43 protein-coding genes (1 of these 43 running past the window's edge) are annotated in these 48,061 nt (G+C 72.4%); 14 read left to right on the top strand and 29 right to left on the bottom strand.

Annotation, left to right across the window (positions count from 1 at the left end):
* Positions 1-108 precede the first annotated feature (108 nt).
* The 5 genes from scpB to AB5970_RS11090 all read right to left on the bottom strand — a co-directional run bounded on the left by scpB (position 109) and on the right by AB5970_RS11090 (position 4,389).
* Positions 109-759 carry an SMC-Scp complex subunit ScpB gene (gene scpB, locus AB5970_RS11110; protein WP_370504002.1) on the bottom strand — a complete coding sequence of 217 codons (651 nt, stop codon included), beginning with the start codon at positions 757-759 and terminating at the stop codon, positions 109-111.
* On the bottom strand, positions 756-1,670 hold the full coding sequence (locus AB5970_RS11105) for a segregation and condensation protein A (protein ID WP_370504001.1): 915 nt from the start codon (positions 1,668-1,670) through the stop codon (positions 756-758). Before AB5970_RS11105 ends, scpB begins: the two co-directional genes overlap by 4 nt.
* A complete protein-coding gene (locus tag AB5970_RS11100; protein WP_370504006.1) occupies positions 1,654-2,469 on the bottom strand; it encodes a ParA family protein in 816 nt (271 codons plus the stop codon). The genes AB5970_RS11105 and AB5970_RS11100 overlap by 17 nt, the downstream gene beginning before the upstream one ends.
* 115 nt (positions 2,470-2,584) lie before the next feature.
* Positions 2,585-3,526 (bottom strand): site-specific tyrosine recombinase XerD, encoded by a 942-nt coding sequence (locus AB5970_RS11095; protein WP_370504000.1) that lies wholly within the window; start codon positions 3,524-3,526, stop codon positions 2,585-2,587.
* A gap of 11 nt (positions 3,527-3,537) precedes the next feature.
* Positions 3,538-4,389, bottom strand: a complete 852-nt coding sequence (locus AB5970_RS11090) for a heme o synthase (protein WP_370504005.1) — start codon at positions 4,387-4,389, stop codon at positions 3,538-3,540.
* Positions 4,390-4,827: 438 nt separating this feature from the next.
* Between AB5970_RS11090 and tkt the strand changes: the two genes are divergently transcribed.
* From tkt to pgl, 5 genes are all read left to right on the top strand, one after another.
* On the top strand, positions 4,828-7,002 hold the full coding sequence (gene tkt / locus AB5970_RS11085; protein ID WP_370503999.1) for a transketolase: 2,175 nt from the start codon (positions 4,828-4,830) through the stop codon (positions 7,000-7,002).
* A gap of 64 nt (positions 7,003-7,066) precedes the next feature.
* Positions 7,067-8,209, top strand: a complete 1,143-nt coding sequence (gene tal, locus AB5970_RS11080; RefSeq protein ID WP_370503998.1) for a transaldolase — start codon at positions 7,067-7,069, stop codon at positions 8,207-8,209.
* Positions 8,206-9,747 carry a glucose-6-phosphate dehydrogenase gene (gene zwf, locus AB5970_RS11075; protein WP_370503997.1) on the top strand — a complete coding sequence of 514 codons (1,542 nt, stop codon included), beginning with the start codon at positions 8,206-8,208 and terminating at the stop codon, positions 9,745-9,747. The genes tal and zwf overlap by 4 nt, the downstream gene beginning before the upstream one ends.
* Positions 9,744-10,661 (top strand): glucose-6-phosphate dehydrogenase assembly protein OpcA, encoded by a 918-nt coding sequence (locus AB5970_RS11070; RefSeq protein ID WP_370503996.1) that lies wholly within the window; start codon positions 9,744-9,746, stop codon positions 10,659-10,661. Before zwf ends, AB5970_RS11070 begins: the two co-directional genes overlap by 4 nt.
* Positions 10,658-12,106 (top strand): 6-phosphogluconolactonase, encoded by a 1,449-nt coding sequence (gene pgl, locus AB5970_RS11065; RefSeq protein WP_370503995.1) that lies wholly within the window; start codon positions 10,658-10,660, stop codon positions 12,104-12,106. Before AB5970_RS11070 ends, pgl begins: the two co-directional genes overlap by 4 nt.
* Positions 12,107-12,163: 57 nt before the next feature.
* Here pgl and AB5970_RS11060 read toward each other — a convergent pair whose 3' ends face one another.
* The 9 genes from AB5970_RS11060 to uvrC all read right to left on the bottom strand — a co-directional run bounded on the left by AB5970_RS11060 (position 12,164) and on the right by uvrC (position 21,222).
* Positions 12,164-12,511, bottom strand: coding sequence for an RNA polymerase-binding protein RbpA (locus tag AB5970_RS11060; protein WP_370503994.1), 348 nt, complete (start codon positions 12,509-12,511; stop codon positions 12,164-12,166).
* Between the two features lie 11 nt (positions 12,512-12,522).
* The gene (gene secG, locus AB5970_RS11055) at positions 12,523-12,765 is read right to left on the bottom strand and encodes a preprotein translocase subunit SecG (RefSeq protein ID WP_370503993.1); all 243 of its coding nucleotides are present in this window, start codon (positions 12,763-12,765) and stop codon (positions 12,523-12,525) included.
* A gap of 155 nt (positions 12,766-12,920) precedes the next feature.
* Positions 12,921-13,715, bottom strand: coding sequence for a triose-phosphate isomerase (gene tpiA, locus AB5970_RS11050; RefSeq protein ID WP_370503992.1), 795 nt, complete (start codon positions 13,713-13,715; stop codon positions 12,921-12,923).
* Positions 13,716-13,718: 3 nt separating this feature from the next.
* Positions 13,719-14,918: a phosphoglycerate kinase gene (locus AB5970_RS11045; RefSeq protein ID WP_370503991.1), complete on the bottom strand. Its 1,200-nt coding sequence runs from the start codon at positions 14,916-14,918 to the stop codon at positions 13,719-13,721.
* A gap of 116 nt (positions 14,919-15,034) precedes the next feature.
* On the bottom strand, positions 15,035-16,039 hold the full coding sequence (gene gap / locus AB5970_RS11040; protein ID WP_370503990.1) for a type I glyceraldehyde-3-phosphate dehydrogenase: 1,005 nt from the start codon (positions 16,037-16,039) through the stop codon (positions 15,035-15,037).
* A gap of 222 nt (positions 16,040-16,261) precedes the next feature.
* On the bottom strand, positions 16,262-17,242 hold the full coding sequence (gene whiA, locus AB5970_RS11035; RefSeq protein WP_370503989.1) for a DNA-binding protein WhiA: 981 nt from the start codon (positions 17,240-17,242) through the stop codon (positions 16,262-16,264).
* Positions 17,243-17,291: 49 nt separating this feature from the next.
* Positions 17,292-18,269: a gluconeogenesis factor YvcK family protein gene (locus AB5970_RS11030; protein WP_370503988.1), complete on the bottom strand. Its 978-nt coding sequence runs from the start codon at positions 18,267-18,269 to the stop codon at positions 17,292-17,294.
* Complete coding sequence (gene rapZ / locus AB5970_RS11025) at positions 18,266-19,210, bottom strand: RNase adapter RapZ (RefSeq protein WP_370503987.1); 945 nt, start codon at positions 19,208-19,210, stop codon at positions 18,266-18,268. Before rapZ ends, AB5970_RS11030 begins: the two co-directional genes overlap by 4 nt.
* The gene (gene uvrC, locus AB5970_RS11020; RefSeq protein WP_370503986.1) at positions 19,207-21,222 is read right to left on the bottom strand and encodes an excinuclease ABC subunit UvrC; all 2,016 of its coding nucleotides are present in this window, start codon (positions 21,220-21,222) and stop codon (positions 19,207-19,209) included. The genes rapZ and uvrC overlap by 4 nt, the downstream gene beginning before the upstream one ends.
* 82 nt (positions 21,223-21,304) lie before the next feature.
* Here uvrC and AB5970_RS11015 point away from each other — a divergent pair, with 82 nt between their 5' ends.
* Entirely contained in the window at positions 21,305-21,811 is a 507-nt protein-coding gene (locus tag AB5970_RS11015) for an OsmC family protein (RefSeq protein WP_370503985.1), read from the top strand.
* 12 nt (positions 21,812-21,823) lie between these two features.
* Here AB5970_RS11015 and uvrA read toward each other — a convergent pair whose 3' ends face one another.
* Complete coding sequence (gene uvrA, locus AB5970_RS11010; RefSeq protein WP_370503984.1) at positions 21,824-24,712, bottom strand: excinuclease ABC subunit UvrA; 2,889 nt, start codon at positions 24,710-24,712, stop codon at positions 21,824-21,826.
* A 105-nt stretch (positions 24,713-24,817) separates the two neighbouring features.
* Between uvrA and AB5970_RS11005 the strand changes: the two genes are divergently transcribed.
* Positions 24,818-26,641, top strand: a complete 1,824-nt coding sequence (locus AB5970_RS11005) for a glycoside hydrolase family 15 protein (protein WP_370503983.1) — start codon at positions 24,818-24,820, stop codon at positions 26,639-26,641.
* Positions 26,638-27,276, top strand: a complete 639-nt coding sequence (locus tag AB5970_RS11000; protein WP_370503982.1) for an MBL fold metallo-hydrolase — start codon at positions 26,638-26,640, stop codon at positions 27,274-27,276. The genes AB5970_RS11005 and AB5970_RS11000 overlap by 4 nt, the downstream gene beginning before the upstream one ends.
* Positions 27,277-27,279: 3 nt before the next feature.
* Here the strand turns inward: AB5970_RS11000 and AB5970_RS10995 are convergent, their stop codons facing one another.
* From AB5970_RS10995 to AB5970_RS10985, 3 genes are read right to left on the bottom strand one after another with little or no spacing between them, the layout of a single operon-like run.
* Positions 27,280-28,968, bottom strand: coding sequence for an AMP-binding protein (locus tag AB5970_RS10995; RefSeq protein ID WP_370503981.1), 1,689 nt, complete (start codon positions 28,966-28,968; stop codon positions 27,280-27,282).
* Between the two features lie 29 nt (positions 28,969-28,997).
* A complete protein-coding gene (locus tag AB5970_RS10990) occupies positions 28,998-29,516 on the bottom strand; it encodes a GNAT family N-acetyltransferase (protein WP_370503980.1) in 519 nt (172 codons plus the stop codon).
* A gap of 1 nt (position 29,517) precedes the next feature.
* The gene (locus tag AB5970_RS10985; protein ID WP_370503979.1) at positions 29,518-30,681 is read right to left on the bottom strand and encodes an acyl-CoA dehydrogenase family protein; all 1,164 of its coding nucleotides are present in this window, start codon (positions 30,679-30,681) and stop codon (positions 29,518-29,520) included.
* A 37-nt stretch (positions 30,682-30,718) separates the two neighbouring features.
* Between AB5970_RS10985 and AB5970_RS10980 the strand changes: the two genes are divergently transcribed.
* Positions 30,719-31,009: a YciI family protein gene (locus tag AB5970_RS10980; RefSeq protein ID WP_370503978.1), complete on the top strand. Its 291-nt coding sequence runs from the start codon at positions 30,719-30,721 to the stop codon at positions 31,007-31,009.
* Between the two features lie 45 nt (positions 31,010-31,054).
* Here the strand turns inward: AB5970_RS10980 and AB5970_RS10975 are convergent, their stop codons facing one another.
* From AB5970_RS10975 to AB5970_RS10935, 9 genes are all read right to left on the bottom strand, one after another.
* Entirely contained in the window at positions 31,055-31,483 is a 429-nt protein-coding gene (locus AB5970_RS10975; protein WP_370503977.1) for a hypothetical protein, read from the bottom strand.
* A gap of 120 nt (positions 31,484-31,603) precedes the next feature.
* On the bottom strand, positions 31,604-32,620 hold the full coding sequence (locus AB5970_RS10970) for a TerC family protein (RefSeq protein ID WP_370503976.1): 1,017 nt from the start codon (positions 32,618-32,620) through the stop codon (positions 31,604-31,606).
* 10 nt (positions 32,621-32,630) lie between these two features.
* Positions 32,631-33,638, bottom strand: a complete 1,008-nt coding sequence (locus AB5970_RS10965) for a TerC family protein (protein WP_370503975.1) — start codon at positions 33,636-33,638, stop codon at positions 32,631-32,633.
* Positions 33,639-33,839: 201 nt separating this feature from the next.
* Positions 33,840-34,277 carry a VOC family protein gene (locus tag AB5970_RS10960; protein WP_370503974.1) on the bottom strand — a complete coding sequence of 146 codons (438 nt, stop codon included), beginning with the start codon at positions 34,275-34,277 and terminating at the stop codon, positions 33,840-33,842.
* 12 nt (positions 34,278-34,289) lie between these two features.
* On the bottom strand, positions 34,290-36,398 hold the full coding sequence (uvrB, locus tag AB5970_RS10955) for an excinuclease ABC subunit UvrB (RefSeq protein ID WP_370503973.1): 2,109 nt from the start codon (positions 36,396-36,398) through the stop codon (positions 34,290-34,292).
* A 42-nt stretch (positions 36,399-36,440) separates the two neighbouring features.
* Positions 36,441-37,076, bottom strand: a complete 636-nt coding sequence (gene pcp, locus AB5970_RS10950; protein ID WP_370503972.1) for a pyroglutamyl-peptidase I — start codon at positions 37,074-37,076, stop codon at positions 36,441-36,443.
* A complete protein-coding gene (gene coaE / locus AB5970_RS10945) occupies positions 37,073-37,702 on the bottom strand; it encodes a dephospho-CoA kinase (protein WP_370503971.1) in 630 nt (209 codons plus the stop codon). The genes pcp and coaE overlap by 4 nt, the downstream gene beginning before the upstream one ends.
* Positions 37,703-37,782: 80 nt before the next feature.
* A complete protein-coding gene (gene rpsA / locus AB5970_RS10940; RefSeq protein ID WP_370503970.1) occupies positions 37,783-39,282 on the bottom strand; it encodes a 30S ribosomal protein S1 in 1,500 nt (499 codons plus the stop codon).
* Positions 39,283-39,499: 217 nt separating this feature from the next.
* A complete protein-coding gene (locus tag AB5970_RS10935; protein WP_370503969.1) occupies positions 39,500-40,525 on the bottom strand; it encodes a 6-phosphofructokinase in 1,026 nt (341 codons plus the stop codon).
* A 104-nt stretch (positions 40,526-40,629) separates the two neighbouring features.
* On the opposite strand from AB5970_RS10935, the gene AB5970_RS10930 reads away from it, so the two are divergent.
* Positions 40,630-41,448, top strand: a complete 819-nt coding sequence (locus AB5970_RS10930; protein WP_370503968.1) for a class I SAM-dependent methyltransferase — start codon at positions 40,630-40,632, stop codon at positions 41,446-41,448.
* A gap of 23 nt (positions 41,449-41,471) precedes the next feature.
* Here the strand turns inward: AB5970_RS10930 and polA are convergent, their stop codons facing one another.
* Positions 41,472-44,231 carry a DNA polymerase I gene (gene polA, locus AB5970_RS10925; RefSeq protein WP_370503967.1) on the bottom strand — a complete coding sequence of 920 codons (2,760 nt, stop codon included), beginning with the start codon at positions 44,229-44,231 and terminating at the stop codon, positions 41,472-41,474.
* Between polA and AB5970_RS10920 the strand changes: the two genes are divergently transcribed.
* Positions 44,230-44,634: a PaaI family thioesterase gene (locus AB5970_RS10920; RefSeq protein ID WP_370503966.1), complete on the top strand. Its 405-nt coding sequence runs from the start codon at positions 44,230-44,232 to the stop codon at positions 44,632-44,634. The two genes, polA and AB5970_RS10920, sit on opposite strands and share 2 nt — an antisense overlap.
* Here AB5970_RS10920 and AB5970_RS10915 read toward each other — a convergent pair.
* Positions 44,550-45,248, bottom strand: a complete 699-nt coding sequence (locus tag AB5970_RS10915; RefSeq protein ID WP_370503965.1) for a GNAT family N-acetyltransferase — start codon at positions 45,246-45,248, stop codon at positions 44,550-44,552. The genes AB5970_RS10920 and AB5970_RS10915 overlap by 85 nt on opposite strands.
* Positions 45,249-45,593: 345 nt before the next feature.
* On the opposite strand from AB5970_RS10915, the gene AB5970_RS10910 reads away from it, so the two are divergent.
* The 3 genes in view from AB5970_RS10910 to AB5970_RS10900 are tightly spaced (at most 9 nt apart) and all read left to right on the top strand, a layout consistent with a single transcriptional unit that may run on beyond the window.
* Positions 45,594-47,003 carry a branched-chain amino acid ABC transporter permease gene (locus AB5970_RS10910; protein WP_370503964.1) on the top strand — a complete coding sequence of 470 codons (1,410 nt, stop codon included), beginning with the start codon at positions 45,594-45,596 and terminating at the stop codon, positions 47,001-47,003.
* A gap of 9 nt (positions 47,004-47,012) precedes the next feature.
* Positions 47,013-47,999, top strand: a complete 987-nt coding sequence (locus tag AB5970_RS10905) for a branched-chain amino acid ABC transporter permease (RefSeq protein WP_370503963.1) — start codon at positions 47,013-47,015, stop codon at positions 47,997-47,999.
* Positions 47,989-48,061, top strand: the 5' end (the start) of a protein-coding gene (locus AB5970_RS10900; protein WP_370503962.1) for an ABC transporter ATP-binding protein. The gene runs 902 nt beyond the window's last position; only the first 73 of its 975 coding nucleotides appear in the window; it begins with the start codon at positions 47,989-47,991; the stop codon falls past the right edge of the window. Before AB5970_RS10905 ends, AB5970_RS10900 begins: the two co-directional genes overlap by 11 nt.

Below are 48,061 nucleotides of genomic sequence, written 5' to 3'. Positions count from 1 at the left end.
CGCCGCGCGGTGCACCGGAGCCACCCCGGCCCTGACCGGACCCGCCGCGCGCGCCCGACTGTCCTGCGCCGGACGAGCCGGCTCCCCCCGAGCGTCGTTCCTGCGGGCTCATCTGTTGTCTCCGATCGCCTGGTCGACACCCTCGAAGGAGTCGATGTCCGGCAGGTAGGGCGCGAGCGGGGGCATCTCGTCCAGGCTGGACAGCCCCATCCGCTCCAAGAAGTATCCCGTGGTCTGGTACAGCACCGCACCGCTGGACGGATCGGTGCCCACCTCGGCCACCAGGCCGCGGGTGGTCAGGGTGCGGACGACGCCGTCCACGTTGACGCCCCGGACCGCCGACACCTGGCCGCGGGTCACCGGCTGGCGGTAGGCGATCACCGCGAGCGTCTCGAGCGCGGCCTGCGTGAGCCGGGCCGTCTGGCCCTCGAGCACGAACCGTCCGACGACGTCGGCGTAGACCGGCGCCGAGTAGACGCGCCAGCCATCACCCGCGCGGCGGACCTCGAACCCGCGGGGCCGGCCGCCGAGGTCGCCCCGGTACTCGGCGGCGAGCTCGTCGAGCAGCGCCTCGACGCGGGCGGTCGGCAGCGCGAGCACCGTGGCCAGGCGGACGGCCGGGATCGGCTCGTCGGCCACCATGAGCACGGCCTCGAGCGCGGCCAGCGCGCCGCCGGGCAGGTCGTCGACGTCGAACGCGAGCTCGTCGGCAGCCGCGGACTCGGCCCCCGGCTCGTCGGGAAGGTTCTCCTCGGTCATGCGTCCTCCTCGGGCGACCCGTCGCGGGCCAGCTCTGCGTCCAGCGTCGTGTCCAGCGTGTCGAAGTCGTCGGAGACCTCGATCTCGCCCTCCTCGGCGCCCGTCCAGCGCACGGTCAGCTCGCCCAGCGGCGTGACCTGGTCGAACGCGACGGCGCCCTCCCGGAACAGCTCGAGCAGCGCGAGGAACCGGGCGACCACGACGATCGTCGCGTCGGCGTCGGCGGTCAGGGCGCGGAACGACATCGAGCCGCCGTGCCGCAGCCGGTCCACCAGCACCGCGGCCTGCTCGCGGACGCTCACAGCCGGGGCGTGCAGGTGGCTGATGTCGACGCCGGGCGGGGCCGCCTTGGGCTGCTCGGCCTTCGCCGCCAGGGCCGCCAGCTGCTCGGGGCCGATCTGCCAGATCAGCTCGGGCAGCAGCGCGGCGAGGTGCGGCTCCAGCGTGACGAGCCGCGGGAACCGGCGACCCTCGGTGGCGAACCGCTCGGCCAGGTCCGCGGCGACCAGCTTGTACGCGCGGTACTGCAGCAGGCGGGCGAACAGCAGGTCCCGGGCCTCGAGCAGCTCCAGGTCCTCGGCGTCCTCGACGTCGGCGGACGGCAGCAGGCGCGCGGCCTTGAGGTCCAGCAGGGTCGCGGCGATCACCAGGAACTCGCTGGCCTGCCCGAGGTCCCACTGCTTCTCCGCGGTGCGGATGTGGGCGATGAACTCGTCGGTGACCTGCGCCAGCGCCACCTCGGTGATGTCGAGCTTGTGCTTGGCGATCAGGCCGAGCAGCAGGTCGAACGGGCCGCTGAAGTTGGTGAGGTGGACCTCGAACGCCTGGGTGCCGACGGGCGACGCCGCGGGCGCGGCCGTCGAGACAGGCTGCTCGGGCGGGACCGCGCGCCCGTCAGGCTGCGTCGCCACGGGCGACGAGCTCACGGGCCAGCTGACGGTAGGCCGCCGCACCGGCGTGCGTCGGGGCGTAGGTGGTGATCGGCTCCGCGGCCACCGTGGCGTCGGGGAACTTCACCGTCCGGCTGATCACGGTGTGCAGCAGCGTGTCGCCGAAGGCCTCGCTGACGCGTGCGACCACCTCGCGGGCGTGCAGCGTGCGGGGGTCGTACATCGTGGCCAGGATGCCGTCGACCTCGAGGCGCGGGTTGAGCCGGTCCCGGACCTTCTCGATGGTCTCCACCAGCAGCGCGACGCCGCGCAGCGCGAAGAACTCGCACTCCAGCGGGATGAGGACTCCGTGCGCGGCGGTCAGCGCGTTGACCGTGAGCAGGCCGAGCGACGGCTGGCAGTCGATCATCACGACGTCGTAGTCGTCGAGGATCGGGCGCAGGGTCCGCGAGAGCACCGACTCGCGGGCCACCTCGCCCACCAGCTGCACCTCGGCGGCGGACAGGTCGATGTTCGCGGGCAGCAGGTGCAGGCCGGGGAACGGGGTCTCGTGGATCAGCGAGCGGATGTCCGCGTCGCGCTCCATGAGCAGGTTGTAGACGGTGCGGTCCAGCTCGTGCGGGCTGACGCCCAGGCCCACCGACGCGGCGCCCTGCGGGTCGAAGTCGACGATGAGCACCTTGCGGCCGTACTCGGCGAGCGCGGCGGCCAGGTTGATGGTGGTCGTCGTCTTGCCGACGCCGCCCTTCTGGTTGCACAGCGCGATGACGCGGGCCGGTCCGTGGGAGGCGAGCGGCGCGGGCTCGGGGAACACAGGCATCGGCCGCCCGACGGCGTCGAGCTGCGGGTCGGTCGTCTGCTGGCTCACCACGCGGGACAACCTACCGGAGCACGCGGCCCGATGACCGCGCGACAGTCCGACGCGGCCGTGACGCTCATCGCGCCCGTGGGTGGGAGGCGGCGTACACCTCGCGCAGGGTGTCCGGCGTCACCATCGTGTAGATCTGCGTCGTCGTCACGGAGGCGTGCCCCAGCAGCTCCTGCACCACGCGGACGTCCGCGCCGCCGGCCAGCAGGTGGGTAGCGAAGGAGTGCCGCAGCGTGTGCGGCGAGATGTGCTCGGCACCGGCCAGCCCCGCGCGCTCCGCGGCCACCCGCAGCACGGCCCACGCGCTCTGCCGGCTCAGGCGCGCCCCGCGGGTGTTGAGGAAGACGCCGGGCGACCCGCCCTTGCTGCCGACCGCCAGCGCGGGCCGGCCCCGCACCAGGTAGGCCTCGAGGGCCTCGAGGGCGAACGACCCGAGCGGCACCACCCGCTCCTTGCTGCCCTTGCCGAACAGCCGGACCGACGCGCGCCCGGGCGTCCGGTCCAGGTCGTCGACGTCGAGGCCGACGGCCTCCGAGATGCGCGCTCCCGTGCCGTAGACCAGCTCGAGCAGCGCGCGGTCCCGCAGCGGGACGCAGCCGTCGCCCAGCCCGGCGGCGTCGAGCAGCCGCTCCACGTCGTCGACGGAGATGGCCTTCGGCAGCCGCTTGGGCTGGGCGGGCGGCTTGATCGTGCTGGCGGGGTCGAGGCTGGTCATCCCGTCCAGCAGCAGGAACTTGTGCCACCCCCGGACGGCGACGACGATCCGGGCCGCCGACGAGGCCGACAGCGCGCTGCGGCCGTCGGAGCCCGTGCGGACCGCGAGCAGGAAGTCCTCGACGTCCTGCTCGTCCACGTCGCCGGGGGCCAGCCGGCCGCGCGAGGCGAGGAACGCGGTGTACCGCGCGAGGTCGCGCCGGTAGGCCAGGAGCGTGTTGGTCGACAGCCCCCGCTCGACGGTGAGGTGGGCGAGGTAGATCTCGAGCGCCGAGTCGATGGCCGAGCCGCTCACAGCGCCGCCGATCAGAACGGGAGGAACACGTCCACCGCGATCGCGACGGACAGCAGCGTGAGGTACGTGATCGACGCGTGGAACACGCTCATGGCCCGCAGCTTGCCGGCCTCGGGGTGCTCCGCGCGGCGCAGCAGGCCGATGCACGCCCAGAGGAACCAGAGGCCGAGGCCCAGGGCGACCACGCCGTACACCCAGGTCATGCCCTGCACCGGCACGAGCAGCAGCGAGCACGCGATCATCGCGATCGTGTACGCGATCATCTCGCGCGCGACCTTGGTGTCCTTCGCCACGACCGGGAGCATCGGGACGCCGGCGGCCGCGTAGTCGCGCCGGAACTTCATCGAGAGCGGCCAGTAGTGCGGCGGCGTCCAGAAGAAGATGACGCCGAACAGCAGCGCGGCGGTCCACGAGACGCCACCGGTGACGGCGGACCAGCCGATGAGCACCGGCATGCACCCGGCGGCGCCGCCCCAGACGATGTTCTGCGGCGTGCGGCGCTTGAGGATCATGGTGTAGCCGACGACGTAGATGAGGATCGCGGCCGCGGTGAGCCAGGCCGACGCCGGGTTGACCATGACGGCGAGCCAGGCCAGCGACAGCACGCCGAGCGCGAGCCCGAAGATCAGGGCCGCCCGCGGGCTGACCTCACCCGTGACGATCGGCCGCCGCTTGGTGCGGTTCATGATCTTGTCGATGTCGCGGTCGAGGTAGCAGTTCAGGACGTTGGCCGAGCCGGCGGCGGCCGCCCCGCCCACCAGGGTGGCGACGACCAGCCCGAAGCCGGGGAACCCGCCCTGGGCCAGGATCATCGTCGGCAGCGTGGTGACCAGCAGCAGCTCGATGACGCGCGGCTTGGTCAGTGCGACGTACGGACCGACCTTCGCGCGGACGCGGGCGACCGGGCCTGCCGGCTCGACGACGACGGTGCTCTTCGCGGCCCCGGGGGTCGACGCGGAGGACGCTCCGGCGTCATCGACTGACAGGGGGCTGCTGAGGCGCACGCGCTGCGGTTCCGTTCGTGTTCCGGCGGGGAGATCTCGCGCAGCCATGCTACGGCCTGCACCTGCGCCGGGGCGCGACGCCGGCCCCGGATCGCCGGACGGCCCGTGTGAGATCGGTCGCTCCCCCGCCAGATGGTCACACCCGGCAGCCCTGCCCCGGTGCGCTATAAGGTCGGAACGCACGGTCCGACGACCGCCGCGACGGCGTGACGTCCCACCCTGCCCGGCATCCCGACGCGGATGTCGATCTCGTCCGACACGACACCCGGCCCCCTGTCCGGGTGGAAATGAGGTGCGGTGAACGCGAAGGCTCCCCTGGCCACGACGGTCGGTTGGACCGACCTCGACCTGCGGGCGGTGGACACGGTGCGTGTCCTGGCCGCCGACGCGGTCGAGAAGGTGGGCAACGGTCACCCGGGGACGGCGATCAGCCTCGCCCCGGCGGCCTACCTGCTCTACCAGAACGTGCTCCGGCACGACCCCGCCGACCCGCACTGGCTCGGCCGCGACCGGTTCATCCTGTCCGCGGGCCACTCCAGCCTCACGCAGTACATCCAGCTGTACCTCGCGGGCTTCGGGCTCGAGATCGAGGACCTGGAGGCGCTGCGCACCTGGGGCTCCAAGACCCCGGGGCACCCCGAGTACAAGCACACCACCGGCGTCGAGATCACGACCGGCCCCCTGGGCCAGGGTCTCGCCTCGGCCGTGGGCTTCGCGATGGCGTCGCGGCGCGAGCGGGGCCTGCTCGACCCCGAGGCCGCGCCGGGCACCAGCCCGTTCGACCACTTCGTCTACGTGATCGCGTCGGACGGCGACCTGCAGGAGGGCGTGACCTCCGAGGCGTCGTCGATCGCCGGCACGCAGGAGCTGGGCAACCTCATCGTGCTGTGGGACGACAACCACATCTCGATCGAGGGCGATACCGAGATCGCGTTCACCGAGGACGTCGTCGCGCGCTACGAGGCCTACGGCTGGCACGTGCAGTTCGTGGACTGGACCGGCGGCCCCGACGGCTACCAGGAGGACGTCGACGCGCTGCACGCCGCGATCGAGGCCGCCAAGGCCGTCACCGACCGCCCGTCGTTCATCGGCCTGCGCACCCTCATCGCGTGGCCGACGCCCACCAAGACGAACGACCACTCCTCGCACGGCTCCAAGCTGGGCGGCGAGGCGATCAAGGGCCTCAAGGAGCTGCTCGGCTTCGACCCCGAGAAGACGTTCGAGGTGGACCCCGAGGTCCTGGCGCACACGCGGGGGCTCTCCGCCCGCACCGCACCGGTCAAGGCCGCGTGGCAGTCCGCGTTCGACGCCTGGCGCACGGCCAACCCCGAGAACGCCGCCCTGCTCGACCGGCTCGTCGCGGGCAGCCTGCCCGACGGCTGGACCGACGCGCTGCCCGTGTTCGCGGCCGGCAAGGCCGTCGCCACCCGCGCCGCCTCGGGCGAGGTGCTCAGCGCCCTGGCGCCCGTGCTCCCCGAGCTGTGGGGCGGCTCCGCCGACCTCGCGGGCTCGAACAACACGACGATGAAGGGCGAGCCGTCCTTCATCCCGGCCAAGCGCTCGACCCACGAGTTCGCGGGCGACGAATTCGGTCGCACCCTGCACTTCGGCATCCGCGAGCACGCCATGGGCGCGATCCTGTCGGGCATCCGCCTGCACGGCCTGACCCGGCCGTACGGCGGGACCTTCTTCACGTTCAGCGACTACATGCGCGGCTCCGTCCGCCTCGCCTCCCTCATGGGCGTGCCGGCGATCTACGTGTGGACGCACGACTCCATCGGCCTCGGCGAGGACGGCCCGACTCACCAGCCGATCGAGCACCTGGCCGCGGTGCGCGCCATCCCCGGGCTCACCGTGGTCCGCCCGGCCGACGCCAACGAGACCGCGGCCGCGTGGGCGGCGACGATCGAGCACACCGACGGGCCCGTCGCCCTCGTCCTCACGCGGCAGAACGTCCCGACGTTCCCGCGCGGCGAGGACGGGTTCGCGACGACCGAGGGCGTCGCGAAGGGTGCCTACGTCCTGCTCGAGGCGAGCAGCGGCACGCCCGACGTGATCCTCATCGGCACCGGGTCCGAGGTCCAGCTCGCCGTCGCGGCGCGCGAGACCCTCGAGGCGGCCGGCGTGGCCACGCGCGTGGTGTCGGCGCCGTCGCTCGAGTGGTTCTCCGCGCAGGACGAGAACTACCGCGAGTCCGTGCTGCCCTCGTCGGTGAAGGCGCGGGTGTCCGTCGAGGCGGGCATCGCCCTCTCCTGGCACAAGCTCGTCGGCGACGCCGGGCGCTCGGTCTCGATCGAGCACTACGGGGCCTCCGCCGACGACAAGACGCTCTTCCGCGAGTTCGGGTTCACGCCCGAGGCGGTCGTGGCGGCGGCACACGAGACGATCGCCGCGGCCCGCGGCGGGGCAGGTCCCGCGAACAACCCGGGTCTGCCCGACAACGCCGGGCTGACCGGCGACCAGCAGGTCTGAGTCTGAACGGTCACGCCGGCCCCGGGCACGACCGGGGCCGGCGTGCGGGAGAAGGGGATCGACCATGGCACCGAGCAGCACCCCCCTGGCACGGCTGGCGGAGGCCGGCGTCGCGATCTGGCTCGACGACCTCTCGCGCGAACGGCTGCGCACGGGGAACCTCGCCGAGCTCGTCGCCGACAGCGGCGTCGTCGGAGTGACCACCAACCCGTCGATCTTCGCGAGCGCGCTCGCCAAGGGCGACGCCTACGACGCGCAGCTCAAGGAGCTGGCCGCGGACGGCGCGGACGAGGACGCGGCGGTCTTCCGGATCACCACCGACGACGTGCGGCAGGCGGCCGACGTCCTGCGCCCGGTGTACGACGCGACCGACGGCGTCGACGGGCGGGTGTCCATCGAGGTGGACCCGCGCCTGGCCCGCGACACGGACGGCACGATCGCGTCCGCGAAGTCGCTGTGGGCGACGGTCGACCGGCCGAACGTCTTCATCAAGATCCCGGCCACGCTCGAGGGGCTGCCCGCCATCACGGCCGTCCTCGCCGAGGGCATCAGCGTCAACGTCACGCTGATCTTCGGGCTCGAGCGGTACCGCGCCGTGCTCGAGGCGTTCGAGGCGGGCCTCGAGCAGGCCCGGGCCAACGGGCACGACCTCGCGCCCATCGCGTCCGTGGCCTCGTTCTTCGTCTCCCGCGTGGACACCGAGATCGACCCCCGCCTCGACGCCCTGGGCAGCCCCGAGGCCGCCGCCCTGCGCGGCAAGGCCGCGATCGCCAACGCCCGGCTCGCCTACGGCGTCTACCTGGACGTCGTCGCGCAGGACCGCTGGAAGGCGCTGGCCGCCGCGGGAGCCCACCCGCAGCGCCCCCTGTGGGCGTCGACCGGCGTGAAGGACAAGGCCTACCCCGACACGCTCTACGTCGACGAGCTCGTGGTCGCCGGCGTCGTCAACACGATGCCCGAGGCCACGCTCAAGGCGGTCGCGGACCACGGCGGCGACGGCCACGACACGGTCACCGGCACCCAGGCGCAGGCGCAGGCCGTCATCGACGGGCTCGCCGCGGTCGGCGTCGACATCGACCAGGTCACCCAGCAGCTGGAGGAGGAAGGCGTGGAGAAGTTCACGACGAGCTGGGGGCAGCTGCTCACCACCGTCACCGACGGCCTCGCCGACGCCGCCAAGCAGAACGAGTCCGAGGCCGCCAGGTGAGCCCGAGCAAGGTGGCGGCGGGCAACAACCCGCTGCGCGACGCGCGTGACCGCCGCCTGCCGCGCATCGCCGGACCGTGCGGCCTGGTGATCTTCGGCGTCACGGGCGACCTCGCCCGCAAGAAGCTCATGCCCGCCGTGTACGACCTGACCAACCGCGGCCTGCTGCCCCCGGGCTTCGCGCTCACCGGCTTCGCGCGGCGCGACTGGGCGACGCAGGACTTCGCGCAGATCGTGCACGACTCAGTGAAGGAGCACGCCCGGACGCCGTTCCGCGAGGCCACGTGGCGTCAGCTGTCCGAGGGCATCCGGTTCGTGCAGGGCACGTTCGACGACGACGACGCGTTCGACCGCCTCCGCGACACGGTCGAGGAGCTCGACGAGTCGCGCGGCACGGGCGGCAACCACGCGTTCTACCTGTCGATCCCGCCCAGCTCGTTCCCGGTCGTCTGCAAGCAGCTGGCCCGCTCGGGGCTGTCGCAGCCGGCGGAGGGCACCTGGCGGCGCGTGGTCATCGAGAAGCCGTTCGGGCACGACCTCGCCAGCGCTCGGGAGCTCAACGACATCGTCTCGGACGTGTTCCACCCGGACGACATCTTCCGGATCGACCACTACCTGGGCAAGGAGACGGTCCAGAACCTGCTGGCCCTGCGCTTCGCCAACCAGCTGTTCGAGCCCATCTGGAACGCCAACTACGTCGACCACGTCCAGATCACCATGGCCGAGGACATCGGCATCGGCGGTCGAGCGGGGTACTACGACGGCATCGGGGCGGCCCGAGACGTCATCCAGAATCACCTCATGCAGCTGCTCGCGCTCACCGCGATGGAGGAGCCGGCGTCGTTCGAGGCCGAGGGCCTGCGCGCCGAGAAGATCAAGGTCCTCTCGGCCGTCAAGCTGCCGCGGGACATCGGCAAGCACACCTCGCGCGGGCAGTACGCGGCGGGCTGGCAGGGCGGCGAGAAGGTCGTCGGCTACCTGGAGGAGGAGGGCTTCAACCCGGAGTCCACCACCGAGACGTTCGCCGCGATCCGCGTCGACATCGACAACCGCCGCTGGGCCGGGGTGCCTTTCTACCTGCGCACCGGCAAGCGCCTGGGCCGCCGCGTCACGGAGATCGCCGTGGTGTTCAAGCGCGCGCCGCACCTGCCGTTCGAGTCGACCGCGACGGAGGAGCTGGGCAAGAACGCCCTGGTCATCCGCGTGCAGCCCGACGAGGGCGTGACGCTGCGGTTCGGCGCCAAGGTGCCGGGCACCGCGATGGAGGTCCGCGACGTCACCATGGACTTCGGGTACGGGCACGCGTTCACCGAGTCCTCCCCCGAGGCCTACGAGCGGCTCATCCTCGACGTCCTGCTGGGCGACCCGCCGCTGTTCCCGCGGCACGAGGAGGTCGAGCTGTCCTGGAAGGTGCTCGACCCGATCACGGCCTACTGGGCCAAGCAGGGCAAGCCCGACCAGTACCGGTCCGGCACGTGGGGACCGGAGTCGGCCGACAAGATGATGGCGCGCGACGGACGGACCTGGAGGCGGCCATGATCATCGAGATGCCGGACACGACCACCCGGGACATCAACAAGCGCCTGCTCAAGGAGCGCGACGAGGGCGGCGCGATCGCCCTGGGCCGCGTGCTCACGCTCATCATCCCCGTGGGCGACCACGACCCGGACGAGGCCATCGACGCCGCCAACGACGCCAGCCGCGAGCACCCGTGCCGCGTCATCGTCATCGCGAACGACACCAAGGACCGCGCCTCCAACCTGGACGCGCAGATCCGTCTCGGCGGCGACGCCGGCGCCAGCGAGGTGCTGGTGCTCCGGCCGTCCGGCCAGCTCGAGCGGCACCTCGACACCCTCGTGATCCCGCTGCTGCTGCCGGACGCGCCCATCGTCGCGTGGTGGCCGTACGAGATCCCCGACAACGTGGCCGAGCACCTGATCGGCCAGATGGCGGCCCGGCGCATCACGGACACCACGCAGGTCGCGCACCCGCTCACCGCGCTGCGCAAGCTCGCGGCGACCTACGTGGACGGCAACACCGACCTGGCGTGGACGCGCGCGACCCTCTGGCGCGGGCTCATCGCGGCGACGCTCGACCAGCCGCCCTACGAGCCGGTGCACAAGGCCGTCGTGGTCGGCGAGAGCACGCACCCGTCGGTCGACCTCATGGCCGCCTGGCTCGCGCAGTCGCTGCGCTGCCCGGTGGAGATCGAGCGCGTCAAGGACGCCCCCGCGATCACGCAGGTGCGGCTCGAGCGGTCCTCGGGCGACATCGTGCTGGACCGCCCCGACGGCAAGACGGCGGCCCTGCGGCAGCCCGACCAGCCCGAGCACCGGATCGCCCTGCCCATCCGCCAGCTGCGCGAGTGCCTGGCGGAGGAGCTGCGGCGGCTCGACGCCGACGAGGTCTACGGCGAGGTGCTGCAGAAGGGTCTCGCGAGGATCGACGCATGACCCGCGACGTCGTCGTGCACCCCGACGCCCGGGTGCTCGCCGAGTCCGTCGCCGCGCGCCTGCTCACCCACCTCGTGGACGTGCAGTCGCACCGCTCCCCGGTGCACGTCGTGCTCACGGGCGGCACGGTGGGCATCGCGTCCCTCGCGGCCGTCGCGGCCAGCCCCGTGCGGGACGCGGTCGACTGGGCCGGCGTGCACCTGTGGTGGGGCGACGAGCGGTTCCTGCCGGAGGGCGACCCGGACCGCAACGAGACGCAGGCGCGCGACGCGCTGATCGACGCGCTCGGCGAGGCCCTGCCGACCGAGAACGTGCACGCGATGCCGGGGCCGAGCGACGACGTGCCGACGCCCGAGGCGTCCGCCGACGCCTACGCGCAGACCTATGCGGCGGCCGGCTCGCCGGCCTTCGACGTGCTGCTGCTGGGCATGGGACCCGACGGCCACATCGCCTCCCTGTTCCCCGGGCACGACGCCCTCGGGGTCAGCGGGCGCCCCACGGTCGGCGTGCACGGCTCCCCCAAGCCGCCGCCGGAGCGGGTCTCGCTGACCTACGACGCCATCCACACGGCCCGCGAGGTGTGGGTGGTCGCGGCCGGCTCGGAGAAGGCCGCAGCGGTCGCCTCCGCGCTCCGGGGGGCGCCCGTGAGCACCACGCCCGCGGCCGGCGCGCTGGGCAGCGAGCGGACCCTCTGGCTGGTCGACATCGCCGCCACGGAGGGGCTGGGCACCCCGGCCGCCCTCTCGACCACGCCGGCGGCCTTCCCGCCCGCGGTCGCGACGCAGGCCGACCTCTGGACCCGGGTCGACCACTACTTCGACGCGCTCGTGCCCGAGGACGTCGCGCTGGTCGACACGCGGCACTCGGCGACCGCCGCGGGCCTGCCGGACATCGCGGTCGCGGCCAACCAGGGCAAGCTCCTGCACCTGATCGCGCAGGCGGCGGGCGCTCGTCGCATCCTCGAGATCGGCACGCTGGGCGGCTACAGCACCCTGTGGTTGGCCCGGGCCCTGCCGGCCGACGGCCGGCTGACCACGCTCGAGCTCGAGCCGGAGCACGCGCGCGTCGCCTCGGAGTCGCTGACCCGGGCCGGCGTCGACCAGCTGGTCGACGTGCTGGTCGGCCCCGCGGCCGACACGCTCGACACCCTGGCCGGCGACGGCACGGAGCCCTACGACCTCGTCTTCATCGACGCGGACAAGGAGTCGATCCCCCGCTACCTCGAGCAGACGCTCGCGCTCACGCGCCCGGGCTCGGTGGTGATCGTCGACAACGTGGTGCGCGGCGGTGCCGTGCTGGACGCCCAGCACCCCGACGAGCGCGTTCAGGGCGTGCGCGCGATGGTCGACCTGCTCACCGACCACCCTCGGTACGACGCCACCGTGATCCAGACGGTCGGCACCAAGGGGTACGACGGGTTCGCGCTGCTGCGCGTGCGCGACTGACCCCGGACACGACTGAGGGGCCCCCGACGCTGGGGGCCCCTCAGTCGTACGGTCTGCTCAGCCGCCGCGCTTCGCGCGCAGGGCGGCCAGTGCCTCGTCCAGGATCGCGGCGCCGTCCTCGTCGGACCGCCGCTCCTTCACGTAGGCCAGGTGGGTCTTGTACGGCTCGTTCTTGGACGGCGACGGAGGGTTCTCCTGGTCCTGCCCGGCGGGGAACCCGCAGCGAGGGCAGTCCCACGTCACCGGGGCGTCCAGAGCGGCCTCCTCGGCGAAGCTGGGGCGCGTCTCGTGGCCGTTGGCGCACCAGTACGACACCCAGATCCGCGGAGCGGTGTCCCCGCGCTCGGCCTCGCCCATCGGGCCGGCGCCGACTCGCGACCCCCTGATCGCACTCCCGCTCGCCATCGTCTACCGCCTCAGACCGTGCGCTCGAGGAGACCGAGCAGGATGATGATCGCCGTCCAGACGAGCGCCGTGCCGATCGTGATGCGGTTGAGGTTCCGCTCCGCCACGCCCGAGCTTCCGGCGCTGCTCGTGATGCCCCCGCCGAACATGTCCGACAGGCCACCGCCCTTGCCCTTGTGCAGCAGGACGAGCGGGATGAGCAGGAGGCTGGTCAGCACCAGCAGCACCTGGAGGGTGATACGAAGGCCAGTCACGTCGGAGTCAGTTCCTTACTGGGCGGGCACGTCGACGGCGGTGGAGCCTGCGACGCTGCGGTGGACCGCGGTACAGGGTAGGCGACGAGTGGGGCGATAAGCCACCACCGCGCCCAGGTGGGTCCCAGGAGCTCCCCGGGACCCACCTGCGTCGGCTAGAGACCGACGGCGTGCGACTGGTAGCGCGCGATCGCGGCGAACTCCTCGGGGTCCAGGCTCGCGCCGCCGACGAGCGCGCCGTCGACGTCGGGCTTGGCCATGATCGAGGCGACGTTCGACGACTTGACCGAGCCGCCGTACAGCACGCGGACCGCGTCGGCCGTCGCGGCGTCGTACAGCTCGCCGATGCGCGTCCGGATGGCCGCGGCCAGCTCCTGGGCGTCCTCCGGCGTCGCCGTCTCGCCGGTGCCGATGGCCCAGACGGGCTCGTAGGCGACGACCAGCGTGGCCACCTGCTCGGCCGTGAGGCCGGCCAGCGCGCCGTCCAGCTGAGCCAGCGTGTGCGGGACGTGCTCGCCGGCCTTGCGGACCTCGAGCACCTCGCCGACGCACAGGATCGGGACCAGGCCGGCGCCGAGCGCCGACTTCACCTTGGCGTTGATGAGCTCGTCCGACTCGTTGTGGTACTCGCGCCGCTCCGAGTGCCCGATCGCCACGTACGTGACGCCGAGCTTGGCCAGGAACAGCGGCGAGATCTCACCGGTGTACGCGCCCGACGCGTGCGCCGAGACGTCCTGGGCGCCGTAGACGAGCTCGAGCTTGTCGGCGTCGACCAGCGTCTGCACGCTGCGCAGGTCGGTGAACGGCGGGAGCACGCACACCTCGACCTTGGCGAAGTCGTGCCGGGCGTCCTTGAGCGTCCACGCGAGCTTCTGCACGGTGTGCGTGGCCTGGTGGTGGTCCAGGTTCATCTTCCAGTTGCCCGCCATCAGCGGGGTGCGAGTGGTCAACGCTCAGTCCTCCAGAACCGCGATGCCGGGGAGCGTCTTGCCCTCGAGGAGCTCGAGGCTCGCACCACCACCGGTCGAGATGTGTCCGAACCCGGCCTCGTCGAAGCCGAGCGTGCGCACGGCCGCGGCGGAGTCGCCACCGCCGACGATCGTGAAGCCGCCGTTCGTGCCCGCGTCGACTAGGGCCTGCGCGACCGCGCGCGTGCCGGCCGAGAACGCCTCGAACTCGAACACGCCCGCCGGGCCGTTCCAGACGACCGTCTTGGCGTCCACGATCTTGCTGGCGAACAGCTTGCTGGACTCGGGACCGATGTCCAGACCGATCTTGCCGTCCGGGATGGCGTCGGCCGCGACGACCTGCGCCGGGGAGTCGGCCTTGAACTCGTCGGCGACGACGATGTCCGTGGGCAGCACGATCTCGACGCCGGCCTCCTCGGCCTGCGCGAGGTAGCCCTTGACGGTCTCGATCTGGTCCTCCTCGAGGAGCGAGCCGCCCACCGAGTAGCCCTTGGCCGCGAGGAACGTGAAGAGCATGCCGCCGCCGATGAGCAGCCGGTCCGCCTTGGTCAGCAGGTTGGCGATGACGCCCAGCTTGTCCGACACCTTGGAGCCGCCCAGCACGACGACGTACGGCCGCGCCGGGTCGTCGGTCGCCTTGCGCAGCGACGCGACCTCCTTGAGGACGAGCTTGCCGACCGCGTGCGGCAGCACCAGCGCGACGTCGTAGACCGACGCCTGCTTGCGGTGCACGACGCCGAAGCCGTCGGACACGAACACATCGCCCAGCTGCGCCAGCTCGCCCGCCAGCTCGGCGCGCTCGGCGTCGACCTTGGACGTCTCGCGCGGGTCGAACCGGATGTTCTCGAGCAGGGCGATCTCGCCGTCCTGCAGCGCCGCGACGGTGGCCTGGGCGGACTCGCCGACGACGTCCGTCGCCAGCGCCACGGGCTGGCCGAGCAGCTCCGACAGCCGGTCCGCGACGGGCTTGAGCGAGTACTTGTCCTCCGGCGCGCCCTTCGGGCGGCCGAGGTGGGCCATCACGACGACGCGCGCACCGGCGGCGAGCAGCGCCTGGAGCGTCGGGAGGGCCGCGCGCACGCGGCCGTCGTCCGTGATGGTCGTGCCGTCGAGCGGCACGTTGAAGTCGGAGCGGACGAGCACGCGCTTCCCGCGCAGGTCGCCGAGGTCCTCGATGGTCTTCATGCGTCTACTTCCCTTGACTCGAGCAGGGCTGACACGGCAGCGTCCGCGTGCGCCGGGGCCACAGGGGCCGGGGCGCACGCGGACGCATGACCGTCACTACAGGTGCAGCGGGACCGTCAGAGACGCTCGCCGACGTACGTGGTGAGCGCGACGAGGCTGTTCGAGTAGCCCCACTCGTTGTCGTACCAGGCGATGATCTTGACCAGGTCGCCGCTCACCTTGGTGAGCTTCGAGTCGAAGATGCTCTGGTGCGGGTTCGTGACGATGTCGCTCGACACGATCTCGTCCTCGACGTACTCGAGGATGCCCTTGAGGGGGCCCTCCGCGGCGGCCTTGACCGCAGCGTTGACCTCCTCGACGGTGACCTCGCGCGAGGCCGTGAACGTCAGGTCCGTGGCCGAGCCGGTGATGACCGGGACGCGGAGCGCGAAGCCGTCGAGCTTGCCCTTGAGCTCCGGGAGCACGAGCGCCACGGCCTTGGCCGCACCGGTCGAGGTCGGGACGATGTTCTGCGCGGCGGCGCGGGCGCGACGCAGGTCCTTGTGGGGACCGTCCTGCAGGTTCTGGTCACCCGTGTAGGCGTGGATCGTGGTCATGAGGCCACGCTCGATGCCGATGGAGTCGTTGAGCGCCTTGGCCACCGGGGCGAGGCAGTTCGTGGTGCACGACGCGTTCGAGATGATGTGCTGCGTCGCGGCGTCGTACTGCTCGTGGTTCACGCCGACGACGAAGGTGCCGTCCTCGTTCTTCGCCGGGGCGGAGATGATGACCTTCTTGGCGCCGGCCTCGAGGTGCGCCTTCGCCTTGGTCGCGTCCGTGAAGAAGCCGGTGGACTCGATGACGATGTCCGCGCCCAGCTCCTTCCAGGGCAGGGCGGCGGGGTCGCGCTCGGCGAGCGCACGGATCTTCTTGCCGTCGACGATGATGTTCTCGTCGTCGAAGTCGACGCTCAGCGGGAACCGGCCCAGCACCGTGTCGTACTTGAGCAGGTGCGCGAGCGTCTTGTTGTCCGTGAGGTCGTTCACGCCGACGATCTCGATGTCGGCACCGGACGCGATGATCGCCCGGTAGAAGTTACGTCCGATACGACCGAAGCCGTTGATACCGACGCGGATGGTCACTTGCCCTCCTCGGCAGCGCCGACGAGGGGCCGGCGCACACATTTTGGTGATGGGGTCACGCACGCCGCTGTGCGCTCCGGACGCCGATGGTCAGGGGCTGCCAACGTGCCCAGCACATGACCGTCGTGTGACGTTCGGATGACACGACCCTATACCAGTGACCGGGCTCACGCGGTGACGAAGGTCCCTCGTGAGACGCCTCTGGAGGGGCGTTGACCAGCGTCAGAGATCGAGCAGGTCCGGGCTCAGGCCCGCCTCCGTGTCGGGGATGCCCAGCTCGGCCGCACGCTTGTCCGCGGTCGCCAGCAGGCGCCGGATCCGACCCGCCACGGCGTCCTTGGTGAGCGTCGGCACGGCGAGCTTGCCCAGCTCCTCCAGCGACGCCTCCTTGTGCGCGAGGCGCAGCTCGCCGGCCTCGCGCAGGTGCTCGGGGAGCTCGTCGCCGAGGATCTCGAACGCGCGCTCGACCCGGGCTCCCGCGGCCACCGCCGCGCGCGCCGACCGGCGCAGGTTCGCGTCGTCGAAGTTGGCCAGCCGGTTGGCGGTGCCCCGCACCTCGCGCCGGACGCGGCGCTCCTCCCAGACCAGCACGGTCTCGTGCGCCCCGAGCCGGGTGAGCATCGCGCTGATCGCGTCGCCGTCGCGGATGACCACGCGGTCGATGCCGCGCACCTCCCGCGCCTTGGCCGCGATGCCGAGCCGCCGCGCCGCGCCGACGAGCGCCAGCGCCGCCTCGGGGCCGGGGCACGTGACCTCGAGGGCCGACGAGCGACCGGGCTCGGTCAGGGACCCGTGCGCCAGGAACGCCCCGCGCCAGGCCGACTCGGCCTCCGCCACGCCGGCGGACACCACCTGCGGGGGCAGCCCGCGCACCGGACGCCCACGGTTGTCCAGCAGGCCCGTCTGGCGCGCCAGGGACTCGCCGTCCTTGACCACGCGGACCACGTACCGGCTCCCCCGGCGCAGGCCGCCGCCGGACACGACGATGATCTCGCTCTCGTGCCCGTACACCTCGGCGATCGCCTGCCGCAGACGACGGGCCGCGATGCCCGTGTCCAGCTCGGCCTCGATGACGATCCGACCCGAGATGATGTGCAACCCACCCGCGAACCTCAGGGTGGCCGAGACCTCGGCCTTCCGCGAGGACGTCTTGTCCACCTTCAGACGGGCGAGCTCGTCCTTCACCTGTGCCGTCAACGCCATGGCTGCATCCTGCCATTGCCGGACGCTCGCCTGGGACCGCTCTCGTCACCTACTCGGGTGGCTTCGCCCGCGTCCCGACGTCGCCGAGGAAGCCGTCCAGCACGTCCGAGTAGGCCCCGGCGAGCCGCAGCGGGTCGTGCCGCGCGGTGCCGTCGCCGCGGCTGACCTGCCGCAGGAGAAGGCGTGCGCCCAGGTCCGCGCTCCGGGCGGCCAGCGCCGCGACGTCCTCGACGGCCGACGGGTCCGCCACGACCGCGTCGATCCGCAGCTCCGGCGCGTGCACCCGCAGCACCTCGAGGTACTGGTCCGCGCTCATGCCCGCCGTCTCGCCCGATTCACCCGACGCGAGGTTGAGCGTGACGATCGTGCGGGCCCTCGTGCGGCCCAGCGCGTCCCGCAGCCCCGGCACCAGCAGGTGCGGCAGCACAGACGTGTACCAGGACCCCGGGCCGAGGACCACCCAGTCGGCGGCCTCCACGGCCGCGACGGCCTCCGGGCACGCCGGCGGGTCGGCCGGCTCGAGCCGCACCTGCGCGATGGTGCCCGTGGTGACCGCGACCGCGCTCTGCCCGACGACGCGCCGGCTCGCCCCGGAGGCGTCGACCACGTCCGCCTCGATCAGCAGCGGCACCGAGGCCATCGGCAGCACCCGGCCGCGCGCGCCCAGCAGCTTGCCCACCCAGTCGAGGCCCTCGACCGTGTCGCCCAGCAGCTCCCAGAGGGCGACGATCAGCAGGTTCCCCACGGCGTGCTGGTCCAGGTCGCCCGTCGAGCTGAACCGGTGCTGCAGCACGTCGCGCCAGGTCCGGCCCCAGTCGGAGTCGTCGCACAGCGCGGCGAGCGCCATCCGCAGGTCACCGGGCGGCAGCACGCCGAGCTCGTCGCGCAGCCGGCCCGAGGACCCGCCGTCGTCCGCGACGGTCACCACCGCGGTGATCCGGTCGGTCATGAGGCGCAGGGCCGACAGGGACGCCGACAGGCCGTGACCACCACCCAGTGCGACGACGGCCGGCGCGGCCGCCCTCATTCCTTGCCGAGGTCGCGGGCCGACACGGAGACGAGGTGCCCCCGCTCGCGCAACCTCGCAGCGATCGCCTCGCTGACGGCGACCGAGCGGTGCTTGCCGCCGGTGCAGCCGACCGCGATGGTCACGTACCGCTTCTCCTCGTTGAGGTACCCGGCCAGCACCGGCTCGAGCGCGTCGACGTACCGCTCGATGAACGTCACCGCGCCCGGCAGGCCGAGCACGTAGTCGCGCACGGGGGCATCCCGGCCCGTCAGGTGCCGCAGCTCGGTGATCCAGTACGGGTTGGCCAGGAAGCGCATGTCCACCACGTGGTCGGCGTCCAGCGGGAGCCCGTACTTGAAGCCGAACGACACGACCGAGATCCGCAGCACGTCCTCGGCGCCCGCGGCCACGACGGCCCGCACCTCGCGCGCGAGGTCGTGCACGTTGAGCTCGGAGGTGTCGATCACGGTGTCCGCGCGCTCGCGCAGGTCGGCCAGGATGGCGCGCTCCTCGGCGATCCCGTCGAGGATCCGACCCTGACCCTGCAGCGGGTGCGGGCGTCGGACCTGCTCGAAGCGCCGGACCAGCACCTCGTCCGAGGCGTCGAGGAACAGGATCCGGTACTCGACGCCCGACTCGCGCAGGCCCTGGAGCACCGGCGACAGGTCGCGGAAGAACTCGCGGCCGCGCACGTCGATCACGGCGGCGAGCCGCTGCGCGCCGGCGCCCGCGGGACCGCTGGTCAGCATGCCGACCAGGTGGGTGAGCATCTGGGCCGGGAGGTTGTCGATCACGTACCAGTCGAGGTCCTCGAGCACGGCGGCGGCACGCGTGCGGCCGGCTCCCGACATGCCGGTGATGATGAGGACCTGCGGCTGGCTCAGGTGGGGCGCCTCGGTGGCCGCCTCGAGGGCGGGGATCCCGGCGGGCACCGTGATCGGCGAAGGCTCGTCGCTCATGCGTCCAGCATGCCAGCCGACTCGGTCGCCGGAGCCGCCGCCACTCCCGGGGCGGCCAGCGCCGCGACCACGGCCGCCGCGGTGCGGTCCCCCATCCCCTGCACCGACGCGATCTCCTCGACCGACGCCGCGCGCAGCCGCTTGACCGAGCCGAAGTGGCGCAGCAGCGCCGCCTGGCGCGCGGGGCCCAGGCCGGGCACGCCGTCCAGCACCGAGGTCGTCATGCCCTTGCTGCGGCGCTTGCGGTGCGCCGTGATGGCGAACCGGTGCGCCTCGTCCCGCAGCCGCTGCAGCAGGTAGAGGCCCTCGGAGCTGCGCTGCAGGATCACCGGGTACTCCTCCCCCGGCAGCCAGACCTCCTCCAGCCGCTTGGCCAGCCCGCACAGCGCGACGTCGTCGATGCCGAGCTCGGCCATCGCCGCGGCGGCCGCGGCCACCTGCGGCGGACCGCCGTCGACCACGACGAGGTTGGGCGGGTACGCGAACCGCACCGGCTTGCCCGTCACCTCGTCGATGGGACCGGACCGCAGCGGCTGGTCGTCGTCGTCGTCGCCGGTGCCCAGCTCGACGTCGCGCGCGTCCGCCCGGTCGGCCAGGTAGCGGCGGAACCGCCGGGTGATGACCTCGTGCATCGCCGCCGTGTCGTCGCGCGCGCCCTGGCCCTCGGGGCCGCGGACCGTGAACAGCCGGTACTCGCTCTTGCGCGCCAGGCCGTCCTCGAACACCACCATGGACGCCGACTGGTACGTGCCCTGGTTGTGGGACACGTCGTAGCACTCGATCCGCAGCGGGGCCGACGGCAGGTCCAGCGCCTCCTGGATCTCCTGCAGGGCCTGGCTGCGGGTGGTGAGGTCCCCCGCGCGGCGCGTGCGGTGCAGGACCAGCGCGTGCTCGGCGTTGCGGTGCACCGTCTCGGCGAGCTCGCGCTTGTCGCCGCGCTGCGGCACCCGGACCGACACCCTGCTGCCGCGCAGGCCGGTGAGCCAGGCCTGCACCTGGTCGACGTCCGGGGGCAGCACGGGGACCAGCACCTCGCGCGGGACGGCCGACGAGCCCGGGTCGCCGTCACCCGACGCCTCGTTGCCGTAGATCTGCTGCAGCAGGTGCTCGACGAGCTCCGCGTCGGTGACGTCCTCGACCTTCTCGACGACCCAGCCGCGCTGGCCGCGGATACGCCCGTCGCGCACGTGGAAGACCTGGACCGCGGCCTCCAGCTCGTCGCCGGACAGCGCGAAGATGTCCGCGTCCGTGCCGTCGGCCAGGACCACCGCGTTCTTCTCGGTGGCCCGCTCCAGGGTCGCGATGTCGTCGCGCAGGCGGGCGGCCCGCTCGTAGTCCAGCTCGTTCGCCGCCTCCTTCATGCGCTGCGTCAGGCGGCGCGTGAACTTCGCGGTGTCGCCGGCCATGAAGTCGCAGAAGTCCTGGGCGAGCTGGTGGTGGTCGTCGGGCGAGATGCGGCCGACGCACGGCGCCGAGCACTTGTCGATGTACCCCAGCAGGCAGGGCCGGCCCTGCTGGTGGGCCCGCTTGAACACGCCCGCGGAGCACGTCCGGACCGGGAACACCCGCAGCAGCAGGTCGACCGTCTCCCGGATGGCCCACGCGTGCGCGTAGGGGCCGAAGTACCGCGTGCCCTTGCGCTTGGCCCCCCGCATGACCTGGATGCGCGGGAACTCGTCGGCCATGGTCACCGCGAGGTACGGGTACGACTTGTCGTCCCGGTACTTCACGTTGAACCGGGGGTCGAACTCCTTGATCCACGAGTACTCCAGCGCGAGCGCCTCGACCTCGGTGCCGACGACCGTCCACTGCACGGACGCGGCCGTGGTGACCATCTGCTGCGTGCGCTGGTGCAGGCCGGACAGGTCCTGGAAGTAGCTGGACAGCCGGGAACGCAGGCTCTTGGCCTTGCCGACGTAGATGACGCGGCCGTGCTCGTCGCGGAAGCGGTAGACGCCCGGCGAGTCCGGGATCTCCCCCGGGGCGGGACGGTACGTGGCGGGATCGGCCATGGGTTCGAGCCTAGTTCGCGCCACCGACGCCCAGGACCGCCGCAGCCGCCCGCGGGCGACCGGTCGCCGCTACCGTGGGGCGATGGGCCCCCTCCACACGTACTCCGTCGACATCACCTGGACCGGCGCCGGCGCCTCCGGGACGTCGAGCTACACCGCGTACAGCCGCGACCACGAGGTGCGGATCGGCTCGAAGCCCCCGCTGCTGGGCTCGTCGGACCCCGCCTTCCGCGGCGACCCCACCCGGTACAACCCGGAGGAGCTGCTGGTCAGCGCGCTCGCGCAGTGCCACATGCTGTGGTTCCTGCACCTCGCCGCGGCCGCCGGCGTGGTGGTGGTCGGGTACGAGGACCAGGCGATCGGCACCATGCGCATCGAGGCCGCGGGCCACGGGCAGTTCCGCGAGGTCGTCCTGCGTCCCCGCGTGACCGTGGCCCCCGGCGCGCACCTGCCCGACGGCGGCGCCGTCACCGACGCCGTGCTGGGCCGGATCCACCACCAGGCGCACGAGCACTGCTTCATCTCGCGCTCGGTGAACTTCCCCGTCCGGCACGAGCCGGTCCCGGTCCGGATGGCCGTCGCGACCTGACCTTCTCGGACGTCAGGCCGGGACCCGCTGCTTGACCACCCGGCGCTTGACCGGCTGCGCGACCGGCTCGAGCACCTCGGCGAGGAACCGGCCCGTGTGGCTCGCCTCGACCGAGGCCACGTGCTCCGGCGTGCCCTCGGCGATGACCAGGCCGCCGCCGCTGCCGCCCTCGGGGCCCATGTCGATGACCCAGTCGGCGTTCTTGATCACGTCGAGGTTGTGCTCGATGACGATGACGGAGTTGCCCTTGTCCACGAGGGACTGGAGCACCCCGAGCAGCTTGCGGATGTCCTCGAAGTGCAGACCCGTGGTGGGCTCGTCGAGCACGTAGATGGTCCGCCCGGTCGAGCGGCGCTGCAGCTCCGCCGCGAGCTTGACGCGCTGCGCCTCGCCGCCCGACAGGGTCGGGGCCGGCTGGCCGAGCCGCACGTAGCCGAGCCCGACGTCGACCAGGGTGCGCAGGTGCCGGGAGATCGCGGGCACGGCGGCGAAGAACTCCGCGGCCTCCTCGATCGGCATGTTGAGCACGTCGGCCACCGTCTTGCCCTTGAAGTGCACCTCGAGCGTCTCGCGGTTGTAGCGCGCGCCGTGGCAGACCTCGCACGGGACGTAGACGTCCGGCAGGAAGTTCATCTCGATCTTCAGCGTGCCGTCGCCCGAGCAGGCCTCGCAGCGCCCGCCCTTGACGTTGAACGAGAACCGACCGGGCGTGTAGCCGCGGACCTTGGCCTCGGTGGTCTCCGCGAACAGCCGGCGCACGTGGTCCCACACGCCCGTGTACGTCGCGGGGTTGGACCGCGGGGTGCGGCCGATCGGCCCCTGGTCCACGTGGACGACCTTGTCGAGGTGCTCGAGACCGGTCACGCGCTTGTGCCGCCCGGCGACCTGCCGGGCACCGTTGAGCTCGTTGGCCAGCACCGTGTAGAGGATGGCGTTGACCAGGGTGGACTTGCCCGAGCCCGAGACGCCCGTGACCGCGGTGAGCACGCCGAGCGGGAAGGACACGTCGATGCCCTGCAGGTTGTGCTCGCGCGCGCCGACCACCGTGAGCTCGCGCTTCTTGTCCGTGGGCCGCCGCACGTTCGGCATCGGGATGCTCCGGCGACCGGACAGGTAGGCACCCGTCACCGACTCCGCGGACGACAGCAGGCCGGCCAGGTCGCCCGAGTGGACGACCCGCCCGCCGTGCTCGCCGGCCCCGGGGCCGATGTCGACGATCCAGTCCGCCGTGCGGATGGTGTCCTCGTCGTGCTCGACGACGATCAGCGTGTTGCCCAGGTCACGCAGGCGGGTCAGCGTGTCGATCAGCCGGCGGTTGTCGCGCTGGTGCAGGCCGATGCTCGGCTCGTCGAGCACGTAGAGCACGCCGACCAGGCCGGAGCCGATCTGCGTCGCCAGCCGGATGCGCTGCGCCTCGCCGCCGGACAGCGTCGCCGCCGGGCGGGTCAGCGACAGGTAGTCGAGGCCGACGTCGAGCAGGAACCCGAGCCGCGCCTGGATCTCCTTGAGCACCTGCGTGGCGATCGCGCGCTCGCGCTCGCCCAGCTCGAGGGCGTCGAGGAAGCCCCGCGCCTCGCGGATGGGCAGGGCGCACACCTCGGCGATCGACTTGCCGCCCACGCGGACCGCGAGCACCTCGGGCTTGAGCCGCGCGCCCTCGCAGACCGGGCACGGGACCTCGCGCATGAAGGCCTCGTACTTCTCCTTGCTCCAGTCCGAGTCCGTCTCGTTGTGCCGGCGCTCGAGGAACGTGATGACGCCCTCAAAGCCCGTCGAGTACTGCCGCTCGCGGCCCCAGCGGTTCTTGTACCGGACCTTGACCTCGTGGTTCTGACCGTGCAGGACCGCGTCCTTGGCCCGCTGCGGCAGGGCGCGCCACGGCACCGACGTGGAGAAGCCCATGTCCGCGGCGAGCGCGCTGAGCACGCGGGCGAAGTACTCGCTGGAGATCTGCGACCACGGGGCGACCGCGCCGTCGTCGAGGGACAGGTCCTCGTCCGGGATGACCAGGTCGGGGTCCACCTCGAGCCGGGAGCCGATGCCGGTGCACTCCGGGCACGCACCGTACGGCGCGTTGAACGAGAAGGTCCGGGGCTCGATCTCGTCGAGAGCCAGCACGTGGTCGTTGGGGCAGGCGCGGTGCTCGGAGAACCGGCGCTCACGGTTGAGGTCGTCGATGTCCGCGTCGACCAGCTCGACCACCAGCAGGCCGCCGGCGAGGCCGAGCGCGGTCTCGACCGAGTCGGTCAGCCGGCGCTGCACGCCCTCGCGCGACACGAGGCGGTCGATGACCACCTCGATGTCGTGCTTGAGCTTCTTCTCGAGCGTGGGCGGGTCGGTCAGCTGCACGACCTCGCCGTCGACGCGGGCGCGCGCGAACCCCTTGCCCTGCAGCTCCTTGAACAGGTCCGCGTACTCGCCCTTGCGGCCGCGGACCACCGGCGCGAGCACCTGGTAGCGCGTGCCCTCGGGCAGCTCGAGCAGGCGGTCCACGATCTGCTGCGGCGTCTGGGCCGTCACGCGCTCGCCGCAGACCGGGCAGTACTGCGTCCCGGCGCGCGCGTACAGCAGGCGCAGGTAGTCGTAGACCTCGGTGATGGTGCCGACCGTCGAGCGCGGGTTGCGGTTGGTCGACTTCTGGTCGATCGACACCGCGGGCGAGAGGCCCTCGATGAAGTCGACGTCGGGCTTGTCCATCTGCCCGAGGAACTGGCGCGCGTACGCCGACAGCGACTCGACGTACCGGCGCTGCCCCTCCGCGAAGATCGTGTCGAACGCCAAGGACGACTTCCCCGACCCCGACAGCCCGGTGAAGACGATGAGCTTGTCGCGCGGCAGATCGAGGTCGACGTTCCGAAGGTTGTGCTCGCGGGCGCCCTGCACCACCAGTCGTTCGTTCACGGCGGGGAGTCTACGTGGCGCCACCGACAATCGCACATCTGTTCGACGTGAGCGAACGCACAGCCCGCCCGGCGTGCGACCGTCCCGCCGTGCGATGCTCGGCTCGTGGACAGACCCGACGCCGCCGTCGACCCCCCGCTGGTGCCGATCGAGGACTACGCCGTGCTCGGCGACGGGAAGACCGCCGCGCTCGTCTCGCGCCGCGGCTCGATCGACTGGATGTGCCTGCCCGCCTTCGACTCGGCCGCGTCGTTCGCGCGCCTGCTCGGCACCCCGGACAACGGCCGGTGGCTGCTCACGGTCCGCGACGCCACGGCCGTGACGCGCCGGTACCTGGACGACTCGTTCGTCCTGGAGACCACCTACGTGACCGCGACGGGCACGGCCGTGGCGCAGGAGACGATGCCGCTGGGCGACGGTCGCTCCGACCTGGTGCGGCGCCTGGTGTGCACGGACGGCTCGGTCGAGGTCGAGCACGAGTGGGTCGTGCGGTTCGGGTACGGCCGGGTCGAGCCGTGGGTGCACCGCCTCACGGACGCCGCGGGCGACGACGCGATCCGGGCGATCGCGGGGCCCGACTCGCTGGTGCTGCGCGGCGACCGGCTGCCCTCGCCGGACGGCAGGCGGCACGCGGACCGCTTCACGCTGCACGCGGGCGAGTCGGTCGAGCTGGCGCTCACGTGGACGCGCTCCTGGGACCCGGTCCCGCCCCGCCTGACCATCGAGGACCGCCTGGACGTCACGCGCATCGAGTGGGGGCTGTGGGCGCGCAGCTGCGCGTACGACGGCTCGTACCGCGCGGCCGTCGTGCGCTCGCTGCTCGTGCTGCGCCTGCTCACGGACTCCGAGACGGGCGGCATCGTCGCCGCCGCCACGACGTCGCTGCCCGAGGACTTCGGGGGTGAGCGCAACTGGGACTACCGCTTCAGCTGGCTGCGCGACGCCGCCATGACCCTCGAGGCGCTGCTGGAGCACGGGTACTCGGACGAGGCGACGCAGTGGCGCGACTGGCTGCTGCGGGCGGTCGCCGGGAACCCCGCGGACCTGCAGATCATGTACCGGGTGGACGGCGGCCGAGACCTGCCCGAGCGCGAGCTCGACCACCTCGCCGGCTACGCGGGCTCGCGTCCGGTCCGGGTGGGCAACGCCGCGGTCGGCCAGGTGCAGAACGACGTCCTCGGCGAGGTCATGTGCGCGCTCGAGATGGCGCGCGACGCGGGGCTCGAGGAGACCGCCGACACGTGGTCCCTGCAGCGGCGCCTCGTCGACCACCTGCTGACCCGGTGGCGGGAGCCCGACCGCGGGATCTGGGAGGTGCGCGGCGACCCGCGGCACTTCACGCACTCGAAGGTCATGTCCTGGGCGGCGGTCGACCGCGCGGTCCGGGCCGTCGAGAAGCACGGCTTCGACGCACCGCTCGACCGGTGGCGCGACGAGCGCGACGCCATCCACGCGGACGTCCTGGCGCACGCGTGGGACGCCGAGCGGGGGACGTTCGTGCAGTCCTACGGCGCCGCGCACACCGATGCCGCCCTGCTGCAGATGACGCAGGTCGGCTTCCTGCCGGCGGACGACCCGCGGATCGTCGCGACCCTCGCCACGATCCGCGCCGAGCTGGAGGTCTCCCCCGGGCTGCTGCGCCGCTACCGCACGGAGCACACCGACGACGGCGTCGCCGGCGACGAGCACGCGTTCCTGGCCTGCTCCTTCTGGCTGGCCGACGCCCTCGCGCGCGCGGACGAGGTGGACGCGTCGACCAAGGTGCTCGACATCCTGGTCGGGCTGGCCAACGACGTCGGCCTGCTGGCGGAGCAGTACGACCCCGTCGGCCGGCGGATGGCGGGCAACCTGCCGCAGGCGCTCTCCCACCTGGCCCTCGTGCGTGCGGTGCACAGCCACGACCTGGCGCTCGAGAGGGCCCGCCGATGACGGAGACGCAGGTCCTCGACGAGCTCGAGATCCGCCAGGTCGCCGTGGGCCCGATGGACAACAACGCCTACCTGCTGACGTGCCGCGCCGACGGGTCGCAGCTGCTGGTCGACGCCGCTGACGACCCGGACCGGCTGCTCGCCCTCGTCCAGGAGGGCACGGGTCGCCTCGACGCGGTCGTCACGACCCACCGGCACCCCGACCACCTCCGCGCGCTGGCCTCGGTGGTCGCCGTCACCGGGGCGACCGCGGCCGCGGGCGCCGACGACGCCGAGGCGATCACGGAGGCGACCGACATCCGGATCCGGCGGCGCCTGCACGACGGGGACAGGCTCGCGCTCGGTGAGCTCGTGCTGGACGTCATCGGCCTGCGCGGGCACACCCCCGGGTCCGTCGCGCTCGCCTACACGGAGCCCGGCGGCCGGGTGCACCTGTTCACCGGCGACTCGCTGTTCCCCGGGGGCGTCGGCGCCACGCAGAGCCCCGAGGCGTTCACCCGGCTGTTCGACGACGTCTCGGCCCGGCTGTTCGACCGGTTCGGCGACGACACCCGCGTGTACCCGGGCCACGGCCGCGGCACGACCCTCGGCGCCGAGCGCCCGCACCTGGCCGAGTGGCGTGCCCGGGGCTGGTGAGGGTCAGCCCTCGAGCACCGACTCGCGCACCACGCGGCGCAGCACCTTGCCCACCTGCGACCGGGGCAGGTCCTCGAGCACGACGAGCCGGCGCGGCAGCGCGTACCGGGCCAGGTGCCGCTCGCCCCACGCGCGCACGGCCTCGAGGTCGATCCCCCGGGCGCCCGGCTCCAGCACCACCGCGGCGACCACCGTCTCGCCCAGGTCGCCCCCGGGGACGCCCACGACGGCCACGTCGGCCACGCCGGGCATGCCGCGCAGGTGGTCCTCCACCTGCGAGGGGTACACCTTGAACCCGCCGCTGACGATGACCTCCTTGATGCGGTCGACGAGCTCCACCCAGCCCGTCCCGTCGACCGTGACGATGTCTCCGGTGCGCAGCCAGCCGTCCTCGAGCAGCTGCTCCGCGGTCTCGTCCGGCCGCTGCCAGTACCCCGCGAACACCTGCGGCCCCCGGATCAGCAGCTCGCCGCGCTCGCCCGGCTCGACGTCGCGCGTGACGTCCGCCGGGTCGACCACGCGGATGCTCGTGCTGGGGAACGGCAGGCCGAGGGTGCCGGGCCGGCGGGCGTCGGTGAGCGGGTTGCCCAGCGCGACAGGCGACGTCTCCGTCATGCCATAGCCCTCGATGACCAGCCCCCCGGTGACGTCCTCCCACGCCTGGGCGGTCGCCGACGGCAGCGCCATCGCGCCGGAGATCGCGTACCGGAACGAGCGCAGGTCCGCCCCGGACGCGCGCGCCGCCGCTGCCAGCCGGTCGAGCATCGGCGGGACCGCCGGCAGGAAGGTGCCCGGCAGGCGCTTCTGCGTCGCGAGCACCCGGGCCGGGTCGAACGACGGGAAGGCCACGAGCGTGGCGCCCACCCGCATCGCGTAGCTGAGGCACAGGGTCAGCCCGAACGCGTGGAAGAACGGGAGCACGCCGTAGACCACCTCGGCCCCGGGCGTCGCGCCGGTCCACGCCTGCCCCTGGACCGCGTTCGCGACGAGGTTGCGGTGCGTGAGCATCGCGCCCTTCGGCGTCCCCGTGGTGCCCCCGGTGTACTGCAGGAGCGCGACGTCGGACGAGGAGGGCGCGAGATGGTCCGCCGCGAGCGGCGTTGCGCGGGCGACGAGCCGGTGCCACATCGGGAACGCGGGCGGCACCTTCCCGCACATCGCCGCGCGCGCCTTCCGCGCGCTGGGCAGCGGCAGGCGCAGCGCCAGCCGGGTGCCCCGGGGCAGGTCGGCCGCGAGGTCGACGGCGACGACCGCCTTGAGCGCGGTGCGCGGCAGCGACTCCAGGACGCGCGGCACGGCCTTCTCCCACACCAGCGCCACGACCGCACCCGAGTCCGCCAGCTGGTGGGCGAGCTCCCCGGCGCTGTAGGTCGGGTTGTGCTCGACGACGACCGCGCCGATCCGCAGCGCCGCGTAGAACGCGACCACGTGCCCGGTGCAGTTGGGCATCACCAGCGCCACGCGGTCGCCGGGACGCACCCCGAGGTCGAGCAGCACCTGCGCGCCGCGGGCGACGGCGTCGGCCAGCTCGCTGTACGTCGTCGCCGCACCGAGGAAGTCCACGGCCGTGCGGTCGGGCCACCGCTGCGCGGCGCGGTCCAGCGCCGCGGAGAGCGGCTCGTCGGGGATCTCCACCTCCCGCGGCGCGCCTGTGGAGGCGGCGGACGGACGGTCTGGTCCCACGGTGGTCATGCTCCGATCGTAACCTACGCTTGCGTAAGTTACTTGTGAGTAGGTTGTGCGTCGCGTGCCAGGGACCACCGCGTGACCGTGACCCCGTCCGGCTCCACCTCGAGCCCGCCGCGGGCGAAGCCGGCGCGCTCCAGCACCCGTTCGCTCGCCGTGTTGTCCACCATGGTCAGCGCGTGCACGGGGGCCGACCCGTGCTCGAGCGCCCAGGCCGCGACCGCCCGCACCGCCTCCGTCGCCAGCCCCTGCCCACGCCCCAGCGGCAGGAACGCGTAGTAGACGTACGGACCGTCGACGCGCAGGGCCACCCCGATCGTGCCGAGCGCGGTGCCGTCCCGCTCGACGACGAAGCGACCGCCCCGGCCGTCGGCCCGGAGCGCGAGGCTGCGGGCCACCCGCTGGCGCGCCTCGGCGACGCCCACCTCGGCCGGGTAGTACGTCCACCGCGGCACGTCCGCCACCCGGGACAGGGCGTGGTCGAGCGCCCAGTCGTCCTCGCGCAGCGCCCGCACGCGCACACGGGTCAGGTCCAGGACGTCGGGCAGCTCCACGTCAGGCCTCCGGAGGTCCCAGCACCGACGTGGCGACCGTCGCGTGGGCGGACTCGTCGTCGGACGGGTGGAACATGCCGGCGAGGACGTCCCGGTACAGCCGCCCGAGCTCGTTCCCGCTGAAGTACGACCCGCCGCCGGACACGCGGATCGCGTCGTCCACCACGACCCGGGCCGACTCCGTCGCGCGGACCTTGAGCCCGACCAGCTGCGCGAACCAGCGGCTCCCGTGGTCCACCTGCTCGTCGACGTCCCGGGCGAGCGCGAACACCTGCAGCTCGGCGCCGTCCTGCGCGAGCACGGCGTCGGCGATCCGCCAGCGGATGTCGGGGTCCTGGGCGTACGAGCGGCCGTCGTACTTCATCGACGTCCGGCGCTGCGCCGCCGCGACGCCCAGCTCGATCGCCCGGCGGCCGATGCCGGTGTAGACCGCGCCCAGCAGGATCTCGAAGACCGCGAACAGCGCGAACACGAACGGGTCGGCGCTCGGACCGGGGGGCAACGAGCGGTACACCCGGTCCGCCGGCGCCAGCGCGCCGTCGAGCACGGTCGTCGCCGACTGCGTCGCGCGCATGCCGAGCGTGTCCCAGTCGTCGCGGGTCTCGATCCCGCCGTCGGCACGCGACACCACGCCGTGCACCAGGCGCGGGTCGTCCGGGTCGGAGTCGTCGAGACCGAACGTGGCCAGCCGGGTCCACACCGGGGCCAGCGAGGTGAAGATCTTGGTGCCCGTGTACCGATAGGCGCCGTCGGGCTGACGCTCCGCGCGGGTGCGCGAGCCGAACATGACCAGGTCGTTGCCGGCCTCGGAGTTGCCGAACGCGAAGATCTCCCCCGCCGCGGCGTCGCGCAGCACGAACTCCACCGAGTCGTCCCCGCGGCCCACCAGCAGGGCGGCCAGCCCGGTGACCACCAGGTGCATGTTGACGGCGAGGGCGGTGGCCGGCGCGGCGGCGGCCAGCCGGGCCTGCTCGCGCGCGACCTCCTCGAGCGTCAGACCCGCCCCGCCCAGCGACTCGGGCACGAAGGCCGCCAGGTAGCCGGCGGCGACGAGCTCCGCCAGGTCGTCGTGCGGGAACGTGTTCTCCCGGTCGTGGACCGGTGCGCGCTCGTGGATCCGGTCGAGCAGGTCGGCGGTGAGCAGCGTGCGCAGCGTGCGGGCCATGTCAGCACTCTGCCACCGGCTCGGGCAGGATGACGCCGTGCCCATCTATGCCGTCCGCTACACCTACGACGAGCGCGCGGACGTGCGCGACCGGTTCCGTGCCGAGCACCGCGCCTACCTGTCCGGCCTGGCCGAGAGCGGGACCCTGCTGGTCTCGGGCCCGTACGCCGACGGCGACCCGGGCGCGCTCCTCGTCTTCCGGGCCGACGACCGGGCGTCCGTCGACGCCGTGCTCGCGGCCGACCCGTTCGCGCGCGAGGGGCTCGTCGCCGACGCCGACGTGCGCGCCTGGGAGCTCGTGCTCGGCCCGTGGGCCGCCGACGCCTGACGGCCTCAACTGCCGGCGCGCTCGGCGCGGCCGGCGTCGGGTTGGTCAGTCCAGAACGTCGAAGGTTGCCGGGGCGAGCACCCACGCGCGGAACAGCTCTTCGTCCTGTTCGGGCAGCGGCAACTGGGTGTCGCACCGCCACAGCACCTGTCCGTGACCGCAGACGCGCGGGCCCTCGTACATCGGCAGCTCGTCACCGATGTTGACACGGCCCCACTCGGACACCATCCATGGGTAGGGCGGCACGATCACGACATGCACCTGGTCGCCTGGCTCGACCTTCTCCCTCGAGAACGCGAGGACGGGTGCGCCGGTCTGCTCTGGCGCCGACATGTGCGGCAGCCCCCAGTTCGGCCGGTACGTGAACTTCTCGCCCCGACCAGCGCCGCCGCTGATCGCTGTCTGCCGCCCACCCTGCTCGGTCGTAGCCAGCCGGAGGAGCATGCCGAACGCGTAGGTCACGTCTCCTGCCACGCCGGCGATCGTAACTCCTGACCTGCACCGCTCATCGGTCAGGTCGCTGGCGTACGTCATGCCCGGCGCGGTGCCGCGTCTTCGATCCACGGCGGTCGCACCCGCATGGATGGCACCCGGTCAGTCCTGCGGCGCCTCGTCGGCCACCGGTGCCGGCTCCTCGATGCGCTCGAAGCGGACCTTGAGCAGGCTCGCCACGGCGGTGACCGTGAGGATCGCCACGATCGTCACCAGCGAGAGCCAGATCGGGATGTCCGGCGCCCACGCCACGGGCTCGCCGCCGTTGATGAACGGCACCTCGTTCTCGTGCAGCGCGTGGAGCACGAGCTTGACGCCGATGAAGCCCAGCAGGACCGCGAGCCCGATGTTCAGGTAGACCAGGCGCTTGAGCAGGTCGCCCAGCAGGAAGTACAGCTGGCGCAGCCCCATGAGCGCGAACAGGTTGGCCATGAGCACCAGGTACGGCTCGCTGGTCAGGCCGAAGATCGCCGGGATCGAGTCGAACGCGAACAGCAGGTCCGTGGCGCCGAGGGCCACGAGCACGACGAACATCGGCGTCATGAGCCGGCGGCCGCCCTGGACCACCGTGAGCTTCACGCCGTGGTACTCCGGCGTGGCCGGGAAGACCCGCTGCACGATCCGCAGCAGGAGCGGCGGGTGGAACTCGTCGTCGTCGCCGGCCTCGCCCTCGCGCCCGACCTTCCAGGCCGTGTAGACGAGGAACGCGCCGAACAGGTAGAAGATCCAGCTGAACGCGTCGATGACCGCGGCGCCCGCCCAGATGAAGATCCCGCGGAGCACGAGCGCCAGGATGATGCCGATCAGCAAGGCGGTCTGCTGGTAGGCCCGCGGCACCGCGAACTTGCCCATGATCAGCAGGAACACGAACAGGTTGTCCACCGACAGCGAGTACTCGGTGAGCCAGCCGGCGTAGAACTGGCCCGCGTACTCGGCCCCCCAGTGCGCCCACACCCAGAGCCCGAACGCGACCGCGAGGCCCAGGTAGAACGCGAGGTAGCGCAGGCACTCGGCCCGCGTCGGCACGTGCGGCCGCCGGCCGACGACGGCGACGTCGACCACCAGCAGCGCGCCGGCCAGGCCGAGCGAGACGATCCAGACGAGGGAGTCGACGTGCACGAGGGTGTCCTCAGCTCTCGGTGGACGAGGCGATGCGCTCGTCGTTGCGGGTCTTCAGCAGGCTGGCCACCGTGGCGACCGCGAGGGTGCCGAGGATGACGGTCAGCGACAGCCAGATGGGGATCTCGGGGGCCCACTCGACGGGCTCACCGTTGTTGATGAACGGCAGCTCGTTGACGTGCAGCGCGTGCAGCACCAGCTTCAGGCCGATGAAGCCGAGGATGACGGCGAGGCCCTGCGACAGGTACACCAGCCGCTCGAGCAGCCCGCCGATGAGGAAGTACAGCTGCCGCAGGCCGAGCAGCGCGAACGCGTTCGCCGTGAAGACGATGTACGGCTCCTCGGTCAGCCCGTAGATCGCCGGGATCGAGTCGAGCGCGAACAGGATGTCGGTCGAGCCGATCGCGACCATCACCACGAGCATCGGCGTGAGGAACCGCTTGCCGTCGATCTTCACCGTCAGCCGGTCGCCGTGGTACTCGTTCGTGGTCGGCAGCACGCGCTTGAGCATCCGCACCGCGAGGCCGTCACGCTCCTCGCGCGGGTCCGGGTGCGCGGCGTCGTGGTGCTCACGCGCCAGCTTCACCGCCGTGTACACCAGGAACAGGCCGAAGATGTAGAACACCCACGAGAACTGCTCGATCGCCGCCGCGCCGGCCAGGATGAAGATCGTCCGGAGCACCAGCGCGATGACCACGCCAACCAGCAGGACCTTCTGCTGGTACTCCCGGGGGACGGCGAACTTGGTCATGATGATGAGGAAGACGAAGAGGTTGTCGACCGAGAGGCTCTTCTCGGTGACGTACCCGGCGAAGTACTCGCTGCCGGGGCCCCAGCCCCAGACCATGCCGACCACCACGCCGAAGACCAGCGCGAGCGCGATGTAGAAGATCGACCAGCGCACCGACTCCTGGAACGTCGGGGCGTGCGGAGTGCGTACGTGCGCGAAGAAGTCGAAGACGATCAGTCCGACGACGCCGACGGCTGTCGCTGCCCAGACCCAGCCGGACACATCCATGCGGGAACCTCCGGTACGAGAGTTGCTTCGGTACCGAAGGTCTCCCCCGCCCGCGTCGTGCTCTCGCGGACCGATCCAGCCGGGCCCCGCGCGGGCGGGTCCGTGATGACGACGGGATCGTGTGTGGGGTACTCCCCTTCAACGTGGGCAAGCATAGGCCACGCCCGTGCCGGCGGGGCGACCGGACCGCCGTGGCGGGCGTCACTGCAGGCAGAACTCGTTGCCCTCCGGGTCCGCCATGACGATCCAGAACGAGCCCGGACCCTCCTCGCCCTCGAACACCCGCAGCTGCGTGGCACCGAGCCGCTCGAGCTCCGCCACCCTCTGGCGGCAGCGCGCCGGACGGTCCGCGCGGTCGAGCCCCGCGCCCACGTCGACGTCGAGGTGCACCCGGTTCTTGGCCGTCTTGCCCTCGGGCACCCGCTGGAACAGCAGCCGCGGGCCGACACCGTCCGGGTCGATCACCGCGTACGTCGAGTCGCGGTCCTCGGGCGGGGCGCCGATCGAGTCGAGGAACGCGTCCCAGCTGGCGTACCCCTCGGGCGGCGGCTGCTCGACGTAGCCGAGCACCTCGCCCCAGAACCGGCCGAGCGCCTCCGGGTCCGCCGCGTCGAACGTCACCTGGACGGGGACCGCCATGACCGCTCCCTCCTACGCCGTCGCCGCCTGCATCTGCCGCAGCTCCTTCTTCATGCCGGAGATCTCGTCGCGCAGGCGCGCGGCCAGCTCGAACTGGAGCTCGCCCGCCGCCGCGTGCATCTGGTCCGACAGCTGCTGGATCAGGTCCGCCAGCTCGCCGGCGGCCGCGCCGGTGAGGCGGGTCCGCTCGTCGCGCGGCGCGCCCTTCTTCGAGCCGAAGCCGGGCACCGGTGCCTTGCCGCGGCTGGTCTGCCGACCGCCGCCCCCGAGCAGCTCGGCCGTGTCGGCGTCCTCGCGGGCCAGCAGGTCCGTGATGTCGCCGATCTTCTTGCGCAGCGGCGTGGGGTCGATGCCGTTCTCGAGGTTGTACGCGACCTGGCGCTCGCGCCGGCGGGCGGTCTCCTCGATGGCGAGCGCCATGCCGTCCGTGATCCGGTCGGCGTACATGTGCACCTCGCCCGACACGTTGCGCGCGGCACGGCCGATGGTCTGGATCAGCGACCGCCCCGACCGCAGGAAGCCCTCCTTGTCGGCGTCGAGGATGGCCACCAGCGACACCTCGGGCAGGTCGAGCCCCTCGCGCAGCAGGTTGATGCCCACGAGCACGTCGTACTCGCCGAGCCGCAGCTCGCGCAGCAGCTCGACGCGGCGCAGCGTGTCCACCTCGGAGTGCAGGTACCGGACGCGGACGCCCTTCTCCAGGAAGTAGTCCGTGAGGTCCTCGGCCATCTTCTTGGTCAGCGTGGTCACCAGGACGCGCTCGTCCTTCTCGACGCGGTCGTGGATCTCGCCCAGCAGGTCGTCGATCTGCCCCGTCGTGGGCTTGACCACGACCTTGGGGTCCACCAGCCCGGTGGGCCGGATGATCTGCTCCACCACGCCGTCCGAGATCGACAGCTCGTAGTTGCCGGGCGTCGCGGACAGGTACACGGTCTGGCCGATCCGCTCGACGAACTCCTCCCACCGCAGCGGCCGGTTGTCGGTCGCGCTGGGCAGCCGGAAGCCGTGGTCCACGAGGGCCCGCTTGCGCGACATGTCGCCCTCGAACATCGCCCCGATCTGCGGCACCGTCACGTGCGACTCGTCGATGACCAGCAGGAAGTCCTCGGGGAAGTAGTCGATCAGCGTGTTCGGCGCGGTGCCCGCGCTGCGGCCGTCGATGTGCCGCGAGTAGTTCTCGATGCCCGAGCAGGAGCCGATCTGGCGCATCATCTCGATGTCGTACGTGGTGCGCATGCGCAACCGCTGGGCCTCGAGCAGCTTGTTCTGCCGCTCCAGCTCCGCCAGCCGCTCCTCCAGCTCGAGCTCGATCCCGTTGATCGCGCGCTCCATGCGCTCCGGGCCCGCCACGTAGTGGGTGGCCGGGAAGATGTGCATCTGCTTCTCGGACCGCACGACGTCGCCGGTCAGCGGGTGCAGGGTCGCGATCGCCTCGATCTCGTCGCCGAAGAACTCGATCCGGATGGCGAGCTCCTCGTACACCGGGATGATCTCGACCGTGTCGCCGCGCACCCGGAACGTCCCGCGCGTGAACGCCATGTCGTTGCGGGTGTACTGCATGGTGACGAACTTGCGCAGCAGCTGGTCGCGGTCCACCTGGTCGCCGACCGAGAGCGTCACCATGCGGTCGACGTACTCCTGCGGGGTGCCCAGGCCGTAGATGCAGCTGACCGAGGCGACCACGATGACGTCCCGCCGCGTGAGCAGCGAGCTGGTCGCCGAGTGCCGGAGGCGCTCGACCTCGTCGTTGATCGACGAGTCCTTCTCGATGTAGGTGTCCGTCTGCGCGATGTACGCCTCGGGCTGGTAGTAGTCGTAGTACGAGACGAAGTACTCGACGGCGTTGTTGGGCAGCAGCTCCCGGAACTCCGTGGCCAGCTGCGCGGCGAGCGTCTTGTTGGGCGCCATCACCAGCGTCGGGCGCTGCACCTGCTCGATGAGCCAGGCCGTGGTCGCGGACTTGCCGGTGCCCGTGGCGCCGAGCAGCACCACGTCCTTCTCGCCCGCGTTGATGCGGGCCGCCAGCTCCTGGATCGCCTTCGGCTGGTCACCCGACGGCGTGTACTCGGAGATCACCTCGAACGGCGCGACGGTCCGCTGGAGGTCGGTGACAGGACGCATGCCACAACCGTACGTGCCCCCACCGACACGTGCGGGCCCGGCCTACGCGAGGGTGCCCTCCGACGCCCGGAGGTCGGTGGTCGTCGACAGCGACGCCCGCAGCACGGCCAGGACGGCGGTCGCGGCGTCGACGGTGTCGAGCGCCGGCTCGCCGTCGCGGACCTGCGCGCGCGTCCGCGGGACGTGCACGAACCCGCTGCGCACGGCGGTGCCGGCGAGGAGGTGCTGCAGGGCGTAGAAGGTGGCGTTGCAGACGAAGAGCCCCGCGGTGTTCGACACCTCGACGGGCACCCCCGCGTCGCGCACGGCGGCGACACCGGCCTTGACGGGCAGGGTCGAGAAGAACGCGGCGGGCGCGCCCGCGATGACGGGGACGTCGACCGGCGCCGACCCGTCGACGTCCGGGATGCGCGCGTCGATGACGTTGACCGCCACGCGCTCGACCCGCACGGCCGACGTGCCGCCCGCCTCCCCGACGCACACCACCAGGTCGGGCTCGAGCTCCGCGACGGCGACGCGCAGCTGCTGCCGGGCGCCACGGAAGGACACCGGCAGCTCGCGCACCTCGAGCTCCGCCGGGCCGGTCCACCAGGCCGCCACCTCGCGCACGGCCAGCCACGACGCGTTCACGGTCTGCCCCTCGAAGGGCCCGAACCCGGTCAGCAGGACGCGGGTCACGGGGTCTCGGCCGCGATCTCGTCGGCGCGCTCGACCGCGAGCCGGTCCCAGAGCTCGTCGACCTGCGCGCGCAGGTGGTCGTCGCTGCCCGTGCCGTCCAGCACCACGTCCGCGACGGCCAGGCGCTCGTCGTCGCTCGCCTGCGCCGACACCCGGGCCTCGGCCTCGGCCCGGTCCATGCCGCGCAGCCGGACCAGCCGCTCGACGCGCAGCACGGCCGGCGCGTGCACGACCACGAGCACGTGGAACGCGTCGGCCTGGCCGGTCTCGACCAGCAGCGGGATGTCGTGCACGACGACCGCACCGTGGTCCGTGACCGCCGACGACGCCTCGCGCTCGGCGGAGAGCCGCCGGACGATCGGGTGCACGATCGCGTCGAGCCGGGCGCGCGCCGAGGGATCGGAGAACACGATCGCGGCGAGCGCCGCCCGGTCCAGGGACCCGTCGGCCGCGAGCACCCCGTCGCCGAACTCGTCGACGACCGCGTCCAGCCCGGCCGACCCGGGGGCCACCGCCTCGCGCGCCAGCACGTCGGAGTCGATCACCACCGCGCCGAGCTCGCCCAGCCGCCGCGCCGCGACGGACTTGCCGGCCGCGATCCCGCCTGTCAGACCGATGCGTTGCATCCGCCCATCCTGCCCTGCCGAGGGCAGGTACGCCGATGGCCGGCCACCTCGGAAGGTGACCGGCCATCGAGCGGGTGGGTTCAGTTACCCGTGAGCTTCTCGCGCAGAGCGGCGAGCGCCTCGTCGGACGCGAGCGTGCCCGCGGCCTCCTCGGTGGACGACGAGTACGTGGACGGCACCGGGCCGGCCGACGAGCTCGACGACGTGGCCGTGGCACCCTCGGCGGCGCCGCTGGCGGCCTCCGCGTCGGCCTTCGCGGCGTCGGCGACCTGCTTGCGGTGCGCCTCCCAGCGCTCGTGGGCCTGCGCGTACTGCGCCTCCCACACCTCGCGCTGCGCCTCGAAGCCCTCGAGCCACTCGTTCGTGGCCGGGTCGAAGCCCTCGGGGTACTTGTAGTTGCCGGCCTCGTCGTACTCCGCCGCCATGCCGTACAGCGCGGGGTCGAAGTCCTCGCTGGCCGGGTCGAAGCCCTCGTTCGCCTGCTTGAGCGACAGCGAGATGCGGCGACGCTCCAGGTCGATGTCGATGACCTTGACGAAGACGTCGTCGCCGACCTGGACGACCTGCTCCGGGATCTCGACGTGGCGCACGGCCAGCTCCGAGATGTGCACCAGGCCCTCGATGCCGTCCTCGACGCGCACGAACGCACCGAACGGGACCAGCTTGGTGACCTTGCCCGGGACGACCTGGCCGATGGCGTGCGTGCGGGCGAAGGCCTGCCACGGGTCCTCCTGCGTCGCCTTCAGCGACAGGGAGACACGCTCGCGGTCGAAGTCGACGTCGAGAACCTCGACGGTGACCTCCTGGCCGACCTCGACGACCTCGGACGGGTGGTCGATGTGCTTCCAGGACAGCTCGGAGACGTGCACGAGCCCGTCCACGCCGCCCAGGTCCACGAACGCACCGAAGTTGACGATCGAGGACACGACACCGGGGCGGACCTGGCCCTTCTGCAGCGTCTGCAGGAAGGTGGAGCGCACCTCGGACTGCGTCTGCTCGAGCCAGGCGCGGCGCGACAGGACCACGTTGTTGCGGTTCTTGTCGAGCTCGATGATCTTGGCCTCGATCTCCTTGCCGACGTACGGCTGGAGGTCGCGGACGCGACGCATCTCCACCAGCGACGCGGGCAGGAAGCCGCGCAGACCGATGTCGAGGATGAGGCCGCCCTTGACGACCTCGATGACGGTGCCGGTGACGACGCCGTCCTCCTCCTTGATCTTCTCGATCGTGCCCCAGGCGCGCTCGTACTGCGCGCGCTTCTTGGACAGGATCAGCCGGCCTTCCTTGTCCTCCTTCTGGAGGACGAGGGCCTCGACTGCGTCGCCGACCTTGACAACCTCACCGGGGTCCACGTCGTGCTTGATGGACAGCTCACGGGAGGGGATGACGCCCTCGGTCTTGTAACCGATGTCGAGCAGGACCTCGTCGCGGTCGACCTTGACGATGGTGCCCTCGACGATGTCGCCATCGTTGAAGTACTTGATGGTGGCGTCGATCGCGGCGAGGAAGTCCTCGGCCGAGCCGATGTCGTTGATCGCGACCTGCGGCGTGGCGGGCTTCGCGGGGGTGGTGATGCTCATGTAGGGATGGGCTCCGATGCGGACAGGGAAGTTGTACGGGCTGAACGTTGTGCCGGCGGCACGTGACATGCGTGTGGTGATCGCGATCGATGGGACGGCCTCGACCCCCCGGAGAGAGCCCTCGCACGAGCAGTACGAGTGAGGACACGCCGACGCAACAAGGCGCGCGGCACCGCCGTCCACCCTATCTGGGTGACGATGCGCAGGTCAAAGCAGATCAGGCGAGCGCCCGGGCCACCGCCAGCAGGTCGTCGGGCACGTACTTGACCTTCCCGGCCACCTCGCTCAGCGGCACCATCACCACGGACTCGCCGCGCAGCGCCGTCATGACGTTCGACTGCCCCGCGCTGGCGGCGTCGATGGCCGCCACGCCGAACCGCGAGCCGAGGATCCGGTCCACGTGCGTGGGGATGCCCCCGCGCTGCACGTGCCCGAGCACCACGACGCGGGTGTCGAAGCCCGTGCGCTGCTCGATCTCCACCTTCAGCCGCTCACCGATGGCGCCCGCGACGATGTCGCCGAACTTGCCCACCTGCGTCTCGTAGTCCATCGACGTGCCCGGCGCGGGGACCGCACCCTCGGCCACGACGATGATCGAGAAGCTGGCGTGCGCGCGGTGCCGGTGCTTGAGGAACTTCTCGATCTTGTCGATGTCGAACGGCGCCTCGGGGGCCAGGACGATCTCGGCTCCCCCGGCGATGCCCGACGTCGCGGCGATCCAGCCGGCGTGCCGGCCCATGACCTCGACGATCATCACGCGGTTGTGGCTCTCCGCCGTGGTGTGGATGCGGTCGATGGCCTCGGTCGCGATGGAGACCGCGGTGTCGAAGCCGATCGACTGGTCCGTGCCCCAGACGTCGTTGTCGATGGTCTTGGGGATGGCGACGATGCGGATCCCGGCCTCGGCCACCTTGCTCGCGGCGTGCAGCGTGCCGTCGCCGCCGATGCAGATGAGCGCCTCGATCTTCTCCGACTCGAGCGTGGACAGCACCGCGTCGAGCCCGCCGTCGTCCGCGTGGGGGTGGTACCGGGCGGTGCCCAGCAGCGTCCCGCCGACCGCGAGCTGGTTGCGGATCGCCTCGCGGGACAGGGGCATGCTGAGCCCGTCGACCACGCCGCGCCACCCGTTGCGGAAGCCGGTGATGGTGTGGCCGTACTCGCCCTCGCCGCGCTTGACGACGGCGCGGATCGCCGCGTTCAGGCCGGGGACGTCGCCGCCGCCCGTGAGCAGTCCGACTCGCACGCTGGCACTCCTTGATCGGGGGGTCCTTGATCGGAGCGCGTCCTCGGGCTGCCGTGCCCCCAGCGTATCCAGGTGCACGGCCCCCGAGCGGTGACACTGGTCCTATGGACGACGACTCCCTCGCCGAGGCCGGCTACCTCGACGTCCCGGTGGACGCCGGAAGCACCGCGGGTCGCCGCTGGTGGGACGCGCACGCCGACGAGTACCTCGACGAGCACGGCTCGTTCCTCGGGCCGGCCGACTTCTGCTGGTGCCCCGAGGGGCTCCGGGAGGCCGACGCGCGCCTGCTGGGGGACCTGACCGGCGCACGCGTGCTCGAGGTCGGCGCCGGCGCCGCGCAGTGCGCGCGGTGGCTCGTCGGCGAGGGCGTCGACGTCGTCGCGACGGACGTCTCCGCCGGCATGCTCGAGGCCGGTGCCCGGTACGACGCGGCGGTCGGGCGGCCCACCCCGCTCGTCCAGGCCGACGCGCGGGCGCTGCCGTTCGCGGACGCCTCCTTCGACGTCGCGTTCACCGCCTTCGGCGCGCTGCCGTTCGTGCCCGACGCCGGCCGCGTCCACGCGTCCGTGGCCCGCGTGCTGCGGCCGGGCGGCCGGTGGGTGTTCGCCGTGACGCACCCGGTCCGCTGGGCGTTCCCCGACGACCCCGGCGAGGCCGGGCTGACCGCCACGCGCTCCTACTTCGACCGCACGCCCTACGCCGAGATCGGCGAGTCGGGCGCGGTGCTCTACGCCGAGTACCACCGGACCCTCGGCGACCACGTGGCCGAGCTGGTCGCCGCGGGCTTCGTCCTCGACCGCCTGGTCGAGCCGGAGTGGCCCGCGGGGCACGACCGGACGTGGGGCGGCTGGGGGCCGGTGCGCGGCGCTCGGATCCCCGGCACAGCGATCTTCGTGACGCACCTCGGGCGGCCGCCCGCGTAGGACGACCGCCCGCGGTCGGTGCGTCAGTGCCCGGCGTCGTGCCAGGACCCGCCGGCGCCCACGGTGACGTCGAGCGGCACGTCGAGCGGGCCGTCGGTGGCCGCGTCGCCCGCAGCACCCATCTGCTCGCGCAGCAGGGCCTCGACCTCGTCCCGCTCCCCCGGCGCCACCTCGAGCACGAGCTCGTCGTGCACCTGGAGCAGCATGCGAGAGGCCAGACCACGCCGGGCGAGCTCGCGGTCGACGCCCAGCATCGAGACCTTGATGAGGTCGGCCGCACTGCCCTGGATGGGGGCGTTCAGAGCCATCCGCTCGGCGGCCTCGCGGCGCTGGCGGTTGTCGCTGGTGAGGTCGGGCAGGTAGCGGCGCCGACCGAGGATCGTCGCGGTGTACCCGGTGCTCCGGGCGACGTCGACGACGCCCGTGAGGTAGTCGCGCACCCCGCCGAACCGCGAGAAGTAGTCCTGCATGAGCGCCGCGGCCTCGGACACCTCGATCGACAGCTGCTGGGAGAGCCCGTACGACGACAGCCCGTACGCGAGCCCGTAGCTCATCGCCTTGATCTTCGAGCGCATGGCCGGCGTGACCTCGTCGGTGGGCACGCCGAACACCCGCGAGCCCACGTAGCTGTGCAGGTCCTCGCCCGAGCGGAAGGCGTCGATCAGGCCCTCGTCGCCCGACAGGTGGGCCATGATCCGCATCTCGATCTGCGAGTAGTCCGCGGTCAGGAGCGTCTCGTAGCCGTCGCCGACGACGAACGCCCGCCGGATCTGGCGCCCCGCGTCCGTGCGGATCGGGATGTTCTGGAGGTTGGGGTCCGCCGACGACAAACGGCCCGTCGCCGCGATGGTCTGCTGGAACGTGGTGTGGATCCGCGCGTCGGGCGCGACCGAGCGCAGGAGCCCCTCGACCGTCTGTCGCAGGCGGATGGCGTCGCGGTGCGCCAGCAGGTGCTCGAGGAACGGGTGCTGCGTGCGCGCGAACAGGTCGGTGAGCGCCGCGGCGTCCGTGGTGTAGCCCGTCTTGATCTTCTTGGTCTTCGGCATGCCCAGCTGGTCGAAGAGCACCTCCTGCAGCTGCTTCGGCGAGCCGAGGTTCACCTCGCGGCCGATCACCGCGTAGGCCTCCGCGGCGGCGTTCTGCACCTGGCCGTCGAACGACCGCTCGAGGCCCGACAGGTACGCCGAGTCGATCGCGATACCCGTCCGCTCCATCCGCGCGAGCACGTCGACCAGCGGGAGCTCGAGCTTCTCGAGCAGGCTGGTGGCGCCCCGGTCGGCGACCTCGCCGCCGAGCACGTCGGCCAGGTCCCGGACAGCGGCCGCGCGGACCGCGGCACGGCGGCCCTCGTCGGAGCCGTCCAGCTCGAGGTCGAGCGCCCCCTGGGCCCCGTCGGCCGCCTCCTCGGCGCCCAGCTCGCGGTGCAGGTAGCCGATCGCGAGGTCGGTCAGGTCGTACGCGCGCCGGTCGGGCTGGCACAGGTACGCCGCGAGCTCGGTGTCGAACACGACCCCCGCGAGCGGCAGGCCGCGCCCGGCGAGCGCGTGCCAGGCCTCCTTCGACGCGTGCACGATCTTGGGTGCGGTGGGGTCCGCGAGCCAGGCCGCCAGCGCGGTCTCGTCCGGGGGGTGGATCTCGGCCAGGTCGAACGCGGCCGCCTGGCCGTCCGGGTCCGCCAGCGCGATGCCCCACGCGTCGCCGCCGGCCGGAGCGCCCGAGCCGCGCACGTCGACGCCCAGCGGCACCCCGGCGCGGGCCGCGAGCCAGTCGGCGAGCTCGCCGGAGCCCAGCACCGTGAGGTCCAGCTGGGCGGCCGCGACCGTGCCCGGGCCGTCACCGGCCTCGTCGGGGAGCATGGCGAAGAGCCGGTCCCGGATCGCGCGGAACTCGAGCTCCTCGAGGATGGCGTGCAGCGCGGGACGGTCCCACGGCCGCGCGGCCAGGTCCTCCGGGCCGAGCGGCAGCTCCAGGTCCGTCAGCAGCGCGTTGAGCTGGCGGTTGAGCCGCACCTGGTCGAGGTTCTCGCGCAGCGACTCCCCCGCCTTGCCGGCCACCTGGTCCGCGGCGGCGAGGATCCCCTCGAGGCCGTCGTACTGCCCGATCCACTTCGCCGCCGTCTTCGGGCCGACGCCGGGGATGCCCGGCAGGTTGTCGCTGGTCTCCCCCACGAGCGCCGCGAGGTCGGGGTAGCGCTCGGGCGGCACGCCGTACTTCGCCTCGACCGCCGCGGGTGTCATGCGCGCGAGCTCCGAGACGCCCTTGACCGGGTACAGCACGGTCACGTCGTCGTTCACCAGCTGCAGCGCGTCGCGGTCGCCGGTGCAGATGAGCACCTGCATGCCCTGCGCCCGGGCCTGCACCGACAGGGTGGCCAGGATGTCGTCCGCCTCGAACTGGGGCTTGCTCAGCGCGGGGATGTGCATGGTCTCCAGCACGCGCTCGATCACCGCGACCTGGCCCTTGAACGGCGCCGGCGTCGCGTCGCGGTTGCCCTTGTACGCCTCGTACACCTCGGTGCGGAACGTGGTCCGCCCTGCGTCGAACGCGACCGCCACGTGCGTCGGCGCCTCGTCGCGCAGCAGGTTGGCGATCATGGAGAAGAACCCGAACACCGCGTTGGTGGGCTCACCGGACGACGTCGCGAACTTGTCCACCGGGAGCGCGAAGAACGCCCGGTAGGCCATCGAGTGACCGTCGATCAGGAGGAGTCGGGCAGGCGTTCCGGGAGTGGCCGGCGGGACCGCTGGCAGTGCGTCGCTCACGGGTGCCAACCTATCTGCCATGTCCGACACCACGATCCCCGTCCAGGCCTACGCCGGCACCCTCATCGAGCGCATGGGCATCGAGGTGACCGAGGCCTCCGCACAGCGCGTCGTCGGGACCATGCCCGTCGCCGGGAACACCCAGCCGTACGGGCTGCTCCACGGCGGTGCGTCCGCCGTGCTGGCCGAGACGCTCGGCTCGCTCGCCGCGATGACGCACGCGGGCGAGGGCCGCGCCGCGGTCGGGATCGAGCTCAACGCCACGCACCACCGGTCGGCGCGGTCGGGACGGGTCACCGGGACCGCGACGGCGCTGCACCTGGGCAGGACGCTGGCGACCTACCAGGTCGTGGTCGAGGACGAGGAGGGCCGGCCGGTCTGCACCGCGCGGCTCACCTGCATGTTGATCGACGCCCTGGGCTGATCCGCTCCCGACGCCCGCGCCGCGGCGGGCGTCGGCTCGTCGGCCAGCTGGCGGGCCTCGCGCACCTGGCGACGCCGGGCGATGAGGTCCTCGAGGCCGCGCGGGCCGGAACGTCGCACGGCACCGCCGGCGTGCTCGTGCGCGAGCCGGCGCTGCAGGGCGGACGTGGTCACCACGCGGTGCGACGCGGCCGGCGCGAAGCCGAGGCGGGCGAGGAAGCGCTGCATGCCGCGGGCACCCGGCAGCGGCGACGAGTAGAGCTCGGTGGCCTCCGCGTCGTCCGCCACGGTCGCCGCGGCCACCAGGAGCGCGTGCCCCAGCCCGCGACGGCGCGCGGCGGGGAGCACGTACACGGCCTCGATGTCGAGGCTCACGACGTCGGTGAACGGGCCCGGTCCCACCACGCGGGCCAGCAGCAGCCCCGACGGCTCGTCGTCGAGCAGCCCCAGCAGCACGCGTCCGCCGGGCACCGCGAGGAGCGCTCCCAGCTGGTCGCGGAGGCGGTCGGCGTCGTCCGTGCAGATCTGCGAGCCGACCGCGGCCTCCCGGCGGGCGGTCAGGCAGAGCGCGACGAGGCTCTCCAGGTCGTCGGGCAGGGCTTCGCGGACTTGCACACCGAGACGCACGGCGCGGTACCTCCAGACGGGACGAGGGGGATCCGGTCGGGGTGGCACCTCCTCTGCCCGCGATGGCGCCGCCCTCGATCATGGACCAGCCTGGTCGCTGGTGCCAGTCCTGTGGTGTCCCTCATCCGAAGGACGGCGGGCCATTTCTGGACGAACGACCAGAAATCTCCGACACGCCGGTCGCTGCAAGGGCCGGAGGTCTCGCGTTCACGAAATGAACACGACACAATCCCTGCCTATCGTCCTGCCACCCGGCAGACGTCGAGGGGGTCGCGGCAACGAGGCCGCGTCCTGCGACACCGCCACACCCGAACAGACGGACGGAGGTCCCAGGTGCGAGAGCTCGCCACCGTGGACCGTTCCCCCACCCTGCGCCGCAGCGCGAGCGTCCTGCTCGTCCTGCTGGTCGCGTCGCTCGTCCTCCTGCTCGCGCCGTCAGCGGCGCACGCAGCCACAGGACCGTGCGTCGCGGACCCGGCGACAGGGTGCATCAACGGCACCATCCGGACCTCGACGGGGCAGCCCGCCGTCGGCGTGACCCTCACGATCGAGGGGGGCGGCACCACGTTGACCGCCACCACCGACGCCGAGGGCAAGTGGACCGCGGCCGTCACGCAGGCCGGCGACTACACGGTCACGCTCGACCCGGCCACGCTCCCCGCGGGCGAGTCGCTGCGGAACCCCGAGGGCAACCCGCGCACGGTGACCGTGACCCTCGGCTCGTCGAGCGGCGCGCTGTTCCCCCTCGGGCAGCCCACCTCGGGCGGCAGCGGGAGCGGACCCGGGCCGAGCGCGACCACCGCCCCGGGCGGCGACGGCGAGACCGGCGCCCCGACCGGGACGTCGAACGAGGGCGGCTTCAGCTGGCCGCGACTGGCGCAGCAGACGGTCAACGGCCTCGTGTTCGGTCTGCTCCTGGCCCTCGCCTCCGTCGGCCTGTCGCTCATCTACGGCACGACCGGCCTGAGCAACTTCGCCCACGGCGAGCAGGTCACGCTGGGCGCGATCCTCGCGTACATCGGCGTGCAGACCTTCGGCCTCCCCCTGCTGGTCTCCGGGGCGCTCGCGGTCATCGCCGGCGCGGTCAGCGGCTGGCTGCAGGACGCCGCGATCTGGCACCCGCTGCGCCGCCGGCGCGTCGGGACCACCCAGCAGATGATCGTCACGATCGGTCTGTCGATGGCCCTGCAGTACACGTACCAGTTCTTCTTCGGCGCGAGCGCGCTGCGCATCGTCACCGCCAACCCGGACATCATCACCATCGGCACGGTCCGCATCTCGGTGACGTCGATCTGGTCGGCGATCATCGCCGGCGCGGTGCTCGGCGGTGTCGCGTACTTCCTGCTGGCCACCCGCACCGGCCGGGCCACCCGGGCCGTCTCAGACAACCCGGCGCTCGCCGCCGCGTCCGGCATCACGGTCGAACGGGTCATCCGGCTCGTGTGGACGCTGGGCGGGGCGCTCGCGGCCCTCGGCGGCGTTCTCATGGGGCTCTACCTCAACGCGACCAGCTGGAACATGGGTGGCGCGCTGCTGCTCCTGATGTTCTCCGCCGTCACGCTCGGCGGCCTCGGTGCCCCGTTCGGGGCGCTGGCCGGATCGATCGTCATCGGGCTCGTCGTCGAGCTCTCCAACCTCGTGCTCCCCAGCGACATGCGGTACGCCGGGGCGCTCCTCATCCTCATCCTCGTGCTGCTGGTGCGTCCCCAGGGTCTCCTGGGCCGCGCCGAGCGGATCGGTTAAGGAGCAGACATGGACTGGTCCCGCATCCTCACCAACGTCGTCGCCGAGGCGTTCACGCCGACGACGGCCGCCTACGCGCTCGGCGCCATCGGCCTGAACATCCACTTCGGCCTCACCGGGCTGCTGAACATGGGCCAGGCAGGCTTCGTGCTGCTCGGCGCCTACGGCTTCGCGATCGCGACGATCGCCGGCTGGCCGCTCTGGGCGGCCGTGCTGGTCGCCATGGCCGCGGCGGCGATCTTCGCGCTGATCCTCGGCATCCCCACGCTGAAGCTGCGCGGCGACTACCTGGCGATCGTCACGATCGCCGCGGCCGAGATCGTCCGCCTGGTCGGCCGCTCGACCGCTCTGACCCACCTCACGGGCGCCTCCTCGGGCCTGCGCGGCAAGGACTACAAGGAGACGTTCCAGGGCGCCTCGCCGCTGCCGGACGCGACGTGGTCGCTGGGGCCGTTCGACTACCAGACGAACGCCTCCAACGGCTGGTGGATCCGCATCGTCGCGTGGTTCGTGGTCGGCCTCGCGTGCCTCCTCGTCTACCTGCTGATCAGGTCGCCGTGGGGCCGCGTGCTCAAGGGCATCCGCGAGGACGAGGACGCCGTCCGCTCGCTGGGCAAGAACGTCTACTCGTACAAGATGCAGGCGCTCATCCTCGGCGGCGTCATCGGCGCGGTCGCGGGCATCATCTACGTGCTCCCCCGCGCCGTGCAGCCCGACTCCATGGGGCGCACGATGACGTTCCTCATGTGGACGATCCTGCTGCTCGGCGGTGCCGCCACCGTGTTCGGTCCCGTGCTGGGGTCGATCATCTTCTGGGCAGGCCTCATGCTGATCAAGACGGTCATGCGCGACGGCGTCCCCGAGACGGTGATGCGCGGCGAGCAGATCGAGGCGTTCGGCTGGGTCATCGTGGGCGTGACGCTCATGCTGCTCGTGATCTTCCGACCACAAGGCATCCTCGGCGACAAGAAGGAGCTGGCGATCAATGTCCGCTGACCTTCCCTCCACGGCGGTGGCCCCCGCCGCGAGCAGGCGCGCCGCCGTGGCGGCCGACCTGG

The organism is Cellulomonas sp. ICMP 17802, from assembly GCF_041295535.1.
Taxonomy (GTDB): Bacteria; Actinomycetota; Actinomycetes; order Actinomycetales; family Cellulomonadaceae; genus Cellulomonas.
This window is presented reverse-complemented; position numbering and strand designations above follow the sequence as displayed.

What these genes read in the sequence shown, in the direction of transcription:
- AB5970_RS11060 (WP_370503994.1), bottom strand. Translation starts at nt 12,511, where the DNA reads ATGGCGAGCGGGAGTGCGATCAGGGGGTCGCGAGTCGGCGCCGGCCCG.
- AB5970_RS10920 (WP_370503966.1), top strand. Translation starts at nt 44,230, where the DNA reads ATGTCCGACACCACGATCCCCGTCCAGGCCTACGCCGGCACCCTCATC.
- whiA (WP_370503989.1), bottom strand. Translation starts at nt 17,242, where the DNA reads ATGGCGTTGACGGCACAGGTGAAGGACGAGCTCGCCCGTCTGAAGGTG.
- tal (WP_370503998.1), top strand. Translation starts at nt 7,067, where the DNA reads ATGGCACCGAGCAGCACCCCCCTGGCACGGCTGGCGGAGGCCGGCGTC.
- AB5970_RS11070 (WP_370503996.1), top strand. Translation starts at nt 9,744, where the DNA reads ATGATCATCGAGATGCCGGACACGACCACCCGGGACATCAACAAGCGC.
- AB5970_RS10985 (WP_370503979.1), bottom strand. Translation starts at nt 30,681, where the DNA reads ATGGCCCGCACGCTGCGCACGCTGCTCACCGCCGACCTGCTCGACCGG.
- uvrB (WP_370503973.1), bottom strand. Translation starts at nt 36,398, where the DNA reads ATGCGTCCTGTCACCGACCTCCAGCGGACCGTCGCGCCGTTCGAGGTG.
- pgl (WP_370503995.1), top strand. Translation starts at nt 10,658, where the DNA reads ATGACCCGCGACGTCGTCGTGCACCCCGACGCCCGGGTGCTCGCCGAG.
- AB5970_RS11000 (WP_370503982.1), top strand. Translation starts at nt 26,638, where the DNA reads ATGACGGAGACGCAGGTCCTCGACGAGCTCGAGATCCGCCAGGTCGCC.
- AB5970_RS10995 (WP_370503981.1), bottom strand. Translation starts at nt 28,968, where the DNA reads ATGACCACCGTGGGACCAGACCGTCCGTCCGCCGCCTCCACAGGCGCG.
- polA (WP_370503967.1), bottom strand. Translation starts at nt 44,231, where the DNA reads ATGGCAGATAGGTTGGCACCCGTGAGCGACGCACTGCCAGCGGTCCCG.
- AB5970_RS11045 (WP_370503991.1), bottom strand. Translation starts at nt 14,918, where the DNA reads ATGAAGACCATCGAGGACCTCGGCGACCTGCGCGGGAAGCGCGTGCTC.
- AB5970_RS10960 (WP_370503974.1), bottom strand. Translation starts at nt 34,277, where the DNA reads ATGGCGGTCCCCGTCCAGGTGACGTTCGACGCGGCGGACCCGGAGGCG.
- scpB (WP_370504002.1), bottom strand. Translation starts at nt 759, where the DNA reads ATGACCGAGGAGAACCTTCCCGACGAGCCGGGGGCCGAGTCCGCGGCT.
- rapZ (WP_370503987.1), bottom strand. Translation starts at nt 19,210, where the DNA reads ATGAGCGACGAGCCTTCGCCGATCACGGTGCCCGCCGGGATCCCCGCC.
- AB5970_RS10965 (WP_370503975.1), bottom strand. Translation starts at nt 33,638, where the DNA reads ATGGATGTGTCCGGCTGGGTCTGGGCAGCGACAGCCGTCGGCGTCGTC.
- AB5970_RS10905 (WP_370503963.1), top strand. Translation starts at nt 47,013, where the DNA reads ATGGACTGGTCCCGCATCCTCACCAACGTCGTCGCCGAGGCGTTCACG.
- AB5970_RS10930 (WP_370503968.1), top strand. Translation starts at nt 40,630, where the DNA reads ATGGACGACGACTCCCTCGCCGAGGCCGGCTACCTCGACGTCCCGGTG.
- AB5970_RS11015 (WP_370503985.1), top strand. Translation starts at nt 21,305, where the DNA reads ATGGGCCCCCTCCACACGTACTCCGTCGACATCACCTGGACCGGCGCC.
- rpsA (WP_370503970.1), bottom strand. Translation starts at nt 39,282, where the DNA reads ATGAGCATCACCACCCCCGCGAAGCCCGCCACGCCGCAGGTCGCGATC.
- coaE (WP_370503971.1), bottom strand. Translation starts at nt 37,702, where the DNA reads ATGCAACGCATCGGTCTGACAGGCGGGATCGCGGCCGGCAAGTCCGTC.
- AB5970_RS11100 (WP_370504006.1), bottom strand. Translation starts at nt 2,469, where the DNA reads ATGCCTGTGTTCCCCGAGCCCGCGCCGCTCGCCTCCCACGGACCGGCC.
- uvrC (WP_370503986.1), bottom strand. Translation starts at nt 21,222, where the DNA reads ATGGCCGATCCCGCCACGTACCGTCCCGCCCCGGGGGAGATCCCGGAC.
- AB5970_RS11030 (WP_370503988.1), bottom strand. Translation starts at nt 18,269, where the DNA reads ATGAGGGCGGCCGCGCCGGCCGTCGTCGCACTGGGTGGTGGTCACGGC.